Here is a 56,039-nt window from a genome sequence, read left to right on the forward strand (position 1 = left end):
GCGGTGCCGCTCACCGTGCGCTGGCATGGCGGTACCACGGTGGACGTGACCCTGGGCAACGACAACAGCCTCTGTCTCTATGTCTGCGGTTCCTTCGAGCCCAACGAGTTCGCCTTCGTGGACCGCATGCTGAAGCCGGGGATGGTTTTCATCGATGTGGGCGCCAATGACGGCTACTACACGCTCTTCGCCGCTCGCCGGGTCGGCCCGGCCGGCAGGGTGATCGCCGTCGAACCGAGTTCGCGCGAACGCGCCCATCTCCAGCGAAACCTTGGTCGCAACGGCCTCGAGAACGTTCAGGTGGTTGCTGCGGCGCTGGGCGCCCAGGCCGGCTTCGTCGACCTGCATCTCGCCCATGGCGTGCACGCTGGCCACAACACGCTGGGTGATTTCGCGCATGACGACGTGGTGCGCGCGAGTTCGGAGCGCGTCCCGCTCGAGACGCTCGACGCGGTGGTCGCCAAGCACGGACTGTCCCGCGTCGACATGGTCAAGATCGATGTCGAGGGCGGCGAGGCCGGTGTCGTGGCCGGCGCGCGGCACGTGCTGACGGCGGCGCGGCCGGTGCTTCTGATGGAGCTTAACGAACGGGCGTTGCATGCGCAGGGCCAGAGTGCGGACTCTCTGCTGGGCCTGCTTAGGAACGAACTGGACTATCAGATCCTCTCCTTCTGCCCGGATGGCGGCTGGCCCGAACGCGCCGTCGAGGGCGCACCGTTGTCGCCGAATGTCGTGGCGGTGCCGAACGAACGTGCCGACGACCTGCTCAAGCGGTAGGACTCACCGCTGGCCGCGGACCGGGGGCCGTGCCTGATGCTTCGCGATGTCCGATCTGCGGCGACGCTGATGGAAGGGTGGACGCGCGAGCAGGCGCTGCCCCTGTGGGCGACGTCAGGATTCGACGCCGCGACCGGACGGTTCGAGGAAGGCCTGACATTCCAAGGGCGGCCACGCCCCGAAGTCCCGATCAGGCTGCTGGTTCAAGCCCGGCAGATCTTCGTCTATGCGCTTGCCGAACGTCGGCAATGGACTGCGGGGCCGAGCGCTCTCGTCGAGCGCGCCTTCGCGTCGATGAGGCGGGACTATTACCGCCGCGATGGCCGCGACGGCTGGATTTTCTCGATCGCGCGTGATGGCGCCGTCGCCGACCCCACACGCGACCTCTACGCCCATGCTTTCGTGCTTCTGGCGGTAGCTGCCTACGTTCAGGCCACCGGGAAACAGGCAGAGCTGGGGCTTGCGCGCGAAACGCTGGCTTTTCTCGAGCGTGAAATGGCGGCGCCGCTGGGCGGCGGTTATGTCGAAGCCCTGCCGCTCCGTCACGGCCCCCGCCGGCAGAACCCTCATATGCACCTGTTCGAGGCGCTGCTCGCCCTGTGGGAGTGCTCGCGGGACCGCCTCTTTCTCGAGCGAGTCGGAACCCTGTTCGAACTCTTCGTCTCGAAGTTCTTCCAGGCCGGGGAGGGCGTGCTTCTCGAATATTTCGATGAAGCGCTGAGGCCGGCCGACGACGCTGGTGCGATTGTCGAGCCCGGACATCACTTCGAGTGGTGCTGGCTGCTCCGTCGCTATCAAAGGGAGACGGGCGACCATCGGGTCGAGGCGATCGTCGACAGCTTGTACGAACATGCAAGTCGAAGCGGCTTCGATGCGGAGGGGCTGATCGTCGACGAACTCCACCCCGACGGCACGATTGCGAAAGCCTCCCGCCGATTGTGGCCGATGACCGAGGCGATCAAATCCAATCTGGCCGAAGCGCTGCGTGGGCGGACGGGATCCGCAGAGAGGGCCGCTGCGCTGACTGCAGCTCTGCACCGTCGCTTCCTGGGCCCCGCACCCCGAGGCGGATGGATCGACCGCCTTGGCGAGGATGGATCCCGACTTGTCGAGTTCATGCCCGCGACCAGTCTCTATCACCTGGCCGGCGCGGTCGACGACCTTTCAGGATTCACGGCCGACGTTCACCGCTGAGGGGACAACTACCGTCCCTGGTCGCGTTCCGAAATGATCGGAGTCTGGACCGGCCACCAGATGTTCAATGCCGGGTCGTTCCAGATGAGCGTGAACTGGCCCGAACGATCGTAGTCCGTGGTCTGCTTGTAGTGGAAGATCGCCTGCTCGCTCATGACGACATGGCCATTGCCGAACTTCGGCGGCACAAGCACCTGCAGCCGGTTGCTCTCCGAAAGGGTGAATGACGTCCACTTCCGGTATTGCGAGGACTGGGGATCGTTGTTGATCACGACCATGTAGAAGCTCCCCTGGAGGCAGGAGATGAGCTTCCACGTCTTGTCGTCGCCATGGATGCCGCGCAGTACATGCCGGCGCGACACGGAGATGTCGTCCTGGATGAAGTGCTGGTCGATCCCGGCCTCGTGGTAGAGGCGCTCGTTGTAGGTCTCGACATAGTGGCCGCGAAAATCCTCGAAGATCGTCGGGGGCTTGATCAGCCGGACGGAATCGAGGGGCGTCGGAATGGTCTCCATGGGAATTCCCGTCGTTATCAGGGTTGTGGCAGCGTCTCGAGCTGGCGGTAGACGATCGTCGATCCGGTAAAGTCGATCCCGGCCGGGACGTGAAGAAGATGCGAGAGCGCCGCGCGAACCTCGGGTTGCTTCTCGGGCGGTACGATGAAGGCCATGAAGCCTGCACCGCCGGCGCCGAGCAGCTTGCCACCGAGCGCGCCGGCGGAGAGGGCGGCCGAGTAGACTTCATCGATGCTGGTCGTCGTGACGCCGTCCGACAGTTGGCGCTTGAGTTGCCAGGCTTCGTTCAGGAGCTTTCCGAAGGACTCCATGTCTCCCGTTCGCAGCTGCTTCGCAGCCGGAGCCACCATGTCGTGCATGCGCCGCAGGTGGTTGCTCTTGGCACTGAAATTCGAGACCAGGAGCTTCGCGATCGTCGAAGAAAGCCTGGTCGTACCTGTATAGAAAAGCAGCAGCCAGTCCTCGAGCTTCCGCTGGTTCTGGCCCGACAGGTCCAGCGGCACGACATCGATCGCGCCGTCGGTTCCGAACCGGATCACGTTCAGGCCGCCATAGGCGCTGGCGACCTGGTCCTGGCATCCCACCGTTTCCTGGAGAATGTCGCGTTCCAGGTGGATCGCCGCGTTGGCGAGGTCGCGCTTGTTGATCGCCTCACCGCGCATGGCGTGGAGAACATTGATCAGTCCCACCGAAAAGGCGGAGCTCGAGCCGATGCCCGAGCGGGCCGGAAGGTCTCCTTGGTGATGGATCTCGACGCCCCGATCGTTATCGAACTCCATGAACTCCAGTCCCGCCCTGACCGCCGGATGGAGGATCTCGGAAATCGAGTTGACGGTCTCTATATGGGACCAGACCACCCTGTGACGCGTCGCGAAGAAGGGAGGCAGATGTCGCCCGACGATGTAGCAGTACCTGTTGATGGCCATCGACAGCACGCTACCGCCATGCTCTCGATACCATTCGGGATAGTCCGTTCCGCCGCCGAAGAACGACACGCGGTAGGGCGTTCTCGACATTGCCATCGACATGTTGTCGCTTGCCGCAGGGCGCTTCATTATTGGATGCTCTGTTCGTTTCTTCTGGCTATCGCGTCAGGAAGCGGTTGCCCTCGACGGCGACGCGCTGCCGCCAGTAATCGAGAAGATCGCGCATGGTCTGCTCGAAGGGGATTTCGGGCCGCCATCCTGTGTGCTGCTCGAACTTCGAGGTGTCCGGGACCTGGAGATCGGCATCGATGGGGCGGAGCCGGTCGGGATCGACCTCCACCTTGATCTCAGCACGCTTCGGCGACAGCGCGATGAGATGCTCGAGGATGTTGCCGATGGTGCAGGAATGGGTGCCACCGATATTGTAGTAGGCGCCTGCGACCGGATCCTTCGTCACGAGAAGATAGTAGGCGCGCACGGCGTCGCGCACGTCGGCCACGGTGCGCAGCGATTCCAGGTTGCCGACCTTGACCACCGGCGGAACCAGGCCGTGCTCGATCATCGCGATCTGCTTGGCGAAGGTCGACTCGGCGAACACGTCGCCGCGGCGAGGGCCGGTATGGGTGAACATGCGCGTGGTCATGACCTTCATGCCGTAGGCCTCGGCATAGAAGCGCCCGACGAGATCTGTTCCGACTTTGGAGATGGCGTAGGGCGAGGCGGGGTGGAAGCTGCATTCCTCGGCGATCGGCAGTTTTTCCTTCGGCACCCGGCCGAAGACCTCGGAGGAGGCGCAGACATGGATGACGGCATCCGGCGCGGTCGTGCGCAGGGCGTCCAGAACCCTCACCGTCCCGAGGATGTTGGTGTCCATGGTATCGAGGGGGGAATCGAAGCTGGTGCGGGGAAAGCTCTGGGCGGCCAAGTGGAACACATAGTCCGGCTTGGCCGATTCGACGGCGCGCTGGATGGACAGTGTGTCACGCAGGTCGCCGTAGACGAGGCGTGCCCGGGACCCCGAATTGATCGGCCCGACGATGGCGCTGAGATTGTCGAGGGGGCTGCGCCAGCGCAGAAGCCCGATGATGTCCCAGTCGGTGTGCTTCAGGATGTATTCGGCGAGGTGAGAGCCGACCATTCCCGTGATGCCCGTGATCAGGGCGCGCTTGGCCGACATCTTTAAGTGCCTTTCGCTTGGCTTTTGATCTGTCCGGCCGCCCAGGCGCTCCGGTCGGGGCCTCAATAGCCCGTCTCGCCCGTGAATGCGACCCCGTGATTGGCCCGCCCCGTGGCAGCGGGCCGGGGCCCGTTCGGGCTGGCTAGACCGGTTCCCAGGCGACCACCGAGAAGCATTCGTGGAAGCGGCTGCCGAATTTCAGCCGCTGTACCTTCAGGAACCGGATCGATCCCGCCTGCTCGAGGGAGCGGAGATGAGGCAGGAGACCGGTCAGGTATTTGCGCTGCTGGTGGTACCGGATGGCCAGGGCGTCGTGCGGCAGCGCGGGATCGTAGAGCTCCAGCATGGGCTCCACATGGACCACCCTTTTCGGACGCTTCTCCAGAATGAAATCCAGGAAGGGAGCGAACCTGTCGCCCACCTGCTCGAGGGCGCACATGGTGAGAACGCTGCTGTTCGGGGCAAACTCGAAGGCGCTGTCGGGAGCGAAGAAATCGAACCGTTCTCCGGTGATCTTCATGCCGTGATGCTCGCCGAGCAGGTTCGCGAGCGTAACCGCGGCGGGTGCCCAGTCGAGGGCGGTGATGGCGGCCCGGGGATAGAGCTTCGCATAGGCTGCAACGTTGAAGGCGCTGCCGCTGCCGAACTCGTAGAGATGCGACGTATCGGCGAGATAGGTCCGGAACAGCCAGTCCCGGAAGATCTCGAGGAAGGCCAGCTCGAAGCGCTCGGTCACGCCTTCGATGTAGGCACCCTGCCAGCGCAGAAGCACTGTACCGCCGACGAACCGTGGATTGAGCGCTTCGAGCGCGTGGCCCGAGCTGATGAAGTCGTCCAGATGATCCTGCCAGGCATCGCGCCAGATCGAGGCGCGATGCTCGCCGACGACCGTGAAGCCGCGATCGATGTCCTCGGCCACCTTCGCACGGGCAGCCGCTTGCGCGGCCTCGTCGAGACCCGTGTAGAGCAGGGGAGTCTTCTCCAGCAGCGCCTTGGTGCGCTCGTCCAGGCTTCCCGCCGGGAGGCCACACGCAATTTCGAACTCTCTTTGTCCCAGGCGCTTATGCGGCGACATTCCCATTCTTCCTGTCAACTCGTCCGTTCGGGGGCGTTCCTTAGCACGTCCGGCGCTCCGGTCGACCGAACTGTGCGACAATCTGCCGACCGGCGGTTACGGTCGGCGCGGCGTGCAGTGAGGAAGGACCGAGGGAAGATGACGATCGCAGTGGCGGGTGCAACGGGGCTGATCGGACGGCATGTCGTCGAAGCGCTCGCCGGTCGGGCGGGAGAGCCCGTGGTCGCGACCTACAGGTCGCGCGCGCCCTTTTCCGCCGAGGGCGTCCGGTGGATCCAGTGCGATTTCACGGACAGGGGCCAGGCCTCCCGTGCTTTCACCGGTTGCGACACCGTCATTCTCTGCGCAGGTCGAGTATCCACCAGCGCCGTGTTGCGGAACGAGCCGGTGGAGTCGGTGCTCGACAACCTGCGCATCGTCACGAACGCCATGGAAGCCGCCGCCCGGGGCGACACGAGGCACGTCGTCCTGGTGAGTTCGTGCACCGGCTATCCGCCCTCCCTGGAATTGCTGGAGGAGGAGCAATATGAGACCGGCAATCCACCCGGACACTGGTTCGGGGTGGGATGGATGCACCGCAATCTGGAAAAGCAGCTCGAATGGTACGTTCGGACGCTGGGATGGCTCGACTCCGCCGTCGCCCTGAGACCGACCCTCGTCTACGGGCCGCATGACGACTTCGATCCGCAAACCGGGCATTTCCTGCCCTCGCTCGTGCGGCGCGTCGTTGAACGCGCCCGGCCGATCCGGCTGGCCGGCGACGGCGCCCAGACGCGAAACCTGATCCATGCCCGCGACCTGGCCAGTGCCGTCACGGCGGTCCTCCAGCCCGGTAAAAAGGGGTTCCGGGCCTTCAACGTGGCGACACCGGACGAGGTGTCCGTCCTGTCGATCCTGCAGGCGCTGCTCGATGCCGACGGGTTCGACGATGCCGCGGTCGAACTCGAGGGCCAGAATCTGGGCCCGACGATGCTGCGCGTATCGGGGCGCCGCTTCATGGACGCCACGGGCTGGCGGCCGGCAACGTCGGTTCAGGACGGCCTGACCGAGCTGCTCGCCTGGTATCGGGCCAACCGGCATGTTGAATAGTTGCAGGCGTCTCGCTAGGAGAGGCGGCAGGGACGGCCGGACGGGCCGACTTTCAGGTTTGGGGAATGTAGTTTGATGGACAGCGACGAGCGCTATCGCCGACTCTTCCGGACAGCGCTGACGATCCGGCTGGTCGAAGAGCGCATCATCGAGCTCTACCCTTCGGACAGGATCCAAAGCCCGGTCCATCTGTCGATCGGCCAGGAAGCCGTCGCGGTCGGGGTCTGCGATGCCTTGAACCCGGACGATCTCGTCTTCGCGACGTACCGTTCGCACGGCTTTTACATCGCCAAGGGCGGCGCGCTCGACAAGATGTTCGCCGAACTCTACGGCCGCGTCGGCGGTGTCTCCAAGGGCAAGGCCGGCTCGATGCACCTTTCGGCCCCGGAAGTCGGGCTGATGGGCTCGTCCGCGGTGGTTGCCAGTTCCATTCCCCATGCCGTCGGTGCCGCGCTCTCGTTCAAGCGACGGGGCAGTTCCCGTGTTGCGGTGGCGGTGTTCGGCGACGGTGCGACCGAAGAGGGCGTCTATCACGAGAGCCTGAACTTCGCGGCGCTCATGAAGGTGCCGGTGCTCTTCCTCTGCGAGGATAACGGGCTCGCCGTGCACAGTTTCAAGAATGCCCGGCAATCCTACAATCTGCTTGAACACGCCGCGACCTTCGGCATCGAATCGCGGCGCGTGGACGAGGGCTGGGACATGCTGGCGATCCGGCAGGCCACGCTGGACGCGCTGTCCGTCGTCCGGGCCGGCCGGCCCTTCGTGCTCGAGATCGCGACCGGACGCTACAAGGAGCATGTCGGCGTCGGCGACGATTTCCATTTCGGTTACCGCAGCGCCGTCGACATCGATGCCTGGAAGGCGCGAGATCCGCTGCTGATCGACGAGAAACTCGTCGCAGAACTCAAGCCGGAGATCGATCGGGAGATCGCGGCCGCCGCCGAGTTCGCCGAGAACAGCCCCTTCCCGGGGCGAGACGAATTGCTGACCGACATCATCTAGACAGGGCTTGAAGCATGAACGTCTCTACGAAAGAGCGTCCGTCGACACAGACGCGCGTCCTGTCCTATGCCGGTGCCCTGCTGGAGACCATGGATGCGGCGCTGGCCGACCATCCGAACACCTTCATCATGGGCCAGGGCGTCGACGACTTTAAGGGCATCTTCGGCTCGACAACCGGCCTCGCGCAGAAGTACGGCGCCGACCGCGTGTTCGACGTGCCGCTGATGGAAGAAGGCATGACGGGCGTGGCGATCGGTGCCGCGCTGGTCGGCGACTATCCGATCACAACTCATATCCGCGCCGACTTCTCGTTCCTGGCGATGAACCAGATCGTCAATCTGGCCTCCAAGTATAGCTACATGTTCGGCGGCATCATGTCGTGCCCGATGCTGATCCGCCTGGTCGTCGGCCGCAGCTGGGGGCAGGGCGCACAGCATTCGCAGAGCCCGCAGGCGACCTTCGCCCACTATCCCGGCCTGACGGTCGTGATGCCGTCGACCAGCCAGGCGATCCTGGACATGTACCCGCAGATCATCGCCCGTCATCCCGGTCCGGTGGTCAGCATCGAGCACCGGCTGCTCTACAATCTCGAATTCTCGGTTTCAGCCGAGACTCCGTCGAAGCCGATCCCGCTCACCAGTTATGTCGCCCGAGAAGGGCGCGACGTGACTGTTGTGGCGACGTCGGTGATGGTGCTCGAGGCGTTGCGTGCGGCACAATACGCAGCCGAGAAGGCGGGCATCGAGGTCGAAGTCATCGATCTCAATTCCATCAGCCACCCGGACTGGGAGCTCGTAATCGGCAGCATCCGCAAGACGGGCAGGCTGGTCATTGCCGACACGTCCTGGCTTGAATACGGCGTGGCGGGAGAGGTTTGCCGCCAGGTCATGATGCGCGACCCCTCGATGCTGCGGCAGGCGCCGGCGATGCTCGGCATGGCCGCCGCGCCCTGTCCGACGGCGAAGAGCCTCGAAGACATCTATTACCCCAGCCAGCACGAGACCGTCGAAGCGATCCTGACCCAGGTGCGCGGCAGCGGCCACGGCATCGATTTGCCGGTCGAGCGATCGATGACCGAAGGCTACAAGCGCTTCAGGGGACCGTTCTAACGATGCGCGGGGCTGGCCGGGTCGTTCCGGTACCAGGCCAGCGTTCGCTTCAGGCCCTCAGCCAGGGATAGCTTCGCCTCGAATCCCAGCAAGGAGCGCGCGAGACCATCGTCCATCAGCCGCACCGGAACCGTACTGGGTTTCGACGCGTCGAACGTCACCTGGGCGTCGGAGAAGCCGTCGACGTCCAGCAGCGTTTCGAGGACCTCGCGGACGGCATAGCCCCGGCCGGCGCAGATGTTGACCGCGAGGAAGGGCAGGTCCGTCGAGGCAGCGGCCAGCGTGCCCTCCACAAAGTCGTCGACGTAGATCAGGTCGCGGATGTCGTCGCCCGTGCCCCAAACCTGGAGCGGAGACTGCCGCTCGGCGACCCGCCGCACGAGCGCCGCCGTGAAGTGGCTTACGGCGAAGTCGAACTTGTCGTAGGGGCCGTAGACGTTTGAGGGGCGGATGACCACGGTGGGCATCGGCTTCGCGATCTTCTCGGCATAGGTCCGGCAGAGGATTTCGGCGTAGCGCTTCATCCAGCCCGCCGGGAAATAGACTTCCTCCGGATCTCCGTTGAACATCTCCGCCTCGGTGACTGGCCGGGGGCCGGTGCCCGGATAGGCCGCGCCGCTGGAGACGAAGCAGACCTTCTTCACCTGTGCCTGGTAGGCGGCCTCGAGAATGAGGGTGTTGATCAGGACGTTCGGCGTCACGTGGACGAGAGGGGTGGTCCGGATGACACCCGCGCCGGAGGTCTGCGCCGAGCAGATGAAGACGATGTCCATGCCCTCGACGACCCGGGCGCAATCCTCGGGGCGCCGCAGGTCTGCCTGCAAGACTTCGGCGTCCGGAAATGCGACCTGCAGGGGCTTCTGGTGGGCCGTGAGGCGCAGTTTGGCGCCGAGGGTGGCCAGTTTCCGCGCGAGATTGGTTCCCAGGAAGCCCGCCCCGCCGGTGATCAGAACCTTTTTGCCTGCAAACTGCATCTCGCCCCCGGTACGCCCAAAAATCCCTGCTGGACCATGGGATTATGCCAGTCAATCCTATTGCAATGCGAAGTGGGCCGCTCTACCTCTCAGGGCGACTTCCACCGACATATCATCCACTCACCTTGGCTGGATTCCGCCAAGGGACCGAGGACAACGGGGCGCAGCGAATGTCGACGCCACACGCCGAAGAAGCCACTGTGCAAGCGACGCCGCCGACGAAGCCGTTGGTCGTTGGGCTCGTCCAGATCAACAATTCCTTCTCCGGCCAGAATTATCTGCCCTATTCGGTCGCCTTGCTGCAGACCTATGTGAAGAAGTTCGCAGCCCGGCCCGAGCTCTACCGGTTTCTGCCGTCGCTCTACAAGCGCGTGCGCATTGCCGATGCGGTGGAGGCCCTGAAGGACGCCGATATCGTCGGCTTCAGCACGTATGTCTGGAATGGCCGGATCTCGCTCGAGATTGCCCGTCGCCTGAAGGCTTTGAAGCCCGGCATCGTCATCATCTTCGGCGGGCCGCACGTGCCCGATCAGCCTGAAGCCTTCATGCGGGCCAATCGCCAGATCGACCTCGCGGTCCATAACGAGGGCGAGCGGACCTTCCTGAAGCTGCTGGAAACGTTCCACGATCGCTCGACATGGGAGACCATTGCGGGCGTCAGCATGGTGAAGGCCGACGGCAGCTTCGTTCGCACCAAAAATCTAGACCGCGTTCGCGATCTCGACGAAATTCCGTCGCCGTTCCTCGAAGGCGCCTTTGACGAAATCATGGCGGAGAACCAGACGGAAAGCTGGATTGGTCTCTGGGAAACCAACCGGGGCTGTCCCTTCCGGTGCACGTTCTGCGACTGGGGCTCGGCCACGGCCGGCAAGGTCACCAAGTTCGGCGAGGAGCGGCTCTATCGCGAGGTCGATTGGTTCGCGGACAAGAAGATCGAGTACATCTTCTGCTGCGACGCCAACTTCGGCATCCAGAAGCGTGACGTCGACATCGCCAACTACGTCGCCGACGTGAAGCAGACGACCGGGTATCCGGTGGCCTTGTCCGTGCAGAACACCAAGAACGCGACGGAACGTGCCTACGAAACGCAGAAGATTCTCTCCGATGCCGGCCTGAACAAGGGCGTGGCCCTGTCGATGCAGAGCGTCGACATGCCGACCCTCGAGGCGATCAAGCGCGACAACATTTCGCTCGGCACCTACATGGAGCTGCAACGCCGCTTCACGCGCGACAAGGTCGAAACCTACTCTGACCTGATCCTCGGCCTGCCCGGCGAGACCTACGAGTCCTTCGTGCGCGGCGTCGACCTGCTGATGGAGAACGGCCAGCACAACCGCATCCAGTTCAACAACCTGTCGATCCTGCCCAACGCCGAGATGGGCGATCCCGCCTATCAGGCGAAGTACGGCATGGTCACCGTTGAATCGAAGATCATCAACATCCACGGCGAGCGCATCGAGCTCGACGACGATGTGCCGGAAGTCCAGGACCTGGTCATCGCCACCGCGGCGACGCCGCTCGACGACTGGCGCCGCACGCGCATCTTCTGCTGGATGACGGCGCTGCTCCACTTCGACAAGCTGTTCCAGATCCCGCTCATCCTGGCGCACGGCATCTCCGGCATTTCCTATCGCGACATGATCGAGGCCTTCATGGCGGCCGACGCGAAGCGGTTCCCGACCATCGCGCAGATCAACGCCTTCTTCGAGAGCGAGGCCCGGTCCATCCAGCAGGGCGGATCCGAGTACGTGTTCTCCAAGGAATATCTCAACATCTTCTGGCCGGCCGACGAGTACATTTTCGTCAAGCTCACGGCCGAGGGAAGGTTCGACGCCTTCTACAAGGAGGCCGGCGAACTCCTGTCGGAGACCGTGCGCGCGCGCAGCGACGGTCTTCCGATCGAGATCGTCGAAGAGGCGGTCAGGCTGAACCACGCGCTGGTGCATCAGCCCTTCGCCCGGGGCGATGTAAAGGTGAAGCTCAGCTACGACCTGCTGGACTATTGGAATAAAGTCCGCGGCGGTGAGCCCGCGCTGCTGCGCAAGGTCCCGATCGTGGTCGAAGTGGACCGCACCAGCCGGCCTTACGACGACTTCCAGAAATGGTGCCGCGAGATCGTCTGGTGGGGCAACAAGAAGGGGGCGTATCTCTACTCGCCTCGCGCCGTCGAGATCACGCCCGAGTTGGCCGGACACTACTGAGCCTGCGGCCCGGCGATGAAGTATCGTAAGCTGGGCGTGACCGGCATTCTGGTCTCCGAGGTCGGATTCGGCGCTTGGGGGATCGGCGGAAGAACGACCGGCGCCACATCCTACGGCGATACCGATGACGCCCAATCCCTGAAGGCGCTTCACCGGGCGCTGGACCTCGGCATTACCTTCTTCGACACCTCCAGCGCTTACGGTTCGGGGCATAGCGAAGTCCTGATCGGAAGGGCGGTGGCCGGTACGCGCCACAAGGCCGTGATCGCCACCAAGGCCGGCTACGACGATTGGACGAAGCCGCCGGATTTCTCGGCGACCGCCATCAGGCGTTCGACGGAGGCCAGCCTGAAGCGGCTCGGGACGGACTATCTGGACGTCCTGCAACTCCACAATCCGCCCTCGGAGGTCCTGGCCGCCGGAGAGACGACCGAGATGCTCGCGTCATTGCTGGCCGAGGGCAAAATCCGGTCCTGGGGCGTTTCTGCAAAGAATCCCGCCGGTGCGGTCGAAGCGTTGCGCGTCGCGGGTGCGCCGATCGTTCAGGCCAACTTCAACATGATGGACGTCCGCGTCGTAACCGAGGGGCTGCTCGACGAGGTCGCCCGCCGGGGCGCGGCGTTTATCGCCCGGACGCCTCTTTGTTTCGGCTTCCTCACGGGAACGATCGACCGAAGCACCATCTTCGCAGAGGGCGACCACCGGGCGGCTTGGTCGCGCGCCCAGCTCGACAACTGGATTGACGGAGCGCGCGATCTGATCTCCGCAGCCTCGGCGATGCCGGGCCGGGAGGCTGTGCTGAGTGCGCTGCGCTTCTGTCTTTCGTTCGATGCCGTTTCGAGCGTCATCCCCGGTGTGCTGCACCCGGCTGAGGCCGAGACGAATGCCCAGGCGAGCGAGCAGGGGGCTTTGCCGGCCGAGGTCGTCGAAAGGGTCCTGGCGATCAACGCGACGCGGGATTTCTTCGTCTCGCCGGTACGCGCGTCCTGATGAAGTCGAGCAGGTTGCCGCCGGGAAACTGGTGACCGGCGATGCCGGCAGCCGCCGCCGCCTGCATGTCGATGTCGCGGTCGCCGATCATGAAGGATTCGTCCATGTCGACGGGCCACTCGTCCCTGACCTTGAGGATCATCCCGGGACCGGGCTTGCGCAGGTTTGAACTCCGCCGATAGCGTTCGACGGCGCCTTCGGGATGATAGGGGCAGTACTCGAAGCGATCCACGTGCGCGCCGCCGCTCTGTAGTTCGCGCTGCATCCAGGCATGAAGCGAGTTTACCTCGCCTTCGCCATAGTGGCCGTGGGCGACGCCGGCCTGGTTGGTGATGACGAACACGTAGTAGCCGGCATCGTTCAGCCAGCGGATGGCGTCCCTTGCGCCGTCTATCCAGCGGATCTGGTCCGGCCGGTGAACGTAGTTGTCGTCGTGATTGATCACGCCGTCGCGGTCGAGGAAGGCCGCCGGCCGGCGGACGAACGCCGGCATGGCTTCCTGTCCGCGCGCGAAGTCTTCCGGGATGCCGATATCGATGAAGGTGCCCTCGGTTGCGAATCCAAGCAGGGCGCCTTCCGAAGCGAGCGGGGGAAGAATGTCGTTTTCGAGCGAGCAAGGAACGCTCCGGATCCTGTCGAGGACCCGACGCCGGACCAGATAGATGCCGGCGTTGATGGGCAGATCGCTTTCCCCCTTGGGCAGGAAGCGCGTTATCCGGTCGTCCTCGGTTTCCACGCGTCCGTACCGTCCGCCCCGGACGCCGCGCGCGAGCGCGAGTTGCAGGGTCCAGTCGTCCCGGTCGAGCGCGGGCACCAGCGACAGCCAGTTGAAGCCGAAGAAGGAATCGCCGTTGAAGAGGAAGAAGACGGGATCGAGGGCTTCCGCGGCATTGACCAGAGCGCCGGCCGTGCCGGCCGGTGCTGCTTCGACGATCACCTCGATCGACAGGCCGCCGACGACCTTGCCGTCATAGTTGCGGACGACTTCGCCGGCATTGTGTCCGGCCAGCAGCAGCAGCCGCTCGAGCCCGAAGCGATTGGCCTCGCCGATCAGGTAGTCGAGGAACGGCCGTCCGCCGACTTCGAGAAGGGGTTTGGGCGTGCTTTCCGTGAGCGAGCCGAGGCGCGTCCCTCTGCCACCCACCAGGCAGACGGCCTGCCGCACGGTCATGGTGTGTCCCAGGCGGCGCGCAGCACGGTTCGTTCGGACAAGGCTTCCCGCGCCAGCCCCCAGTCGGCATCGTTCGTCTCGAAGGATGTGTCGTTCCTCGCATATCGGGCGGCCTTGGCCACGAAGTTGCGCTCGATCGAGGGGGCGAGGATTTCCTCCAGGCCGCGGACCCGCCGGCGGGGATAGTCGAGCCAGACCCGGAGCGCCATGGCGAGCTCGCGCCGATGCCGCGCGACCAGATAGTGGTCGAGCCGAAGCTGCCAGTCCTTCCAGACGGTCGCCGTGCGCTGTGCGTGTGTGTTTCCGTGGATGACCTTGTAGATGCACTCGTCCTGCCAGTGGATCTCGGACGCTCCCTGCGCTGCTGCGGCATGGAGCGCGATCGAGTCCGAATCCAGGCAGAGCACGCTCGGATCCTTCTGGTACGCGCGGATATCGTGCCATCTCTGGGTCGACATGAGGATGAAGTCGCCGCAGGCATTGGTGTGCAGGTCCCGCATCTTCCAGTCGATGCTATGCGTCAGGCGGTCGTTCCTGTGGACGGTGCTGCGCGCGAGCGCGGCCAGGAGCTGGTCGTCCGGAAGGTCGAGCCAGCTCTCGTCCTCCATGCGCGCGTCCAGCCGGTCGCACCGATAGACGCAGCCATCGTCCAGAGTGAGCTGGCCGAGCCGTGCGACGAGCTGCTCCGAATAGAACGTGTCCAGCGCCTTGGGCGTAACGAACTTTCCCCTGGCTCGCCTGATGCCGACGTTCGCGGCGTTGTTCACATGCATCCCGCGCGTCCGCCACCCTTGCAGGCCTTCGTGATGCTGAGGGGGAACGACGATGAAACGAACCGTCACATTCCCTGTGGGACCCAGCGAGCCCATTTCCTCTGCGAGAAGAGGCCGGTCGGGCGGAGGATTCCACTCGACGACGATCAACTCGGAGGGAACCTTGTGTTTGTCCAGCTGGCGGACGAGGACTCCAAGGGCGTGTTCCAGCCGCTTTTCGTAGTTCGGCGTGTAGCCGTCGTTTCGTGCCCAGCCGACAATGCTGAGATAGGGCTGAACTACCATTCAATGACACCTGCTCGAGCCGAATCCGCATCGCCCGAGGCGCAAGGGATCAAATTCTGGTTTTGCGAGTCGGTCGCACCCGCGCACAATTGTGCCGAGCGTGGCTCCCACTGACGGTTTATTTCCCGGTAGGAGGAGCCAGCGACGTGTGCTGCAAAGGCCGTACTCATCTGTTGGTTTGTTATCGATGCGGTAGGATTCCGTCAAATTCCCGCAGGTTGGTGCCGAATGGCGCACCGTGGGGCGGGGTGCCTTGACGCGCCGCCGACGCTAAGTTAGCGGACAGGATTGCAGCGGATTGCAGGCAATCGGAGCTATCTGACACTTCTGCGAGTTGCCCCGGCTTGGGGTGGCTCCAGGCCGTTTCAGCGGTATCTGGCCCCCTTACCGTGCAGGAGCAATTGAGTGAGTAATTCAGGGATGTTGTTGCGGCTGTCGGGAAGCCTGCGGGGGACATTGGGCGCCAGGCGACGCCAGCCGGCGGACGAGTGGACTCCCGGTCAGAACGGAAGCGAAGCGGAGCACCTGTTTCTGCGCGCCATGGCACTGTATCGCATGGGCGATGGGCGGGCCGCCATCAATCTGCTCCGACAGGCGACGGCGATCGCACCGTCCTTTGCGGATGCGATCGAGGCCGAAGGCGAAGTCCTGGACATGAGCGGCGATACGGCTGCGGCGCTGGCCAGGTACGAGGAAGCGCGCAGGCTGAGGCAGAAGGGGCGCCCCGGGGCCCCCGACCGGCATTTCGTGCTGCGCCAGATCGGGTCCCATACTTCGGAAATCGTCGCCTACACGAGAGTCCTCAAGTCCCTCAAGAAATTTGCCCTGCCCAATCTGGCGAGGGGCAATGCCTATCTTGCCGATCGGCAGCCTGAACTGGCACTGGCCGATTATGAACGCACGCTGAAGCTTCATCCCGGCTCTCTGGACGCCTTGGCTCTGAAGGCGGAGGCGCTGTCCGCCCTCGGTAAGTATGCAGCGGCCATCGAAGATCTCGACAAGGTCATCGCGGCGAACCCCAAGTCACCCGACGCCCTGAATGCGCGAGGCATCGCGCATATGGCCCTCGGGCATGTCGATCAGGCCAACACCGATTGGCGACGGCAGCTCGAGTTGCTCGACGGTCGCCCGGCGGCGAGCGCTTATGTCGCCCTGCGTCTTGCGGACTATGAGGTCGCGCTGCCGCACCTCGAGACGATGGTGAGGAACGACAAGCGCGATTCGTATTGGGCCTTTTACCTGCGCACCGCCCAAATCCGACTTGGGCGGGCTCCGACCACCACGCAAGCAGCCATCGGAGATGAATGGGTCACCTCGCTACTGGCCCTGCAGGCCGGATCACTCTCCAAGGAAGAGGTGATCGTCCGTGCCGACTCTGCCGGCCGGCGAGCCGAGGCGCTGTTTCAACTCGGAGTGATGGCCCACGCCGGCGATCGTTCTGCCGCGCGCGCTTATTGGCAGGAGGTCGTGGACCTCGGCCAGGCAGCGCTCGTCGAACATGCGGCTGCCCGAAACGAATTGGCGCGTTCTCCTTCCTGAGTGATCGACCCTCACGCGAGGTACCATGTTTTCCGTCATCCTGTACGGCCGCAACGACACCCACGGCTACAATCTCCACAAGCGAGCGGCCATCAGCTTCAACGCGATCGCCGAAGTGATGTCGGACCCGGACGACGAGATTCTCTTCGTCGACTACAACACGCCGGACGATCATCCGACGTTTCCGGAGGCGATCCACGACACGCTGACCGAGAAGGCCAAGAAGGTCTTGCGGGTGTTGAGGATCCGTCCCGAACAGCATGCGCATCTCAAATCCAAGACCCATCTCGTGGCGCTGGAGGCCCAGTCGCGCAACGTCGCCTTGCGCCGCTCGAATCCAAGGAACCGCTGGGTCCTCTACACGAACACCGACATGCTGCTCGTGCCGCGAACCGAGGGGGAATCGCTCAGCGACATCCTGGGTTCAGTCCCGGACGGCTTCTACCAGATCCCGCGCTTCGAGTTGCCGGAGATGCTGTGGGAGGCCGCATTCGACCGCCGGGATCCCGCGGGCAATCTCGCCAAGCTGCGCGACTGGTCTGTGCGCTATCACCTGAACCAGGTCGTCCACAATTTCATGCCCATGAAGTACGACGCCCTGGGTGATTTCCAGGCCGCCCTGCGCGAGGACATGTTCGCCATCCATGGTTTCGACGAATCGATGCTGCTGGGCTGGCATTGCGACTCGAACCTGGCCGCGCGTCTCGCCCTCTATCGCGGGCGGGTCGACACCCTGATCGACAAGCTGTTCGGCTACCACTGCGACCATACCCGTGTCGCCGCCGCGAACAACAAGGGCCGCCAGACCCGGATGAACAATCAGGACGACTACATCTGGAACGTGGCGACGCCGTACGTGCCGGCGCAGGCGGACAATTGGGGATGGCCGGACGTCGAGATCGAGGAAATCAAGCTGGATCGCGACACTTCCTACGAGCGCTTCACGGCGGGTCTCGACGCGGCCCTGAAGCCGGCCACGGCACCCTATACGGCGACGAGCCTCGAATGGCATCTCTACGACGACCTGACCTACGATCTCGATCATACGCTGCCCTTCGTCACCGATCAGATGTTGACCTATCCGCGCTCGACGGCGGTCATGGTCGTGGCAGCGCGCCGGCCCTTCGTCGACCGGTTCGTGACCGCTTGGAAGGCGATGGGCTTTACCGGACCGGTACTGGTACCGAACGAGTGCGAAGGCCTCCCGACGGATCTGCCGGGGCAGGTGAGTGGCTCCTTCGAGGAATTGTTGCCGAAGGCGGAGATGTTCATCTTCGAGTTCGGCCTGGCAACACAGCATGCCGACGAGCCCATACGCACGGGGCGCGTGGCCGGGCCGCTCGATAGCAAGCGGCTCAAGGCGGTTGCGAAGTTGTTCAGGCAGGCCGCCGCGACGGAGGCGGAAACCCGGCCCCCGGGCCGGCGGACTCCGCGGCGCTTCGTGGGCGTGAACGTCATCTACAACAAGTTCTGGCCGCTGTTCACCGACTACGTCGGTGCCAACATCAACCCGTTCTGCAGCCAGGTGCTCGCCGGACTGCCGCGCGTCGATCCGAGCCTTCGCGGCAAGGTGCTGCGGTTCCGCGGGCGTCGCGCGATCTAGGCGTCCCGCGAGGACGCATGAAAAAGCCCGCTTGAAGCGGGCTTTTTCTTTGCGGGCGAAACCGACCCTAGCGTCCAGCTCCCAGATAGAGCAGGTCAGCGACTTCCTCGAACTGGTCGGCGGGCAGGGTCCGCCACAGGTCCAGAACGGTCAGGCGCTGGCCGTCGCGCTTGCACCAGGCCGGCGCAATCTCCTTGTACTGCGGCCAGCCGGTCGCGACGATCAGCAGGTCGCACTCGCGCACCGCGCCCTCGATCGAGGAGGCGCCGACCACCTTGTCGCCCAGGACGGCCAGTGCCGCATCCTGGGCCAGCGGATCGTGCACGGTGACGACATAGCCCGCATCGGCGAGCTTGGCGGCGAGCTTCACGCTGTGGCTCTCTTCCACCACCGGGGTGTGCGGCTTGTAGGAGAGGCCGAGGATGGCGATGCGCGTGCCCGCCTTGGCGAACTTCGAGACGAGGGCGGAAAGACGCTCGACCTGGAAGTTGTTGATGCGGTCGGTCGCCTCGGCCACATCGGCGCGCGCGCCGATCTTGCGGGCGAAAGCGGCGAAGGCCACGTTGTCGCGCGGGAAGCAGGGGCCGCCATAGCCCATCGCGCCCTTGAGGTACTTCGCGCCGATGCGGGTGTCAGCGCCCAGCGCCTTGGTCACCGCGTCGACGTCGGCGCCCGGAATGCGGTCGCAGATGTCGGCCAGCATGTTGGCGTAGGAGATCTTGGTGGTGACGTAGGTGTTCACCGAGATCTTGGTGAGCTCGGCGTTCACGAAGTTCATGCGCTGCACCGGCGGCTTCTTCTCGCACATCTGCAGGTAGATGGTCTGCAGCATGTCGCCGGCCTTGCTGTCGCTCTCGCCGATCAGAATCGAGTCGGGGAAGAGCATGTCGCGCACGACGCTGCCCAGCGCGATGAATTCCGGATTGTAGCAAAGGCCGAGGTCGGGACCGACCTTACGGCCGGAGGCGGCCTCGAGCGCATCCTTGATCTCGGTGCCGGTCGTGCCGGGCATCACCGTGCTGGTGATGACGACCATGTGATAGCCCGTCTTGTTCTTCAGGGCCTTGCCGAGCGTCTCCATGGCCTGGAGCACGAAACGGTTGGAAAAGAAGCCGGTGCTGTCCGACGGGGTCGGGACGATCACGAAGCTGGCGTCGCTCTTCTGGATCGCCTCGTTGGCGTCCATGGTCGCCGAGAGGCGATCCGTGTTGGCAGCGATCAACTCGTTGAGCTGCGGCTCGACGATCGGCATCTTGCCGGCGTTCATCGCGTCCACGAGCGTCTTGTTCACATCCAGGCCGATGACGGTGAAGCCGCGGCTGGCGAGGACGGCGGCCAGAGGGGCGCCGAGCTTGCCGAGACCGACGACCGAGACGCGAGGCAGAGTTGCTGTGGTCATTTCCATGTCCGTTTTGAGGGCCGGTACTGATACTGGCGCTGGCGTCCCGATGCCACCCCGATTTTGCAGGGGCGCGGCGGACAAACACAGCTTGCGCGGTCCCGTCGCAGGGGCGAAATATCGGGTAGAATCAGGCGCCAGGCGCAGGGGATGTGGATGAAAGTGGAGTTTTTGGCCTTTCCGAAGGCCTTTTCCGGCAATGTTGCGGTTCTCGTCGGGGCCGGAAAGCAGCTCCTCGCGACGGCCGAATCCGTCGACAAGGCCGCAGACGGGGCCGTCGCGCGCGCTCTGGAGGCGGGGCGCTTCACCGGCGCCAAGGGCCAGACCCAGACCTTGCTCGGCCAATCAGGTGATATTGCACGCCTTCTGTTACTTGGAATCGGCAAGGGCGAGGAACTGGATGCGCGGGCGGCCGAGGAGCTGGGCGGCGTTGTCGCAGCCGAGGCCAATGCCGCGGGCCATACCGCCGTTACCGTGGTGATCGACCCGGTCAAGGGCAGCCGCCTGTCGCCGGCCGAGATCGCCGCCCATATCGCCCTGGGCGTCCGGCTGCGCAGCTACCGTTTCGACAAGTACAAGACCAAGGACAAGCCGGAGCAGAAGCTGTCGCTGCAGCGGCTCACCGTCGTCCTGGCCACGCCCGCCGATGCGCGCAAGGCCTACGGCCCGCTCGAGCCGGTGGTGGATGCGGTGTTCCTGACCCGCGATCTGGTGAGCGAGCCGCCGAATGTTCTCTATCCGGTGGAATTCGCCCGCCGCGCCAAGGAGCTCACCAAGCTCGGCGTGAAGGTCGAGATCCTGGGCGAGGCCCAGATGAAGAAGCTCGGCATGGAGACCCTGCTGGCCGTCGGGCAGGGCAGTGGGCGCGACTCGCAGCTCCTCGTCATGACATGGATGAACGGCCCGAAGGGGCAGGCGCCCGTCGCCCTGATCGGCAAGGGCGTGTGCTTCGATACCGGCGGCATCTCGCTGAAGCCGGCCGCCGGCATGGAAGACATGAAGTGGGACATGGGCGGTGCCGGCGCCGTCACGGGGGCCATGAGGCTGATCGCCGGCCGCAAGGCCAAGGCGAACGTCGTGGCAGTGTGCGCGCTCGTCGAGAACATGCCGGACGGCAATGCCCAGCGTCCGGGTGACGTCGTGAAGTCGATGTCGGGACAGACGGTCGAGGTCATCAACACCGACGCCGAAGGCCGCCTGATCCTGTGCGATGCCATGTGGTACGCGCAGGAGAAGTTCAAGCCGCAGGCGATGGTCGAGCTTTCGACCCTCACGGGCGCCATCATCGTGGCCCTCGGCCATGAGCGGGCGGGCCTGTTCTGCAACGACACCGAGCTATCCAACCGCCTGCGCGCGGCCGGTTCGGGGATCGGCGAGAAGCTGTGGCGCATGCCGCTCGGGCCGAAGTACGACAAGCTGATCGATTCCGAGATCGCCGACATGAAGAACGTGGGCAGCGGGCGCGATGGCGGCTCGATCACGGCAGCGCAGTTCCTGCAGCGTTTCGTGCAGGAAGGCGTGGCCTGGGCCCATATCGACATCGCAGGCGTGGCCTGGTCCGGTAAGGGCGACACCACCACGCCCAAGGGGGCGACCGCCTTCGGCGTGCGCCTGCTCGACCGGCTGATCGCCGAGAACTACGAGCGCTGACCCAGCCGATGGCGACCGAGGTCAATTTCTACCATCTGACCCGATCGTCGCTGGAAGACACGCTGCCACGCCTGCTGACCAAGACATTGCAGGCGGGGGAGCGGGCGGTGGTGCTGCTCGGGTCGCCGGAGCGGGTGGATGCGTTGAACACCCATCTCTGGGTCTACGATCCCGACGGCTTCCTGCCGCACGGCGCGGCCCGCGACGGTGAGGCCGACCGGCAACCGGTCTGGCTGACGCATCTCGACGAAAATCCGAACGGCGCGAATTTTCTGTTCGTCGCCGACCGGGCGAAATCGGAGAAGGTCGGGGACTATAAGCGCTGCTTCGAACTGTTCGACGGGCGCGACGAGACAGCCGTCGACGACGCGCGCGAGCGCTGGAAGGCCTACAAGACCGCGGGGCACGCGGTGGCCTATTGGCAGCAGACCGAGACCGGCGGCTGGGAGAAGAAGGCTTGAGCTAACGCCTGTCGCGGGGCCTCAGATAGGCCTGCCAGGCCGCGGCCAGGCGTTCGCGCAACGGGATCGGACCTTCGGGGCGGTAGAAGTCCGGCGGATCGGATTCGAAGCGAGCCATGTAGCTGCGATAGTCGAGCGGTCGGGCGCGATCACGCTGGGCCTGGGCGGCGAGCAGATCGAGGCCACGATCGACATTGATGACCGGCTTCAGCCTGTCGCGACAGCCGAGCAGGAGTTCGGCGGCGGCATCGGGCACGTCCCAGGCCGACAGGATCGCGGCCAGCTTGGCCACTTTCTCGGCGCTGAGGCCCGCAAGCTTGGCCGGACCGTTCTGGCCAGGCAGATCGAGGGCGTAGTAGGCCTCGCCCTGGAAGGGGCGACCGGAATGGGTCTCGGCCGGCGTCGGCCAGATGTAGCGGGCAGGGAGTGCGCGCGAGGAATAATTGCGGACGTCGAGCCGGAAGAGATCGAATCCGTGACGGCGCATGAAGCGGTCGGTGTTGTGGAACGCATGCTCGTCGGCGGCGCCATCGCCCACGAAGTTCACTTCCATCTGGACGGCCAGCAGGTTCGCCGGCAGCCGTCCTTCGAAGCTCTGCAGGATTTGCCAGTCGATGCCGTCGGTATCGATCTTCATGTAGTCGAGATCGGTCCAGCCTCGCGCCGCCAGAAGGTCGGGCACGACCACCGGCTTCGCCGGATCGGCCAGTCCGGTTAGTTCCCAGGCATTGTGCCGGAGCTGCTCCTCGGTGGAGGCCGTTCGCAGCTTGGCGTCGCGGATTTCGCGGGTGCGCATGAAGCTCATGCGATCGCGCATCTTCATGATCAGCGGTGCGGCCGGCCCGGCCGACAGGTCGATCGGCCTGTCCGCGCTCGGGCTCACGAAAGCCGCCACGTAGGAGACGTCGGGGTTCTTCTCCTCTGCGGCGAGACGCTGGCATTCGCCGGCGCTGGCGTCGATTCCCAGCGCCTTCAGCCTGTCGCCGAAGGCGCGCCATTTCGGATCGAGGCCGCCGGAACAACCGATGTCCAGCAGCGCGAACCGTTCCGCCTTCAGCCCCTGGGCGACGAACGCCGTGAACGACATCGCGACGGCCGACCTCAGACCGTGGCGACCGGGGTCGCGGGCGAGCCGACGGCGCCCGGCAGGCGGAGCGGCGGCGCCGTCAGCAGGAAGCGCGAGCGCTGCCTCTCGCGCAGCCACAGCGCCAGGTCCTTCAGCCACCAGATCTCGCCGAGATTGAGTCCCAGCTTGAACAGGCAGTGATTGTGGAGCGGCAGCGACGGATGGTCGGCATCGTCGGGACCGGGTTTGGCCGGCACGGCCTCGACGCCGTAATTGTCGGCGATCAGTGCCGAGATCTGGCTGTCGGTGATCCACTGCAGCAGGCGCTTGTCGCGACCGTCGAGCACGCAGCACATCGCATGCGCGCGCGCCGGGTCGACGTTCTTGTTCATCTTCATGATCTCGTCGGTGAAGCCTGTGTACAGAAGCAGCATGTCGCCGGGTTCGACCACGACCTTGTCGGCGTCGAGCACGCGCTTGAAGTCGTCGTAGCTCACATACTTGTGGTCGCGGCCGTAATGCTTCTCGAGATCGACCAGGACCGCACGGCCCTGAATTGCCTTGGCCGCCATGTTCTCGACGCCGAGCTTGTGGGCGTAGGAGAGGTGGCCGCACCCGTCGCGTCCGGCGTCCGGCTGCGGGCCGACCACGTCGGAGCCGGCCTTGAAGCCGTTGTAGTAGAGCGGCTCGGGCACGCCGTCGCCGTCGGCATCGAACATGCCGCCGACATGGGCCAGCGTGTCCCACTGCGTCGAGTACTGCAGCGTCAGGATCACTCGATCGTCGCTGGCCACGTCCATGAACAGCGGGTTGATGCTGTTGGTCAGGAAGTTGAAGCGCCAGCCGTTCTCGTCGCCGGTAGGCGAGAGCACCGGGGGCAGGCGGCGCGGGTTCAACACATTGCCGCCCGGGAAGTCGAGCGGGAGGCTCAGGCAGAACGATATTCCTTCCTTCACCTCGGCAATGCCTTCGATCACCTTCTTCGGCGTGATCAGGTTGAGGCGGCCGAGCTGATCGTCGTCGCCCCAGTCGCCCCAGGTCGATCCTTCAGGGCGATGTTTCCAGCGCTTCATGATGCGTTTCTCCCTCTTGCCGGCGGGGACACTACAAGGGCCGCCGGAGCGCGTCATCACATGCGCATGGCTCCCCCGCGCAATTCCGGAAACGTTCGCCATGCGGATCGCTTATGATGATCAGGACGAGGTTTGCATGTCCGCTGTCACCACAACGCCGCTTCAGCATGATTTCAGGGTGATCAGCCTGATCGGCGTCGCCCACGGGGTGAGCCACTACTACCAGCTCGCCTTCGCGACCATGCTCCTGATCGTCCGGCAGGAAGCCGGGCTGAGCTACGCCGATGTCGGCCTGCTGGCCGGCATTTTCTATGGCGTCTCCGGGATCGCGCAGACGGCGGCAGGCTTCGCGGTGGACCGCTTCGGCGCCCGCCCCATCCTTGCCGGCGGCCTGTTCGTCGTCGGCCTCGGTCTCGCCTGCATCTCGGTCGCGCATTCCTTCCTGGGGTTCGCCTGCATCGCGGTCATTGCCGGGCTGGGCAATTCGGTCTTCCATCCCGCTGACTTCGCGCTGCTGAATTCTTCGGTGAACGCGCATCGCCTCGGCCGTGCCTTCAGCATCCACGGGCTCGGCGGATCGCTGGGCTGGGCGGCCGCACCGGTGATGTACTTCCTCGACAGCATGTTCGGCTGGGTGGGGGCGGCGCTGATCGGCGCCTTGCCCGGCATCGTGCTGTCGGGGCTGGTGCTCGTCCATCGCGAGCAGCTGGTCGATCACAGGGTCAAGGTGCGTGCGGCCGCGGCGCAGGCCGGCGGCCGGCCGGGGCTGGCGCTGTTCCTGCAGCCGGCGCTGCTGCTCTGCCTCGCATACTTTGCGCTGATTGCTGCCAACACGGTGGGCATCCAGCAGTTCGCCGTACCTGCCTGGAGCGGCATGTTCGGCGTCACCGAGAACTATGCCGCGTTCTGCCTGATCGTTTTCATCGGCGGTTCGGCGGCGGGCATCCTGGTCGGCGGCTATTTCGCCGACCGCGTCCGCCGGCACGACCTCGTCGCAGCATTCGGTCTGCTCACCGCCGCCGCCCTCACGGTGCCGATCGCGACACAGACCGTGTCGCCGACGCTGCTGCCGGTGCTGCTGGCGCTGGCGGGCGCCGCCGGCGGCATCACCAATCCGTCACGCGACATGATCGTGCGCGGCGCGACACCTCCCGGGGCGTCGGGCAAGGTCTTCGGCTTCGTCTATTCGGGGCTCGACATCGGCTCGTTCGTGGCGCCGCCGCTTTACGGCCTGCTGATGAACATCGGCAGGCCGGCCGTAATCTTCTGGATCGCCGTCGGGCTCTACACGTTCAATGCCGGCATGGTGATGCTGATCCGCAACAGCAGCACGCGCCGGCCTGTCTATCCGGCGGCCGCCGACTAAAGGTCAGGCGGCGGCTTCCAGGGCTTCCTGGGCGGACAGCCAGCGCTTTTCGGCGTTTCCGACCTCACGCTCAAGACGGGCCTTTTCCTTCTGCAGGTCGGTCACGACGCTGCCAGGGCCGGCATAGATCGCCGGATCGGCGAGCTTGGCCAGGACACCGTCCAACTGTTCCGTGAGACGCGCCAGCATCTTCTCGGCGCTGTCGACGGCCTTCTTGAGCGGCGCCTTGTTGCTGCGATTGTCCGCGGCTGCCTTGCGCTGGTCCTTCTTGCTGCCGGCATCGGCCGGCTTCTCGGCCTTCGGCGGGCGTGCGCCGCGCTCCTTCAGGAGCTTGGCCTGGTACTCGTCGATGTCGCCATCGAAGGCCTTCACCGTTCCGCCCTGGACCACCCACAGCGCGTCCGCAACCATCTTCACCAGATGCGTGTCGTGGCTCACCAGCACGACCGCGCCCTCGAAGTCGTTGATGGCGTCGACCAGCGAGGCGCGCGCGTCCATGTCGAGATGGTTGGTCGGCTCGTCGAGCAGCAAGATGTGCGGCGCGGTGCGCGTGGCGAGCGCCAGCAGCAGGCGGGTCTTCTCGCCCCCCGACATGACGCCGACCTTGAGGTTGGCGCGGTCGCGCGAGAAGCCGAAGCGGCCGAGCTGGGCGCGCACCTTGGCCTCGCCGGCGCCGGGCCCGAGCGCACGGGCCATGTGGTCGAACGGTGTCGCCTCGAAGTCGAGACCTTCCTCCTGGTCCTGCGAGAAGTAGCCGACCCGGAGCTTCGGCGTCTTCTTCAGCTGGCCTTCGCGTGGCTCGAGCCGCTGTGAGAGCAGGCGGATGAAGGTCGACTTGCCGTTGCCGTTCTGGCCGAGCAGCGCGATGCGGTCTTCCATATCGATGCGCAGGTCGAGGTTGCGCAGCACCAGCGGCCCGTCGGGATAGCCGACGGACACGTCGTCGAGCGTCTCGATCGGCGAGGCCAGAATCTCGGGCGAGGGGAAGTTGAACGAGATGCGCTCGTCGATCGGCACCGAGGCGACGGGCCCGAGCTTCTCGATCATCTTCATGCGCGACTGGGCCTGGCGCGCCTTGCTGGCCTTGGCCTTGAAGCGGTCGACGAAGGCCTGCATGTGCTTGCGCTGCGCGGCGACCTTGGCCTGTTGCGCGGCATCGTTGGCAAGGCGCTCGGCGCGCGTGCGCTCGAAGAAGTCGTAGTTGCCGGTGTAGGCGACGAGCTTCTGCTGGTCGATGTGCACGATGTGATCGCACACGTCGTTCAGCAGGTCGCGGTCGTGGCTCACCATCAGGACGGTGTTGCGGAAGCGCTTCAGATACTCGGTGAGCCAGATCATCGCCTCGACGTCGAGGTGGTTCGACGGCTCGTCGAGGATGAGGAGGTCCGGGCTGCTGAACAAAGTTCCGGCCAGGGCCACGCGCATGCGCCAGCCGCCGGAGAACTCGCCGCAGGGGCGGGACTGTTTCTCGTTGTCGAAGCCGAGGCCGTTGAGGATCGAGGCCGCGCGGGAAGGTGCAGCGGCCGCGCCGATTTCCTCGAGCCGGGCGTGGATCTCGGCCAGGCGCACGCCATCCTGGCAGGTCGCATCCTCGGCCAGCAGCGCGCTGCGCTCCACGTCGGCCGCGAGCACGGCGTCCAGCACCTTGATGTCGCCGCCGGGCGGGTCCTGCGGGACTGAACCGACGCGGGTGCGGCCCATCAGGTTGATCTCGCCGCTGTCGGCCTCGATCTGGCGCTGGATGAGGCGCAGCAGCGTCGACTTTCCGGCGCCGTTGCGGCCGACCAGGCCGACCTTCCAGCCGTCGGAGAAGGCCGCGGAGGCGCGGTCGAACAGTACCCGCTCGCCGTGGCGGAAGGAGATATCACTGATGTGGAGCATGGGCGGCGCCGTTTACCATGCGCTTTGGCCGCAAACCAAGCTCATTGGGCACGCTTGCCCGGTCCCAACCCCGCGTCTATAAGGCGCGCCCAAGCATTGAAATCACTGCCTCCAAGAGGGAATTCATGGCCGTCGAACGTACTTTCTCGATTCTCAAGCCGGACGCCACTCGCCGGAACCTCACCGGCAAGATCAACGCCCGCTTCGAGGAGAAGGGCCTGCGCATCGTCGCCCAGAAGCGCATCCAGATGAGCCGCCAGCAGGCCGAGCAGTTCTACGGCGTCCACAAGGCCCGCCCGTTCTTCGGCGAACTCTGCACGTTCATGACCTCCGGCCCGGTCGTGGTGCAGGTCCTCGAAGGCGAGAACGCCGTCGCGAAGAACCGCGAGATCATGGGCGCCACCAACCCGGCCAACGCCGATGCTGGCACGATCCGCAAGGACTTCGCCGAGTCGATCGAAGCCAACTCTGTGCACGGCTCGGACTCGCTCGAGAACGCGGCCATCGAGATCGCCTACTTCTTCGCGGGTTCCGAGATCGTCGGCTGACGCGGCACGCGCCACCGAAACAAAAAAAGCGGCCCGAAGGGGCCGCTTTTCTTTTGGGGTGCTTGCTCCAGACGTCAGTCCAGGATGGCAAAGCCGATCAGGAGAGCGATCGAACCGCCGATGCCCAGCACGAGGCCGAGCAGCGGCAGGTGCGCGATCAGGCCGAGGGCCATGGACACCAGAAGAACGATGATCCAGAGGAGCGTGAACGTCACCAGCTTGCTGAACGACGCGTAGGTCGCCGCGTGAGCCGGAAAGTCATCCTTTGCTTCAGCCATATCTCATCCCCGCTTGAAATCGTTGGCGATCTTATATCGGACTAGGTTTCTCGGGAAAAGAGGAGCGTGGCGTCGCAGGCCACGCCTGCAACGGTGATCCTGTCGCCGTCGATCGCGATCCGGCCCTCGCCGAACCAGCGCACCACCAGCGGATAGAGGCGATGTTCCTGGCGCAGGATGCGCGCCGAGAGCGTCTCCTCGGTGTCGCCCGCCAGCACCGGCACCGCCGCCTGCGCGATGATCGGCCCCGAATCGAGATCCGGCGTCACCAGATGGGCGGTGCAGCCGCTCACGCGGACGCCGGCCTCCAGCGCCTGGCGCTGCACATGAAGGCCCTTGAAGGCCGGCAAAAGGGACGGGTGGATGTTGATCAGCCGGTCTGCCCAGCGGGCGGGAAACCACGGGCTGAAAATGCGCATGAAACCGGCCAGCACGACCAGTTCGACCCCATGGCGCTCCAGGGTTGCCGAGACGGCGCGGTCGAAGGTCTCGCGGTCGGGATGGTCGCGGTGGGAGACCGCGGCGGTCGGGATGCCGGCTGCGGCGGCGATCGCTAAGCCCGGCGCCGCTTCCCTGTTGCTCACGACGCAGCAGATCTCTGCGGGATAGTCGGCGGCCTTCGCGGCGTCGATCAGTGCCGCCAGGTTACTGCCGCGGCCGGAGATGAGAACTCCGACCCTCAGCTTCGCCATAGGCTCTCGGCATGGTCGACGACGCAGTCGGCCTCGTCGGTCGGCGCCTTCTCGATCACGCCGATCTCGCTCACCGTCTCGCCGGTCTCGGTCAGCGCATGGGCGACGCGAGCGGCATCGTCCTTCGCCACGACCACGATCATGCCCAGGCCGCAGTTGAAGGTGCGCAGCATGTCGTCGGTCGGCACCTGGCCAACCTCGCGCAGCCACTGGAAGACGCGCGGCGGCGTCCACTGGCGGGCGTCGAGGCGGGCACGCGTCCCGTCCGGCAGGCAGCGCGGGACGTTGCCGGGCAGGCCGCCGCCGGTGATGTGGGCGAGCCCCTTGATGGCGCCCGTGGCCCGGATCACCTGCAGGAGCTGCTTCACATAGATGCGCGTCGGCTCGAGCAGGGCCTCGCCCAGCGTCGCTTCGGCGAAGGGCGCGCGGTCGCTGTATTTGAGGCCGCTGCGCTCGACGATACGGCGCACCAGCGAATAGCCGTTGGAGTGCGGGCCGCTCGACGCGAGGCCGAGGACGACGTCGCCGGGGGCGATATCGGTGCGGGGCAGCAGGGCGTTTCGCTCGGCCGCGCCAACGGTGAAGCCCGCGAGATCGTAGTCGCCGTCGGCATACATGCCAGGCATCTCCGCGGTCTCGCCACCCACGAGGGCGCAGCCGGCACGGCGGCAGCCTTCGGCGATGCCGGCGACGAGGCGGCGTCCGACATCGACGTCGAGTCGGCCGCTGGCATAGTAGTCGAGGAAGAACAGCGGCTCGGCGCCCTGCACCACGATGTCGTTGACGCACATCGCCACGAGGTCGATGCCGACCGTGTCGGGGACCGCCGCTTCGATGGCGACCTTGAGCTTGGTGCCGACGCCGTCGGTGCCGGACACCAGGATCGGATCGGTGAACCCGGCGGCCTTGAGGTCGAACAGGCCGCCGAAGCCGCCCAATCCGCCCATCACGCCGGGACGGTTGGTGCTCTTCGCCAACGGCTTGATGTGCTCGACGAGGTTGTCGCCCGCGTCGATGTCGACGCCGGCGTCCTTGTAGGTGAGGGGGGGCCGATTGTGGCCGGGGGCGTCAGGCTTCAAGCCGGGCTCATTCATGCTAATACGGTGCGCGAACATAGCCAAAAACCGGACCCCCGCAATGCCGATAGGCCGCGTCTTTTCCACGATAGCTGCCGTGCTCCTGGCGGTCCTCGCCGCAAATGTCGTCCTGGCGCAGTCTCCCGGGGGTACCGGGTATGACGTGACGGGGGTCGACGTCGACGTGAGCGGGGCGGATGCCGTGCAGGCAAGGGCACAGGGAATCCGCGAGGCGCGGCGCAAGGCGTTCGGCCTTCTCGTGAACCGGCTGGTGCCCGCGGAAGATCGTGCACGGTTGCCGCAGATCGACGATGCCCAGCTCGAGAACATGGTGCGCGGCATCGAATTCGTCCGTGAGCGTCCGGCGCCCGGCCGCTACAGCGCCACCTTGAACGTGGTCTTCGTGCCCGATGCCGTGAAATCGTACCTGAGTGGGGCGGGCGCAAAGATTGTCGAGACCGTGTCGCGGCCGGCGCTGGTGATCCCGCTGTGGAAGGGTCCCGCCGGGTTGGAGTCGCTCAACGACCGCAACGCCTGGCGCGAGGCCTGGCAGCAGCTCGACACGGCCGGCAGCGCAGTCCCGGTCACCCTGCTGCGCGGTGACCCGACCGACCAGGGCGTGCTCTCGGCCGAGCAGGCCTATGTCGGCGACGTGTCCGCGCTGGCCCGACTGAACGAGCGCTATCGGGCGCCCACGATCATCGTGGCCACCGTCGAGGGCGACAAGGCCAGCGGCGGGCTCACGGTGCGCGGCATGCGCTACGACACCCAGACGGGTGCCCGCAGCGAGATTCCGCCCATGCCGGTCGCCAGCGCGGCCGACCTGCCGGCGGCGGTGAAGGCAATCCATGCCAAGGCCGACCAGGACTGGCGCAGCATCGGCACGGTGCGGCGCGATTCGCAGGATTCCCTGGATGTCGTCGTTCCGATCCGCGCGCTCGGCGACTGGGTGCAGGTGAGGCAACGGCTCGGGGCGATCCCGGCCGTGAAATCCATGACGGTGAAGTCGCTCGAGTCGGACCGTGCAGAACTGAGACTCGAGTTTTTCGGCTCGCCAGAAGAGTTGCAGCGCACGCTTTCCCAAGCGGGCCTGAGCCTCTCCCTGGAGGCGGGGCAGTGGCAGTTGCAAGCGCGTTAGACGCGCATCAGGGAGTCTGACGGATGGGGCAAACCCTCACGACGGGGCGCTGGATCTTCTGGGTCGGGGCAGCCGCGATCTTCCTGGTGCTCCTGTGGCTGCTCAGCGACATCCTGCTGCCGTTCGTCGTCGGCATGGTCGTGGCCTACTTCCTCGACCCGGTGGTGGTGCGACTGCAGCGCGCCGGCTTGTCGCGGGCGATGGCCACCACGGTCGTGACGATCGTGGCCGTGCTGGTGGGCGTGGGCGTGGTGATGGCGATCCTGCCGCCGCTGTTCGGGCAGATCCAGTCGCTGATCACCAGCGCGCCCGAATACATCGTGAAGGCGCTTGGCCGCATCCAGCCGCTGCTCGAACCGCTGCGTATCAGGCTCGGCCTCGAGCCGCTCAGCCTGCACGACCTGCAGTCCGAGGCGACGCAGTGGGCGGGGAAGGGGCTGGCCGTCGCGGGAGGGGTCGCAGGCGCGCTCGCCAAGCGCGGCGTGGCGGTCATCAACCTGCTCGGCCTGCTCTTCATCACGCCCGTGGTCACGTTCTACATGCTGCGGGACTGGGAGAAGCTGTTGGCGGCAATCGACGGCGCCCTTCCGCTCGAGCACGCCGACACGATCCGAAAGCTTACCGCCGAATCCAATGCCGCCATCGCCGGTTTCGTGCGGGGCCAGGCCCTGGTCTGCCTGGCCCTGGGGACGTTCTACGGCATCGGCCTCACGCTGGTGGGACTGCAGTTCGGCCTCGTCATCGGGCTCATCGCCGGTGCCATTTCCTTCGTGCCCTTCGTCGGCACGTTCGTGGGCGGGGTGATGGCGCTCGGCATGGCGCTGGCGCAGTTCCCGCCGGACTGGATCGGTGTCGTCAAGGTCGGTGCGGTGTTCGTGGTCGGCCAGATGCTGGAGGGCAATTTCCTTTCGCCCAAGCTGGTCGGCGATCGCGTCGGGCTGCATCCGGTCTGGATCATGTTCGCGCTGTTGGCCGGCGGCTCGCTGTTCGGCTTCACCGGGGTGCTGATCGCCGTTCCGGTTGCGGCGATCCTCGGCGTGGTCGCGCGCCACTTCATCGCCCGCTATCGCGAGAGTGAACTCTATCGCGGCAGCGCGCCCAGTTGAGCCGGCCCATGGCAAACCAGCTCACCCTGGACCTGGCCCTGCCACCGCCGACCTACGCCCGGGAAGATTTCGTCGTGGCCGATGGAAACCGCGAGGCGCTGGCGTGGATCGACCGCTGGCCGGACTGGCCGGCACCGGCCTTGTCGCTGAGCGGCCCGACCGGCTGCGGCAAGACCCATCTTGGGCGCATCTGGGCGGCTCGCAGCGGTGCGACCGTGATGGCCGGCCGCGATCTGGAGGGCAAGAGCGTCGCCGATCTCACGGATCTCGCGGCGGCCTCGCCCGCAATCCTGATCGAGGCGGCGGAGCAGGCGCCAGAGCGTGGTCTGTTCCACCTGTACAATCTCGTGCGCGAGCGCGGCGGCCACATGCTGCTGCTCTCCGGTGAACCGCCCGCCCGCTGGTCGATCGCGTTGCCCGACCTCGCCTCGCGGCTGCGTGCCGCACCGGCCGTGGCGGTCGCGCCGCCGGATGACGAGCTGCTGGGATCGATCATCCTGAAGCAATTGGCGGACAGGCAATTGCACGCGGGCGCGGGCGTCGTGCAGTATCTCGTCTCGCACATGGAGCGATCGGCCGATGCGGCACGGCGTGTCGTGGCCGGGCTCGATCGGCGAGCCTTGATAGAGCGGCGCGAAATAGATCGCCGCCTGGCGATGGACGTGCTGGCGGATCTCGCCGGCGCTTCGTGAGAAGGAAGAAGCCATGAAGACGATCCTCGCGGTTTGCGCGCTCAGCCTTCTGGCCTCGGTGGCATCGGCGCAGCAGGGGACGGTAATGGGAACCTGGCTCTCGGAGTCGGGCGTTGCCCAGATCAAGATCGGCCCCTGCCCGGATGCCGCGGCGGGACCCCTCTGCGGCTTCGTCGTGAACCTGATCGATCCGAGGGGCCCGGATGGAGCTGCCGTCGCTCCCGATGCCGCCACCGACTATCGCAACGAGAACCCGGCACTGCGCACCCGCAAGGTGATCGGCATGCCGCTGATCTGGGGATTCAAGAAGGCCGCCGAACCCAACACCTACGAGGACGGCAAGGTCTACAACGGCGAGGACGGCAAGACCTACAGCGCCAACATCAGCCTCCAACCGGACGGCAGGCTGCGCCTGCGCGGTTTCGTCGGGACGCCGATGTTCGGCAAGACACAGTTCTGGACACGTGTGAACTAGAGAGGAAACGCAAATGGACATGGGCATCAAGGGCCGCAAGGCCATCGTCTGCGCGGCGAGCAAGGGATTGGGCAAGGGCTGCGCGATGGCGCTGGCGGGCGAGGGCGTCGATCTGGTGATCAACGCGCGCACCAAGTCGGAGCTCGACGCGACGGCGGAAGAGATCAGGACGAAGTACGGCGTGAACGTCACGGCGGTCGCCGTCGACGTCACGACCGAGGAGGGCCGCAAGCAGGTCCTGGCGGCCTGTCCCGAACCCGACATCATCGTAAACAATGCCGGCGGCCCGCCGCCGGGCAACTTCCGGGACTGGAACCGTGAGGACTGGATCAAGGCGCTCGACGCCAACATGCTGACGCCCATCGAGTTCATCAAGGCGAGCGTCGACGGCATGATGAAGCGCGGCTTCGGGCGCATCGTGAACATCACCTCGAGCTCGGTGAAGGCGCCGATCGACATTCTGGGCCTCAGCAACGGCGCGCGGTCGGGCCTCACGGGCTTCGTGGCCGGCGTCGCGCGCACGACGATCCGTCACGGCGTGACGATCAACGGCCTGCTGCCGGGACCCTTCGACACCGACCGTCTGCGCGACACGACCAAGGCGCGTGCGGCAAAGGCGGGGCGCAGCTTCGAGGAAGAGTACGCGGCCGGCGCCAAGGCGCATCCCGCCGGCCGCTTCGGCACGGCCGAGGAGTTCGGCATGATGTGCGCGTTCCTGTGCAGCGTTCACGCGGGCTACATGACCGGCCAGAACATCCTGATGGATGGCGGCCAGTATCCCGGTACCTACTGACGGGTCAGCGCGGGTCGAGATCGCGCGGCCGGACGAAGGCCAGAAGCTCGCAGGTTCCCGGAGCCAGGGCGCTCCAGGGGCCTTGCGGAAGAGTGAGCAGGGCGAGCGTGCCCGTGGGATATTTGTCCTGCAGGCGTTGCAGTGCCTCCGGCGGGCCCAGTCCCGCCAGAGCGACCGCGAGTTCGCCGATACCTTCGTTGTGACCGATCAGCATGACGGTCTCGACGTCGTCCGAGAGGGCCTGCAGGCGCTCCAGGAGTTCGCTCTCGGAGGCGAGGTAGAGCTGCTTCTCGAGCGAGATCGGCGGCGTGGGACTGCCGAGGCTCTTCACGAGCGGCGCCAGCGTCTGGCGCGTCCGGGCTGCCGTGGAACACAGGATCAGCCCGGGGCGCGGCGCCTTGGCGGCGATGTGGTCGGCCATCGATTGGGCCGCGCGCTCGCCGCGATCGTTGAGGGGCCGATCGTGATCGCTCTGCTGCGGCGTGTTCCAGGCGGATTTTGCGTGGCGCAGGAGGAGAATGTTCTTCACGCCCGTCATTCCAATAAATCCAACAGGAACAATGGTTTAGTTAAATGCCATGACAGGGTCATGTGGAGACGCTACCGTTCCTGTGCATAATTTCAGGGAGAGTGCCCCCGCAGGGGTCCACATGGACGCGCTCAACTCCGCCGATCCGGCTTCGCTCGAAATACCACCCGATAGCCCCCGACGCTTCATCAATCGTGAACTGTCGTGGCTGGCTTTCAACACCCGCGTGCTGGAGGAGGCGACCAACACGCGCCATCCGCTGCTGGAACGGGTGCGCTTCCTGTCGATCTCGGCGGCGAACCTCGACGAGTTCTACATGGTCCGGGTCGCGGGTCTGGTCGACATGCTGCAGACACGGTCGACGATGCTGAGCGATGATGGCATGACGCCGGCGGAACAACTCGTGGCGATCCGCGAACGCGCCTCGGCCCTGATGGCCCATCAACAGGATGTCTGGGCGTCGCTGCAGGACGATCTGCGCGAAGCGGGTATCGCCGTGCTGGACGCGGGTGAACTCACGGAGGCGGAGCGGAGCTGGCTCGATACCTATTTCATCGACCAGGTCTTCCCGATCCTCACGCCGCTGGCGATCGACCCGGCGCATCCGTTTCCCTTCATTCCCAATGGCGGCTTCTCGGCCATTCTTAAGCTGCAGCGGCGTGACGATCGCCGTCCGCTGATGGCCTTGCTGCCGTTGCCGCCGCAGGTCGACCGCTTCGTGCGCCTGCCGGGCCCGGAGATCCGCTTCCTGCCGCTCGAGGATCTGATCGACATCTACCTGCCGCGCCTGTTCCCCGGTTACGAAGTGATCGAACGGGCCTTCTTCCGTGTGATCCGCGACAGCGACGTCGAGATCAACGAGGAGGCCGAGGACCTCGTCCTGCTCTACGAGAGCGCGCTGAAGCGCCGCCGCCGGGGCGACCTGATCTCCATCTCGGTCAACAGTGCCATGCCCGCCGAGCTGCGCGACTTCCTGTTCGACCAGCTCGAGATTCCAGAGCAGACCCAGACCGTCCATGTCTTCCACCTCGACCGCATGCTGAACATCGGCGACGTGAAGGCGGTGATCATCGACGACCGGGCCGACCTCAAGTTCGCGCCCTACAATGCGCGCTTTCCCGAGCGCATCCGCGATTTCGGCGGTGACTGCTTTGCCGCGATCCGTGCCAAGGACATCGTCGTCCACCATCCCTACGAAAGTTTCGACGTCGTGGTGCAGTTCCTGCGCCAGGCGGCGCGCGATCCCGCGGTCGTGGCGATTAAGCAGACGCTCTACCGAACGAGCGCCGATTCGCCGATCGTCAAGGAACTGATCGCAGCGGCCGAGGCGGGCAAGACGGTTTCGGCGCTGGTCGAGCTCAAGGCGCGCTTCGACGAGGAGGCCAACATCCGCTGGGCGCGCGATCTCGAGCGCGCGGGTGTGCAGGTGGTCTATGGCTTCATCGACCTCAAGACGCACGCCAAGGTGTCGATGGTGGTCCGTCGCGAGGCGCAGTCGATCCGCACCTATGTGCATTTCGGCACGGGCAACTATCACCCGATCACCGCGCGCATCTACACCGACCTGTCGTTCTTCACCTGCGATCCCGCGATGTGCCGCGACGCGGCGCGCCTGTTCAACTACATGACCGGCTACGCACGGCCCGAGCAGATGGAGAAGATCGCGTTTGCGCCGGTGACGTTGCGGCCGACCCTCTACAGCCTCATCGACGCCGAGATCGCCAACGCCAAGGCGGGCAAACCGGCAGCGATCTGGGCCAAGCTCAACTCGCTGGTCGATGGTGCGTTGATCGATCGCCTCTACGCGGCATCGAACGCCGGTGTGCAGATCGATCTGGTCGTGCGCGGCATCTGCTGCCTCAGGCCCGGCGTTCAGGGGCTCAGCGAGCATATCCGCGTCAAGAGCATGGTCGGGCGTTTCCTGGAGCATGCGCGCATCATCTGCTTCGGCAACGGCCGGTCGTTGCCGTCGATGGATGCCAAGGTCTTCCTGTCCTCCGCCGACTGGATGCCGCGCAACCTCGACCGTCGCGTCGAACTGCTGTGCCCGGTCGAGAACCAGACCGTGCGTGAACAGGTCCTCGACCAGATCATGGTGGCCAACCTGAAGGACGACGGCCAGAGCTGGCTGATGTCACAGGACGGTAACTATCACCGCCCGCAGACCGGCAAGGAACCCTTCATCGCGCATCACTACTTCATGACGAATCCATCGCTCTCCGGGCGCGGGAGCGCGCTGAAGCTGAGCGGTGCGGTGCCGCGACTGGTGCTGAGCTCCTGAACGGGCCAGCGGCGTCGGGTCGCGCCCATGGCGGCGCTGTAATCCGTCCCGGTTTCGGCTAGAGGGAGCGCGCATGGACGGCCATCCGACCACGGGCGCCACCGCCTCGCGCGACTCTCTCCACAAGGGTCGCGTTGGCATCATCGACGTCGGCTCGAATTCGATCCGACTCGTCGTCTACGAGCGCGCGAGCCGTGCGCCGTTGCCGGTCTTCAACGAGAAGGTGCTGTGCGGTCTGGCGCGTGGCCTCGACGCCACCGGGCGCCTCAATCCCGAAGGCGTCGAGATGGCGCTGGCCAACATCGACCGCTTTGCGACGCTGGCGCACAACATGAAGGTCACGTCGCTGGACTTGCTTGCCACCGCCGCCGTGCGCGACGCGGCTGATGGCGCCGATTTCATGCGGGAGCTGGCGAGTCGTCCGGGCATCGTCGCTCATACGGTGAGCGGCCAGGACGAGGCGCGCTACTCGGGCTACGGCGTGATGTGCGGCATGCCCGGTGCCGAGGGCGTCATGGGCGATCTGGGGGGCGGCAGTCTCGAACTGGCGTCGCTCTCCCAGGGGCGTCTCGGCTCTTCGACCACACTGCCAGTGGGACCTCTGCGCCTCATGTCCTCGGGCAAGGGCGACCCCCGCAAGGCCATCGTCGATGCGATCGAGGGCGTGCGCTGGCTGCGCGAGGAGCCGGGCAAGACCTTCTATGCGGTCGGCGGGGCATGGCGCGCTTTTGCCCGTCTGCACATGGAGCAGGCGGGCTACCCGCTGCACATCATCCATCAGTACGAAATCCCGGCCGACGAGGCGCGGGCGGTGGCCCGGCTGATCGCCGTGCAAAGTCCCAAGTCGCTGGAAAAGATGCCCGGCGTCTCGCGTCGCCGGGTCGACACGCTGCCGCTCGCCTGCCTGGCGCTCGACAGGTTGCTGGCGGTTCTGAAACCGAAAACCGTCGTCTTCTCGGCCTTTGGCCTGCGCGAGGGTTTCTATTATTCGCGGCTGAGCGAGCAGGAGCGGGCCCGTCATCCGCTGATTGCCTTCGCCGAGGAGCAGGGCGAGAGCTGGCACCGCTTCGATCTCTCGCCGCAAGAAATCTTCGACTGGCTGTCGCCGGCTTTTGCCGGCGAGAGCGAGAGCGAACGGATCCTGCGCACGGCCGCCTGCCACCTCAGCGACATCTCGTGGGACGACCATCCCGACTATCGCGCCGACCAGGCCTATTTCCGCGTACTGCACCTGCCGGCGCCGGGGATGAGCCACCGCGAGCGCGCCGTCCTCGCGATGACGCTCACCTATCGCTACAAGAGCGACCCCAAGGCGGCGATGATCGACACGGCGTTGCGCCTGACCGACAGCAAGGGCCGCAGCTTCGCCCGGCGTCTCGGCGCCTGCCTGCGGCTGGCCTACAATCTGAGCGGCGGCGCTCCCGGCCTGCTGCCACAGCTGCAGCTTCGCCGGACGGAGCGGGAGCTGCGGCTGCTGGTGCCGACCGCCCTCAAGAGGAGCCTGGGAGACGTCACAGCGCGGCGGCTCGAGACCGCCGCCCAGGCCTTCGAACTCAAGCCGATGATCGTGACCGCCTAGGGGTCAGGACGACGGCGTCAGCTGGACGAGTTTCGGCTGGTCGCCGTTCAGCGCCAGCGCCAGCCGGCCCTCGATCAAGTCTACAGCGTCCGACCCGAACACTTCCTGCCGCCAGCCCTTGAGCGCCGCGATGTCGCGTTGGCCGGCGGCCAGACGGTCCAGCTCGTCGGCACTGGCCACCAGGCGACCCGCCACGCCGGCCTGTTCCGCCTTCAGCCGCAGCAGCGTGCGCAGGAGGTCGACGATGGCTCCGGGCGCCCGGATCTGTTCGGGTGCCTTGTCGCGGACCGGCAGTTCCGACTCGGGCAGCGCCCGGGCGCGTTCGATGGCTTCCATCAGTTCCCGGCCCTGCCAGCCTTCTGCGAAGCCCCGGCCGAGGCCGCGCGTCGCCGCGAGTTCCTCAATCGACTTCGGCGCATGGGCCGCGATCTCCAGCAACTGCTCGTCTCGTACGAGGCGCTGGCGGGGAATGTCGATGCGCTGCGCCGTCCGCTCGCGCCACGCCGCGACCTCCTTCAATATCGCCATGACACGCGGGGAGGCCCCACGGGGCTTCAGCCGGCGCCAGGCCTGCTCGGGATCGGCTCGATAGATGGCGGGATCGTTCAGGATCGCCATCTCCTCGGAGATCCAGGACAGTCGGCCGGTCTTGTCGAGCTGCTTCTTCAGCTTCTCGTAGACGACCCGCAGATGGGTGACGTCCGAGAGCGCGTAGGTGATCTGGCGCTCGCTGAGCGGCCGGCGGCTCCAGTCGGTGAACCGGCTCGACTTGTCGATCTTGGCCTTGGCAAGACGCGTCGCAAGCGATTCGTAGGAGGCGGCTTCGCCGTGGCCGCAGACCATGGCGGCGACCTGGGTGTCGAACAGCGGTCCCGGCACCTTCTGGAGGCGCAAATAGAAGATTTCCAAGTCCTGGCGGGCCGCATGGAAGACCTTTAGGACCTTGGGGTTGAGCATCAGCTCGTCCAGCGGGGCGAGATCGATGCCCTCGGCCAGCGTGTCGATCGCGGCCGCGTCGTCGGGGCCGGCGACCTGGGCCAGGCAGAGCTTGGGCCAATAGGTCCGCTCACGCATGAACTCGGTGTCGACGGCGACAAACTCGGTATCGGCGAGGGGCTTGCAGAATGCCGCCAACTCGTCAGTCGTGGTGATGAGCTTCATTAGGGACGATCTATAGACCCCGCGGCGCCTCCGGCAAAGTTGTCGTGAGCGGGAACCGGCCATTCCCTTGACTTGCCTCGGCTTTCGGTGCCTTTTGCCGGGCCTCCAAACCCGGAAAAACGTAATGTCTTCAGTCTACCGAACCCATACGTGCGGCCAGCTGCGGCCCGAGCATGTCGGCCAGCAGGCCCGTCTGTCAGGCTGGGTGCAGCGCAAGCGCGACCATGGCAACCTGCTGTTCATCGACCTGCGCGACCACTATGGCGTGACCCAGGTGGTGGTGGACGTGTCGAGCCCGGTCTTCAAGGCCGCCGAGGCCGTTCGCACCGAAAGCGTGATCACGGTGTCGGGCAAGGTGGTGGCCCGCGAGGCCTCGACCGTGAACGCCAGGCTGGCGACCGGCGCCGTCGAACTCGATGCCGCCGACCTGATCGTGCAGTCCATGGCCGATCCGCTGCCGATCCCGGTCTACCAGGAAAACGACACCACGCCGGAGGAGCTGCGGCTCAAGTACCGCTTCCTCGACCTGCGCAAGGAAAAGCTGCACAAGAACATCATTCTGCGCAGCCAGGTGATCGCGAGCCTGCGCCGGCGGATGATCGACCAGGGCTTCACGGAGTTCCAGACGCCGATCCTGACAGCCGACAGCCCCGAGGGCGCGCGCTCCTACCTGGTGCCGAGCCGGCTCCATCCCGGGAAGTTCTACGCGCTGCCGCAGGCGCCGCAGATGTTCAAGCAGCTCCTGATGGTGTCGGGCTTCGACCGCTACTTCCAGATCGCTCCCTGTTTTCGCGACGAGGATGCCCGCGCCGACCGCTCGCCGGGCGAGTTCTACCAGCTCGATTTCGAGATGAGCTTCGTCACCCAGGACGACGTGTTCGAGGCGATCGAGCCTGTGCTGGGCGGCGTCTTCCAGGAGTTCGCGTCGTTCAACCGCGAGACGCCGCGCAAGGTTTCGGCCTTCCCGTTCCCGCGCATTCCCTTCGCCGAGGCACTTCTGAGCTTCGGAACGGACAAGCCCGACCTGCGCAACCCGCTGCGCATCTTCGAGGTGGGCGAGGTCTTCGCCGGCTCCGACTTCAAGGTGTTTGCCGGTATCGTCGCCAAGGGCGGCGTGGTCCGTGCGATCCGGGCGCCCAAGGCCGCCAGCCAGCCGCGCAGCTTCTTCGACAAGCTGAACAGCTGGGCGCAAGGCGAGGGTAAGCCCGGCCTCGGCTACATCACGCTGGAAAACGGCGCGGGGAAGGGGCCGATCGCCAAGTTCGTCGCCGACGAGCGGTTGGCGAAACTGAAGGAACTGACGGGCGCCGAGGACGGCGATTCGCTGTTCTTCGTGGCGGACCAGGCCGACACCGCGTGGAAGTTCGCCGGCCAGGCGCGGACCAAGATCGGGCAGGAACTGGGCGTGATCGCCGAGGACGAGTTCGCGCTCTGCTGGGTCGTCGATTTCCCGATGTTCGAGTACGACGACAAGCTGAAGAAGATCGACTTCAGCCATAACCCGTTCTCGATGCCGCAGGGCGGTCTTGAGGCACTGGAGACGCAGGACCCGCTCACCATCAAGGCCTGGCAGTACGACATCGTCTGCAACGGCATCGAACTGTGCTCGGGCGCGATCCGGAACCACAAGCCGGACATCATGTACAAGGCGTTCGGCATTGCGGGCTACAGCAACGAAGAGGTCGAGGCGCGCTTCGGCGGCATGCTGAACGCATTCAAGTTCGGCGCCCCGCCGCACGGCGGCGCGGCTCCGGGCGTCGACCGCATCGTCATGCTGCTGGCCGACGAGCCGAACATCCGCGAGATCATCACCTTCCCGATGAATCAGTCGGCCGTCGACCTGATGATGGATGCCCCGGCCGAGGTGCCGTCCGAGAAGCTGCGCGAGCTGCATATCGGGCTGCGCCTCCCGCCGCCCAAAAAGGACTAGCTCAGGCAGGAAGAGTGCAAATTGACTGAACGGGCAAGGTTCAGTACGATCAATGAGTTAAAGTCTTTTTATAAAGAAGATTATGAGCTCATTTCAGCTCTCCTGGTTCCTGCTGCCGATGGTGGTGGGAATGGCTCTTCTGACAAGTGCCTGTGGTGTGCCCGTCGCCGTTTCGGCGGCGAGCTACGCGGCCGATGGAGGCATGCTTGCAGCCTCGGACAAGACGTCGACCGACCACGTCTACTCGGTCGTGACCAAGCAGGATTGCGCGATGTGGCGCATCTTCAGGGGCCGGCAGATCTGCACGGCCCGCGTCGACGGCAAGGACCCCTATAACACCGACTATACCCAGCCCCAGCGCTCGGTCTCGGAGAGCGGCGTCGAATATTCCGCGCCGCTCCGCCCGGCACCAGACGCGCCGGCCGTGAGCTGGGATGCTGCGGCCTACAAGACCACACCGCCCCCGCCAACGCCGCCCGCAGCGGAAGGGCCTATGACGGCGACCGTCGAACCGGCCGCGCCGGCGACGGCCGCACCGGCAGTCACGCCCAAATCCAAGAAGGCCAGGACGGTTCAGCGCTCGGCTAAGAAGCCTTTACGAGGTCCGGCGGCATCTGCCCCCTGAGCAGGAAGGCCTCGAGATTGTCGAGCGCCTTGAAGCCCATCGCATTGCGGGTCTCGACCGTGGCCGAACCCATGTGCGGCAGCAGGAACGCGTTCTCGAGCCCGTAGTAGCCCTGATTTATCCGCGGCTCACCGTCGAACACATCGAGGCCGGCCGAGGCGAGGTGACCGCTCTTCAGGGCGGCGATCAGGGCCTCATCGTCCACGACGCCGCCGCGTGCCGTGTTCACCACGATCGCGCCCTTGGGAAGCTTGGCGATACGTTCGGCATTCACCCATTTGGCCGTCGCAGGCGTCATCGGGGCGTTGATCGACAGGAAGTCGCAATAGGGCAGCATGTCGTCGGGATTGGCGTGGAACACCGCGCCCTTCTCGAGGTCGGGCGCCAGCCGGCTGCGGTTGGAATAGTGGATCTGCATCCGGAAGGCGCGGGCGCGATCGGCCGTCGCCTGTCCAATGCGCCCCATGCCGAGGATACCCAGTCTCTTGCCCGTAACGTGGGTGCCCATGAGCTGCGTCGGCGTCCAGCCAACCCAGTTGTGGGTCCGCAGCATGGCTGCGCCTTCGTGCGCCCGGCGGGCTGCCCCCAGCAGACAGAGCATCGTGATGTCCGCGGTTGCGTCGGTGAGCACGTCGGGCGTGTTGCTGACCACGATGTTGCGCTTGGCTGCGGCTGCCACGTCGACATGCTCGTACCCGACCGAGAAGGTGGCGATCATGCGCACCGAGGCGGGCAGGGCGGCGATTGTTGCGGCATTCAGCGCGTCGCCGGCGGCGCACATGATGCCGTCGAAGCCTGCCGAAGCTTGGGCGAGCGCCGGGCCGTCATAGAGCCGGTCCTCCGGGTTGAGCTGCGCGTCAAAATTTGCCGCAAGACGGGCTTCGACCTCAGGCGGGAAGTGCCGGGTGGCGATAACCCGGGGCTTGGCTTTGCTCATTGACGATATCCTCCCTGTGCAGCCCTGACGCAGGCGATCATTCTGGTATTCCGCGCGCATGGATATTACGCTTGTCCGTCCGGCTACAAGGCCTAGCCTCTCAAGCCATCGTCAGTTGACCACGTATAGTATTCGCCGTCCTCGCGTCCAAACAGCGGTCGTCCTCGCTGCCGTCGCCGTTCTGCTGCTGCTGGGCCTGTGGATAAGCGGCGCCCGGGCGCAACAGGCGGAGCAGCCGCTCGTGCCGCATCGTGCGACGTACGACATGAAATTGTCGGTGGCACGCCCCAACAGCGGGATCGTGGAGGTGAACGGGCGCATGGTGCTGGAGACCGTCGAGGCCTGCGAAGGCTGGGAGGTCAAGCAGCGCATCAAGCTGACGTTCCTGCGCAACGATGGGGACGAGTTCACGACCGATTCGAGCTTCACGAGCTACGAGACCAAGGACGGCCTCTCGTTGCGGTTCAGCGTCCGCAATATCCAGGACAACGAAGTCGAGGAGGAGTTGCGAGGCAATGCCGATCTCGATGCACCGGGGGCCAAGGGGCGGGCGAGTTTCACGCTTCCGGAGGCGCGGAGCTTCGAGCTTCCCGCCGGAACCCTGTTCCCGACGACGCATCTCGCACTGATCCTTCGCCACGCCCGCGACGGCGACAAGTCGGCGTCCTATCTGGTGTTCGACGGAGCGCGTCTCGACGGGGCCTTCCAGGTGAATGCGGTGATCGGCAGACCGCCGCGGCAGACCGGCGCGCCGGTGGTGCGCGGGGACGTGGCGCTGCTTCGCAACCAACCCGCATGGAGCGTGCGGTTCGCCTTCTTCGCCACCGGTGACCAGGGTGCCCATCCGGAGTACGAATTGGCCCTCGACTTGCTGGGGAACGGCATCGCCCGCTCGATGCTGTTGGACTACGGTGACTTCGCCGTGGATTCCCGTCTCGTTCAACTTCAAGCCCTGCCGAGGCCACGATGCTGATCCGTCCCCTGCTTGTGCCTGTTGCCGGTCTTCTCCTCTTCGCGGCTCCGGCGACGGCGCAGGAGATGGTTCCTCATCGGGCCGTTTACGATGTCACCGCGATCGAGAACGGCAAGCCGACCGGCAACACGCCCGGCACCTACGCCTACGAACTGAAGCTCACGTGTGACGGCTACGTGATTTACCAGCGTCTTCGCCTGGAGACCGCCGGCCAGCGCTCCGCGGTGGTGAGCGAGCAGCAGACGCAAATGACCGAGAGCAAGGATGGAAGGAAGCTGACCTTCGAGCATCGCTCCGTCACGGGCGGCAAGCAGACCAGTCTGCTGAAGGGTGAGGCGACCATGTCTGACGATGGCACGGGAGAGGCGCGTTTCAGCGATCCTCCGAACCAGACGGTTGCCCTGCCTGCCGGAACGCTGTTCCCGGTGGCGATCGCGCGCGCAACCATTCGCGCCGCCAAGGCCGGCGAGAACGGCATCGATGCGCCGTTCTTCTTCGGCGACAAGGTGAAGCCGCCGCAGCAGGTCAATGCCGTCATCGGCAAGGTGCCGCGGCGGCTGGCCGACGTGAAGATCCCGGAGGGGGCCGAGGAGCTGGTCGACGGCCGCACCCGCATCTACTACCGCGCCGGGTTCTTCGACACCGACGCCAAGGGCCAGGGCGAACCGGCCTTCGAGATGAGCAGCGTCACACTCGACAACGGCATCGAACTCTACGGCACCCACGAGCAGGGCGAGGGCGGCATCGAGTATCGAATTACGCGGCTCGAAGCGCTCCCCAAGCCCGAGTGCAAGTAGCCCCGGAACCCTAGAAGCGGACGCTGAAGCCGATGAGCGGACCGTGCAGGATCAGGTCGACGCCTTGGGTATCGAGGCCCGAGCCGGTCGTATAGCTCGTCGAGAGGGCGCGATAGCCCAGGGTGGCGCCCAGGGCGTAGCCCTGACGCTGCCAGGAGTAGGTGTAGGCCGCGATGGCCTGCCAGGCGAAGACGCTGCCCAAGCCGAACCCGCCGACATCGCCACGAATGAAGGCGTTCTGACCCGGTGCAAACTGGTGACGCAGGCGCAGGCCCACGACCGGATCGACCCAGTCGAGAGTGCCGGAGCGGGCGGTCGCCAGCCCGAACGATCGCTCGAAGCCCATGTTGTAGAGATCGGCAGTGATCGTCGCGCCGAGGTTGGCGGTGATGGAATTGTTCCAGTATCGGAAGCCGAGTAGCCCATCCAACGCCGTGAAGGAGCCCTCGCTGGAAGCCCAGCGCTTGAGTTCATAGAGCCCGCCCACCTCGACGATGGTCATCGTATAGCTGGCCTGGGCGTTGGCGACGCCGGAGACGGTGAGCTGCGGCAGCGGATTGCGGTAGCGTGCCGCGGACTTGGAGAAACCGAGGCTCGACCAGACGAGATCGCCATAGACGCTGACCGGTCCCTTGCCGGCTTCCAGGTAGCCGTTGAAGGCTGCCACCGAACTGCTGTTGTTGATGATGTCGAAGAAGCCGGCGTTGATGTCGAGGGTCTGGCCTTTGGCCGTCACGTTTCCGCTTACGCTCGTCAGCCAGCCATAGGCGGTGGCGTTGAAGCGCCACCCGTCGGCTTCTGCTTCTTCGGCCTGCGCCCCGCCTGAAGGCAGCAGTCCGAAGAGCGCGCCGGCCAGCGCCATGGCGGCGGGCCACCGGCGGCGTACCGGAACCGGGCGGTTCTCTGTTTCAGTGTTCATGCGAGCCACTTTCTCTGAAAGGGGCCAACCGACTGGGGCCGGCCTCTCTGCCTCGGTGCTTTTCCGGCGTGGATACCGCCCCTGCGATCACCTCAGCTTGCGGCAGCCTTCGGCATGTCCGCGGCCATTGTGTCGACGGGCGTGTCGGACGCCGACGGGGTGACCTGGCCCGGGTTGACGCTGGCGGTCGTCGTGTGGAGCACCACCGCAGCGCCTTCCTTGGCGAACTCGATCCCGAGGGTCGGCAGGGTATTGAACATGCGCTTGATGGCTTCGCGCTGGATTGCCGCCGGATTGCCCGGCTTGGCGGTGAACTTGAAGCGGACCAGCAGGGCGTTGTCGGTGATGTCGGCCACGCCCTGCATCTTGAAGGGCGCCAGAATATCGGACTTGATGGCCGGTATCTCCATCATGTCGGCTCCGATCTTCTTCGCCGCCTTCCGCAGCTTCTCGATGTCCGTGTCGCGGGCAAAGCGCAGGTTGAACTTCGTGGTGATCCAGTCGCGGCTGAAGTTGGTGATCTGGCCGAGCTGGCCGAACGGGATCGTATGCACCTGTCCGTTCTGGTGGCGCAGCTTGATCGAGCGCAAGGTGAAGCCCTCGACCGTACCCTTGGCTTTGCCGCAGTCGATGTACTCGCCGACGCGGAAAGCATCATCGGTCAGGTAGAAGATGCCCGACACGATATCCTTCACCAAAGTCTGGCTGCCGAACGAGATGGCGATTCCGAACACCGACGCGCCGGCGATCAGCGGCGTGATGTTCACGCCGAAATCGTCCAGCGCGATCATGACCGCCACCAGGGCGATCAGGACCGCCGCGCTCCTGCGCAGCAGCGGCATCATGGTGCTGATGCGCGAGGCGGGTGAGGCCGCCGCGTCTCCGTCGGCGATGGCCTGGGCCGCGCTCTTGTTCTTCTGACCCATGTAGGGGTCGGTCACGAACTTGAGCAGTTCCCACAGCACGAAGGCGAAGAACAGGGTGAAGCCCGCGGTGCGCGAGGAGGTCGTTAGTTGGGCCCATTCGTCTTCGCTCGCGAGGGCGAACACTTCGACGACCCAGCCTTGGGCGATCGCCACCGCGGCGGCGATGATGACGGCAACCCGGACGCAGCGCGCCACGATGTCGGGCAGGGTGGTCGTCGTTCTGCCCGCCTTGTGACTCGCGATCAGCGAGTCGAGCCGGCGCACGACGGCCTGCATGAGGGTCTCGAAGATCAGGATGCCGACCACGATGGTGAGCGTCAGCAGCATGGCGCTGGCGACGTGCGCCCGTTCCGCGATGGCCCCATAGATCTGCGTGGCGCCGAGCGCCAGAAAGAAGGCCGTGGCAAGGGGCACCCACTTGCGCCCGATGGCGCCGATCACCGGCGCGAGCGTGCCGAGGCCGACGAACCATTGACGCGCGGCCTCGCGGGATCGCAGGACCAGCCAGAGGAAGGCACAGACATAAGCCACGGCACCGACGACCTGATAGGCAATCATTGCTTCGTGGGGGGTGCCGATTGCTATCAGGACCTGGCCGAGGATGCGGCCGAGGATGATCACGAGCATGACAGCCGCGATTCGGAGGTACATCCCGCGGGCGTCCTGGTCGAGGACGTCGCAGAGACGCGCTGCCTTCAGGTTCGGCTGCAGGATGATGCGAAACACCAGCATGTAGAGACGCCAGGAGAAGATCCCCGTCAGCACCGCCGCTGCTAGTTTGTCCTGTCCGGTCGAACCGGTGAACCAGGCACCGACGGCGCCATGGCAGATGACCCAGACGGCAAGGACGCCGAGTCCGTCGAAAAGGGCCAGGGCTGAGACATGCGCCAGCGAACGAAGTCCGAATTCAGGGCCGGCATCGCTCGACAGCCGGGTCCGAAGGCTGTGCGTCAGAAGTCGCAGGACGGCCTCCGCGGCGAGCGCGGCGACTGCGACGGCTCCGAGCAGGAGCAGGAAGGTCGATGCTCCGCGGCCGCCGAGGGCGCTGCGGTCGAGCAGGCTGGGAATACTCGCGATCTTAGCCCCGAGCACGGGCAGGGCGGCCGGCAGGTGGCTGGCCATTTCAAGGAAGATGCCGAACTCGTCTGGTCGATCCTTGATCGAAGTCACGACTACCTTGGGACCGGGAGGCGGGCCCTTGCTCGACTTGGACTTGCTGGCAGCGGGCGCCGGCGCCGCAGCAGGCGCTGCCGCCGGAGTGGTCGTTACACCTTCGGCCTTTAGCTTCTCCGTCACCGAATCGCTGATCGCATCTACGAGGCTGTTGAACTGCTCCTGCGTCATTCCCGGCGGAGGCGAGGCGGGCGTTTGGGCACTTGCAAAAGTGCAACAGCCGATCAGAGCGGCCAAGGCTATTCCACCAGAACGCAACAGGAACATGCAAGTCTCACGCGGCAAAGGAAATCAATTACAATTTAGGTTAGCTACATAACATTAGGGTTGCATTATTGCAGTAAAATTTCCTTTTGGATGAAGCTAACAAGAGGCGCGTCGCGACGCGTCTCCCGGCATCCAAGAGGAAGCTAGAGCGGCCAGAGCCAAGCGGCGCCGCGCACGCCGCTCGAATCACCGTGCCGGGGCGGCATAAGTCTCGTGGCAATACTGTCGCGCTCGGAGAAGACGTAGTCTTTCCAAAGTTCGGGCACACGCCCGTAGAGCTGCGCGATCTTGGAAAGTCCGCCGCCGAGGACGATGACGTCCGGGTCGAGCAGATTGATGACGCTGGCGAGCGCCCTTGCCAGACGATCACAGTAGTTTTCGAGGCAGTCCGACGCGACGGCATCGCCAGACGCGGCGGCCTCGGCGATGGCGGTGGCACGCAGATCGCGGCTGGACGCCTGTGTGAACTGCTTCTGGAAGGCGGGGCCGCTCAGCCAGGATTCGATGCAGCCCCGTCTGCCGCAGTAGCAGGCAGGGCCGGGCCGCTCGTCGTCGCGCGGCAGGGGCAGGGCGTTATGGCCCCATTCGCCGGCAATGGCATGGGCACCGATGAGCGGCTTTCCATCTATGACGATACCGCCACCGACTCCCGTCCCCAGGATGACGCCGAAAACAACTGCACTACCGGCACCGGCACCGTCTGCGGCTTCGGAAACGGCAAAGCAGTTCGCGTCGTTCGAAAGCCGCACATCCTCGCGATCGAGGGCCTTTTTCAGGTCGATGTCGAGAGGGTGGCCGTTGAGCCGGGTCGAATTGGCATTCTTCACGAGACCCGTGGCGGGCGAGATGGCGCCGGGATGCCCGATGCCGATCCGGCAGCGGGCGCCCACCTCACGCTCGAGGTCACGCACCACGGAAACGACGGCTGCAACCGTCGCCTCGTAGCTTTCACGGGGCGTCGGTGCGCGCAGGCGTGCGCGCTCCGAGCCATCATCGTCGAGGACGAGGCCTTCGATCTTCGTTCCGCCGAGATCAATGCCTATCCGCATCGCGTCAGGGCGTTGCCGGTAGGAACTTGAAGGGCTCGGCCGCCTTGAACGCGGCGGCCGTCTCGCCGGAGAAAACTTCGCCATCCTGGATGGTGAGTTTCTTCACCGGAGCACCCGGCTTGAGATCGAGCTTGGAGAAGGAGACCCAGAAAGTGTTCGGACGCGTAGCCGAATCGAAGAAATAAACCAGATTCTTCTGATCGGACACGGTGCGCCAGATCGTCGACGAGATGTTGGGCTGGTCCGGAGTCGTGATGCCGAGAGGCACGCTGACCGAGCGCATCACGCCCATGACGCTTGCGACGGCCTGATTGGAGAACGACTGCTGGGGGACGCTCTTGATGTAGGACGGGTCAGCCTTCCGCGGGATCGCGTCAAGGAGGAACGACGCCCGCGCGAAGCGGTCGGCGGCGCGATTGGTCCCCGGCAGGAAGACGAGACCACCGATGCTCTTCCAGTATTCATTCAGCGCGAGCTGCTGGTCGTAGATCGGCGAGTTGGTCATCACCGTGTATTGCTTGCCGTGATGGACCTGAAGCTTGCCGCCGACATATTCGAAGATCGCCGAATCGCCCGTGGCGTCGGAGATTGCGAGATGCAAAGTGGAAGCCTTGCCATTGGGCAGAGTGGGGGCAAGCAGATTAAACGGCGTCTTCTGTAGCGCCTCGACCGTCTCAGACACGGTGGCGTAATTATCCAGCACGTACTGAACCCACGCCGCAATCGAGAGATAGGGCTTGCCCGCCAGGGGCTTCGCATACTCCGACTCCGCCAGATAGAGCAGGTTCGCCACGAGGCCCTTTTCATTCATGCCGTCGGCGGTACCGACCTCATAGCTCGAGGTGATGACGCTGCCGTACTTGGAAGTCCAGGTGATGGATTGCGGCCCCGCCGCGCCGTCGCGTGCCATGCCGGCCGGGAAGGCCCAGAGGTTCGAGCCCATGTCCTCGGCCCAGTCCATGTTTCGGCCGGTCATGACGGTGTTGTCGGGAGCCACGTAAAGCGTGCGCGTGCAGGCCAGAGCCGTTCCCGCCGCAGCGACGAGACCCAAGGAGAGAGCGAAGGTCGAAATCCTGGACAGGCGCAACTTCATGGAATTCCTTTCGGGGCTGAGGTGTCCATATAATCGCATTGCCTGTTCACATAAAGCGCGCCCGTATGTCGATGCTGTTCTCGACGCCGATCTTATCGAACGTCGAGGCCAGCCATGCGGTTGCGGAGGCGCGGCCGGCCTTGAACAGATGGTCCAGGAATTCGGGCTCGATGTTGAACTTGCTGACGGCGCCGAGCGGCGCCAGCGTCGGCGGATCGCCGATCGAGTGGATGAGAAGCTTCTTCAGGCGTTCGCCGAATTCGCCGGTGAGGGCGCCGTTGTCGATGAGTTCCTGCACGAAGGCGATGGCGCGCATCTCCGCCATCAGCGCGCCGCCGAAGGTGATTTCGTTCAGGCGGTCGGCAATCTCGGCATTTGAACGGGGGACGCCTTCGCGGTGCGGCGGGTCGACCTCGACGATCACTACGTCGGCAGTGTCGCTGTTGTAGATGAACGGCCAGATCGGCGGGTTGCCGCGGAAGCCGCCGTCCCAGTAAGGCTCGCCGTCGATCACCACCGCTTCGTGGATGCTGGGCAGGCAGGCCGAGGCGAGAAGCGCATCGATCGACAGCTCCTCGCGCGTGAAGATGCGCACCTTGCCCGTCGCCACGTTGGTCGCGGCGATGAACGCCTTGATCTGGTGACAGGCGCGGACGGCCTCCTGGTCGAAGTGCCGGGTCAGCAGGTCGCGTAGCGGATCGAACTTGAGCGGATTGCGCTGCCAGGGTGTGAGCGTGCGCTGGATCAGGTCCGCCCACAGGGCGCCGGGCGAATCGTCGAGGTTCCAGTTGCCCTGCAGGCGGTCAAGCGGGGTGCGGCGGATCGGGCTCGCGATGGCCATCCGGCCGAGATCGCCCCAGAAGGCGGACAGCGCGGCGCGCGCGCCGGCCGCGCCGCCCTTGGCCCAACCCTGCAGGAGAATCGCCGCGTTCATCGCTCCAGCGCTCGTGCCGCTCACCGCTTCGATCTCGAGGCGACCATCCTCGATCAACGCATCGAGCACGCCCCAGGTGTAAGCGCCGTGGCTTCCGCCGCCTTGCAGAGCGAGGTTGATCCGCTTGGTGTCTGTCATCCGTCTATCCTCGCGGCTCCCGCAGCGTTAGGGTCATCGTTCTGTAAAGAAGCGGGCAGAGCTGGCGGCATTATGGCGAAGGACGGAACAGGGGGAGCGTGGCGAAAGCGCCCGTCGACGATCCTGTGGATGCTCTCGCTGGGCCAGCTCCTGACGTGGGGCATCGTTTACTACACCTTCCCGCTTTTCGTCGTGCCGATGACCGAGGAATTGGGCTGGTCGCGTAGCGCGATGTTCGGTGCTCTCTCGGCCGGGTTGCTCACGGCGGGTCTCTGCTCCATCGCCGTAGGCGCCTGGATCGATCGCGGGCACGGCCGCCTGCTGATGACCGGCGGCTCGTTGCTCGCTTCGTTGCTTCTTTTCCTGTGGTCGAGAGTCGAGTCTCTGCCGGCGTTCTACGCCTTGTGGATCGGACTCGGCGCCTGCCAGGCGGTGACGCTCTACGAACCCGCCTTCGCGGTGATCACCCGCGTCTATGGTCCGCGCTACAAGCAGGCCATACTGCTGATGACTTTCCTCGGCGGGCTGGCCAGCACCTTCGGCATTCCCTTCACGCAGTTTCTGGTCGAGCGCATCGGCTGGCGTCCTGCGCTCGACGTGCTGGCGGTGATCGTCCTCGGTGTTGCCCTCATGCACTGGCTTTTCGTGCCGGGTCCGAGCGTGGAGGCCGTGCCCATTGCCGCCGCAAAGCCGCCCTCCGACGGCATCGCAAAGAGGAGCCCGCTGGCCACGGCCATCCGCGTACCGGCCTTCTGGGGGCTCGTCGTCGCCTTCGCAGGCTACGGGCTCGCTTTCTCGGCGATGAGCTTCCATCTCATCCCGCTGCTCGACGATCGCGGCGTACCCACGGGAGTGGTGATGGCGATCATCGCCCTGATCGGCCCCATGCAGGTCGTAGGGCGCGTGCTGCTGATGGTCGGGCAGCGTCACATCACGACCATCCAGCTCGGAGCGCTGATCTACTTCGCCTTTCCCATTTCCATGGGCTTCCTCGCGACAGGTATCACCGATGTCTACCCGCTGATCCTGTTCGCGATCGTCTATGGTGTGGCCAACGGCCTCGTGACCATCCTGCGAGGCATGGCGGTGCCGGAATTCATCGGCCCCGAAGGCTACGGCGTCGTCTCCGGGGCGCTCACCATGCCGACCAACGTCATGCGCGCCGCCGGGCCGGTTCTGGCCTCGCTCGCCTGGGGCGCATTCGGTGGCTACACGCCCGTCCTGTGGGGGCTGGCCGGCATCATGCTGGTCGCCGCCCTTGGCTTTGCGGCCGCGGCGTTTCTCTCGAAAAGAGCCTGACTCTCCCGGTTTTGCCACAATTGCACATCATCTGAGCCCGCAAGCTAACCAATAAGGCGAGGCGTCATGTTCGATGCGAAGCGTTTGCTGGAACAGTTCATGGGTGGTCAGGCGGGCGGCCAGGGCGTCGGCCCAACCGGCAGCCAGGGCGGCGGTGGTGGCTTCCTGAGCGGGGCCGGCGGCGGTGCACTGGCTGGAGGCCTGGCGGCTCTGCTGCTCGGCAGCAAGGCCGGCCGCGAGATCGGGGGTGAGGCGCTGAAGCTCGGTGGCATGGCTGCGGTCGGTGCGCTGGCCTACAAGGCCTACAATGACTGGCAGAGCGGCAAAGCCGCGGCGCCGGCGACCCAGGCGCCGCAGGCACCGGTACTCATGTTGCCGGCGCCCAGCGGCACCCCGTTCAATCCCTCGACCGAATCTGGCCAGCAGACGCTGGCGCGCCATCTGTTGCGCGCCATGATCGCCGCTGCCAAGGCCGACGGCCATGTCGACGCGCAGGAGCAGGCGCGCATCTTCGCCGAGATGGACAAGCTTCCCTTGGGCGCCGACGACAAGGCGTTCGTGATGGACGAGCTTCGCGCCAAGCTCGATGTCGATGCCGTCGCGGGCGCGGCGGCGACACCGGAGGAGGCGGCCGAGATCTACACGGCCTCGCTGCTGGCGATCGACGTCGACAATGCCGCCGAGCGCGGCTACCTCGCGATGCTGGCCGCCCGCCTCAGGCTCAACGACGCCCTGGTCGCACATCTCCACAGCAGCGTCGCCTCGGCGACCGGCAAGAGCGTGCCGGTCGCGGCGTAACAGGATCGGCTGGCGGCGGCGTTACTCCGCCGCCAGTCTCGCCATCCCGGGCTTGAGGTGCTGCACCTTGGGCATGACTTCCTTCGAGAGCAGTTCGAGGGACCGGCGCCAGGCCTGCGGGTTCTCGACATAGTCGAAGCCGAAGACGAGGAGCTGGCCGAAGCCGCCGACCTCGTCATAGATTTTCTCGATCTTCTCGACGACCGTCTTCGGCGAGCCGATGATCCAGTTGTGCTGGGCGCAGTATTCCGGCGTCACGTCGGAGTCCGCCGCGCCGGCGTCGTGCTTCAGGTATTCGAAGAAGCCGAACTGGGAGAGCAGGGGCAGGAAGTATTCCCGCATCATGCGGCCCATGTGCGAACCGACCGACAGGCGCATCGCCTCTTCGTCGGTGTCCGCCACGAAGACCTCGCGCACCAGGCGCCACTGGTTGCGGTCGGGGGTACGGCCCGACTTGGCGGCGCCGATCTCCACCGACTCCCAGTGGCTCTTCACGTAGGCGGGGTTGAGATTGAGGCTCATCGGAATGTAGCCCTTCTCTCCCGCGAGCTTCAGCGTGTCGGAGCCCTTGGAGAGGCCGGCGACGCCGATTGGAGGGTGCGGCGCCTGCAGCGGCTTGATGTGCGGCTTCAGGAAGCCGAACATCGTGTCGGGCTTGGTGACGTGCCAGTACTTGCCCTTGTAGTCGAACGGTTCGGCCGAGGACCAGAGCTTGAGGATGATGTCGAGCGCCTCGCGCGTCATCTCGCGGTTTGTGCCCGACATGCCATCGACGTTGAACATCGCCCAGTCGCTGGGCAGGCCTGACGCCGCAATGCCGAAATTCAACCGTCCGCCGGAGATGTGGTCGAGCATCGCTACCCTGTTCGCAAGCTCGGCCGGGTGATGGTACGGCAGCAGGAAGCCGCCGGGCCCGAGGCGGATGTTCTTGGTCTGCATGAGCGCCTGCGCCACCAGCAGATCGGGCGAGGGATGGGGTTCCCAAGGCGCGGTGTGATGCTCGCCTATCCAGGCCTCGGTGAAGCCGAGTTCGTCGAGCCAGCGGATAACCTGCAGATCCCATTCGTGCCCGTCCTTCAGGGAACGCTCAGGCGGATGGGAGGGCATGGTGAAATAACCGAACTGCATCGTTTCCTCCTGTTTTTGTTGCCTGCAACTCCACTACCATTGCGCGCGAGGCGCAAGAGGGCAGGGATGCATGGCTGACGACGTTTTGATTGTGATCGACCAGCAGAAGGCGATGGATCATCCCAAGTGGGGACCCCGCAACAATCCCGGCGCAGAGGCCAATATCGCCCGGCTGCTGGCCGACTGGCGCCGCCGCGGGGCGCCGATCGTGCACGTGAAGCACGATGGCACCAAGCCGGAGTCACCGTTCCGGCCGGGCCAGGAAGGCAACGACTTCCTGCCCCTGACGGCTCCACTGGACGGCGAACTGGTTGTGACCAAGAAGGTCCACAGCGCCTTCATCGGCACCGACCTCGCCGCCGGGCTTCAGGCGATGGCGCGAGGCGGCGGAGCGAAACCTCCGCTCGTGATCTGTGGCGTTCTGCTCGCCAACTCGGTCGAGGCCACCGTACGGGTGGCCGCCAATCTCGGTTTCGAAGTTCGCCTGCCGGGGGACGCCTGCTGGTCATGCGACAAGCGCGACCTCACAGGACGGTTGTGGCCGGCCGACGACGTGCATCAACTCACGTTGGCGCTTCTCGAAGGCGAATATGCCAATGTCACGACCGTCGACGAAATCCTCGCCGGCGTGCGCTGATTGCGGTCAGACGATCTCGTCAGTGACGACCTTGAAGCTCACCAGGGTGTTGGGACCGAACGTGTGGGTGATCGGGACATCGGCGGCGTCACGGCCGCGCCCGATCAAGATGCGGCCGATGCGCGGCGTGTTGTTGCGCGCATCGAACACGTGCCACTGGCCACCGAGATAGGCTTCGAAGAAGCCGGCAAAATCCATCGGGGCGTCGACCGGCGGTACGCCGATGTCTCCCAGATAGCCCGTGCAGTATCGCGCGGGGATGTTCATGCACCTGCAGAAGGCGATGGCCAGATGAGCGTAGTCGCGGCACACGCCATTGCCTTCGTTGAAGGCCTCCCACGCCGTCTTGGTCGGGCGGGCATACTCGTAACCGAAGGTGATGTGATGGTGCACGTAATCGCAGATCGCCTGGACCCGGGCCCAGCCCGGCGGCCCGTTGCTGAACAGGCTCCACGCTATTTCGGACAGGCGATCGGTGTCGCAATAGCGGCTGCCGAGAAGATAGACCAGGGTATCGGAGGGCAGATCCTCGACCGCATGCTGCGGCGCCGACGGGAAGATCTTTTCCTGTATGCCTGAGTCTCGAACGACGCCGTTGCCGAAGAGCCGCACGCGGCCAGCCGGCGCGACCAGGCGGCTGCACATATTGCCGAACCCGTCGCGATAGCGGGTGATCGGGACGGCCGGATCGGCTTTCAGCGTGTCGGGCTCGATCAGGTCGCCGGACCGTGTCGGGTGGGCGCCCAGTATCATGATCATCGGCGTAGGCTGC

The 56,039-nt window shown here is 65.4% G+C and carries 51 protein-coding genes (2 of these 51 only partly in view); 27 read left to right on the forward strand and 24 right to left on the reverse strand.

Annotated features, from left to right (window positions below; genetic code table 11):
• Positions 1–777, forward strand: partial view of an FkbM family methyltransferase gene (locus ACQY78_RS00745; protein WP_428681811.1) — the 3' portion only. It extends 267 nt beyond the left edge of the window; 777 of the gene's 1,044 nt are visible here — the last part of the coding sequence; the start codon falls outside the window, past its left edge; it ends in the stop codon at positions 775–777.
• Positions 778–813: 36 nt separating this feature from the next.
• Complete coding sequence (locus ACQY78_RS00750; protein ID WP_428681813.1) at positions 814–1,971, forward strand: AGE family epimerase/isomerase; 1,158 nt, start codon at positions 814–816, stop codon at positions 1,969–1,971.
• Between the two features lie 8 nt (positions 1,972–1,979).
• On the opposite strand, the gene rfbC is transcribed toward ACQY78_RS00750, so the two are convergent.
• The 4 genes from rfbC to ACQY78_RS00770 all read right to left on the reverse strand — a co-directional run bounded on the left by rfbC (position 1,980) and on the right by ACQY78_RS00770 (position 5,664).
• Positions 1,980–2,486, reverse strand: a complete 507-nt coding sequence (rfbC, locus tag ACQY78_RS00755; protein ID WP_428681815.1) for a dTDP-4-dehydrorhamnose 3,5-epimerase — start codon at positions 2,484–2,486, stop codon at positions 1,980–1,982.
• 17 nt (positions 2,487–2,503) lie between these two features.
• On the reverse strand, positions 2,504–3,508 hold the full coding sequence (locus tag ACQY78_RS00760) for a hypothetical protein (RefSeq protein ID WP_428681817.1): 1,005 nt from the start codon (positions 3,506–3,508) through the stop codon (positions 2,504–2,506).
• Positions 3,509–3,569: 61 nt separating this feature from the next.
• A complete protein-coding gene (locus ACQY78_RS00765; protein WP_428681818.1) occupies positions 3,570–4,589 on the reverse strand; it encodes a GDP-mannose 4,6-dehydratase in 1,020 nt (339 codons plus the stop codon).
• Between the two features lie 142 nt (positions 4,590–4,731).
• On the reverse strand, positions 4,732–5,664 hold the full coding sequence (locus ACQY78_RS00770) for a hypothetical protein (protein WP_428681820.1): 933 nt from the start codon (positions 5,662–5,664) through the stop codon (positions 4,732–4,734).
• Positions 5,665–5,802: 138 nt separating this feature from the next.
• On the opposite strand from ACQY78_RS00770, the gene ACQY78_RS00775 reads away from it, so the two are divergent.
• The 3 genes from ACQY78_RS00775 to ACQY78_RS00785 all read left to right on the forward strand — a co-directional run bounded on the left by ACQY78_RS00775 (position 5,803) and on the right by ACQY78_RS00785 (position 8,864).
• Complete coding sequence (locus ACQY78_RS00775) at positions 5,803–6,753, forward strand: NAD-dependent epimerase/dehydratase family protein (protein WP_428681822.1); 951 nt, start codon at positions 5,803–5,805, stop codon at positions 6,751–6,753.
• Positions 6,754–6,828: 75 nt separating this feature from the next.
• Positions 6,829–7,755: a thiamine pyrophosphate-dependent dehydrogenase E1 component subunit alpha gene (locus ACQY78_RS00780; RefSeq protein WP_428681824.1), complete on the forward strand. Its 927-nt coding sequence runs from the start codon at positions 6,829–6,831 to the stop codon at positions 7,753–7,755.
• Positions 7,756–7,769: 14 nt separating this feature from the next.
• Complete coding sequence (locus tag ACQY78_RS00785; RefSeq protein ID WP_428681826.1) at positions 7,770–8,864, forward strand: alpha-ketoacid dehydrogenase subunit beta; 1,095 nt, start codon at positions 7,770–7,772, stop codon at positions 8,862–8,864.
• On the opposite strand, the gene ACQY78_RS00790 is transcribed toward ACQY78_RS00785, so the two are convergent.
• Positions 8,861–9,838: an NAD-dependent epimerase/dehydratase family protein gene (locus tag ACQY78_RS00790; RefSeq protein WP_428681828.1), complete on the reverse strand. Its 978-nt coding sequence runs from the start codon at positions 9,836–9,838 to the stop codon at positions 8,861–8,863. The two genes, ACQY78_RS00785 and ACQY78_RS00790, sit on opposite strands and share 4 nt — an antisense overlap.
• 170 nt (positions 9,839–10,008) lie before the next feature.
• On the opposite strand from ACQY78_RS00790, the gene ACQY78_RS00795 reads away from it, so the two are divergent.
• Positions 10,009–12,039: a B12-binding domain-containing radical SAM protein gene (locus ACQY78_RS00795; protein ID WP_428681830.1), complete on the forward strand. Its 2,031-nt coding sequence runs from the start codon at positions 10,009–10,011 to the stop codon at positions 12,037–12,039.
• Positions 12,040–12,054: 15 nt separating this feature from the next.
• The gene (locus tag ACQY78_RS00800; protein WP_428681832.1) at positions 12,055–13,029 is read left to right on the forward strand and encodes an aldo/keto reductase; all 975 of its coding nucleotides are present in this window, start codon (positions 12,055–12,057) and stop codon (positions 13,027–13,029) included.
• On the opposite strand, the gene ACQY78_RS00805 is transcribed toward ACQY78_RS00800, so the two are convergent.
• Both ACQY78_RS00805 and ACQY78_RS00810 read right to left on the reverse strand, forming a co-directional pair.
• Positions 12,983–14,200, reverse strand: a complete 1,218-nt coding sequence (locus tag ACQY78_RS00805) for an HAD-IIIA family hydrolase (protein WP_428681834.1) — start codon at positions 14,198–14,200, stop codon at positions 12,983–12,985. The genes ACQY78_RS00800 and ACQY78_RS00805 overlap by 47 nt on opposite strands.
• Complete coding sequence (locus ACQY78_RS00810; RefSeq protein WP_428681836.1) at positions 14,197–15,258, reverse strand: hypothetical protein; 1,062 nt, start codon at positions 15,256–15,258, stop codon at positions 14,197–14,199. Before ACQY78_RS00810 ends, ACQY78_RS00805 begins: the two co-directional genes overlap by 4 nt.
• A gap of 420 nt (positions 15,259–15,678) precedes the next feature.
• Between ACQY78_RS00810 and ACQY78_RS00815 the strand changes: the two genes are divergently transcribed.
• Positions 15,679–16,797 carry a tetratricopeptide repeat protein gene (locus ACQY78_RS00815; RefSeq protein ID WP_428681838.1) on the forward strand — a complete coding sequence of 373 codons (1,119 nt, stop codon included), beginning with the start codon at positions 15,679–15,681 and terminating at the stop codon, positions 16,795–16,797.
• A 25-nt stretch (positions 16,798–16,822) separates the two neighbouring features.
• Positions 16,823–18,400, forward strand: coding sequence for a hypothetical protein (locus ACQY78_RS00820; protein ID WP_428681840.1), 1,578 nt, complete (start codon positions 16,823–16,825; stop codon positions 18,398–18,400).
• Positions 18,401–18,467: 67 nt separating this feature from the next.
• On the opposite strand, the gene ACQY78_RS00825 is transcribed toward ACQY78_RS00820, so the two are convergent.
• Positions 18,468–19,799, reverse strand: a complete 1,332-nt coding sequence (locus ACQY78_RS00825) for a UDP-glucose dehydrogenase family protein (protein ID WP_428681842.1) — start codon at positions 19,797–19,799, stop codon at positions 18,468–18,470.
• Positions 19,800–19,955: 156 nt separating this feature from the next.
• Between ACQY78_RS00825 and ACQY78_RS00830 the strand changes: the two genes are divergently transcribed.
• The gene (locus ACQY78_RS00830) at positions 19,956–21,449 is read left to right on the forward strand and encodes a leucyl aminopeptidase (RefSeq protein ID WP_428681844.1); all 1,494 of its coding nucleotides are present in this window, start codon (positions 19,956–19,958) and stop codon (positions 21,447–21,449) included.
• Between the two features lie 8 nt (positions 21,450–21,457).
• Positions 21,458–21,910 (forward strand): DNA polymerase III subunit chi, encoded by a 453-nt coding sequence (locus tag ACQY78_RS00835; protein WP_428681846.1) that lies wholly within the window; start codon positions 21,458–21,460, stop codon positions 21,908–21,910.
• A 1-nt stretch (position 21,911) separates the two neighbouring features.
• Here ACQY78_RS00835 and ACQY78_RS00840 read toward each other — a convergent pair whose 3' ends face one another.
• The gene (locus ACQY78_RS00840) at positions 21,912–22,997 is read right to left on the reverse strand and encodes a hypothetical protein (protein ID WP_428681848.1); all 1,086 of its coding nucleotides are present in this window, start codon (positions 22,995–22,997) and stop codon (positions 21,912–21,914) included.
• A 14-nt stretch (positions 22,998–23,011) separates the two neighbouring features.
• Positions 23,012–24,049, reverse strand: a complete 1,038-nt coding sequence (locus ACQY78_RS00845; protein ID WP_428681850.1) for a cyclase family protein — start codon at positions 24,047–24,049, stop codon at positions 23,012–23,014.
• 136 nt (positions 24,050–24,185) lie between these two features.
• Here ACQY78_RS00845 and ACQY78_RS00850 point away from each other — a divergent pair, with 136 nt between their 5' ends.
• Complete coding sequence (locus ACQY78_RS00850; RefSeq protein ID WP_428681852.1) at positions 24,186–25,415, forward strand: MFS transporter; 1,230 nt, start codon at positions 24,186–24,188, stop codon at positions 25,413–25,415.
• Positions 25,416–25,418: 3 nt separating this feature from the next.
• Here the strand turns inward: ACQY78_RS00850 and ACQY78_RS00855 are convergent, their stop codons facing one another.
• On the reverse strand, positions 25,419–27,296 hold the full coding sequence (locus ACQY78_RS00855) for an ABC-F family ATP-binding cassette domain-containing protein (RefSeq protein ID WP_428681854.1): 1,878 nt from the start codon (positions 27,294–27,296) through the stop codon (positions 25,419–25,421).
• 125 nt (positions 27,297–27,421) lie between these two features.
• On the opposite strand from ACQY78_RS00855, the gene ndk reads away from it, so the two are divergent.
• Complete coding sequence (ndk, locus tag ACQY78_RS00860) at positions 27,422–27,844, forward strand: nucleoside-diphosphate kinase (RefSeq protein WP_428681856.1); 423 nt, start codon at positions 27,422–27,424, stop codon at positions 27,842–27,844.
• Between the two features lie 74 nt (positions 27,845–27,918).
• Here the strand turns inward: ndk and ACQY78_RS00865 are convergent, their stop codons facing one another.
• The 3 genes from ACQY78_RS00865 to purM are packed head-to-tail and all read right to left on the reverse strand — an operon-like array spanning position 27,919 to position 29,893.
• Positions 27,919–28,122, reverse strand: a complete 204-nt coding sequence (locus tag ACQY78_RS00865; protein WP_298317426.1) for an aa3-type cytochrome c oxidase subunit IV — start codon at positions 28,120–28,122, stop codon at positions 27,919–27,921.
• A gap of 41 nt (positions 28,123–28,163) precedes the next feature.
• Positions 28,164–28,814: a phosphoribosylglycinamide formyltransferase gene (purN, locus tag ACQY78_RS00870; protein ID WP_428681858.1), complete on the reverse strand. Its 651-nt coding sequence runs from the start codon at positions 28,812–28,814 to the stop codon at positions 28,164–28,166.
• On the reverse strand, positions 28,802–29,893 hold the full coding sequence (gene purM, locus ACQY78_RS00875) for a phosphoribosylformylglycinamidine cyclo-ligase (protein ID WP_428681860.1): 1,092 nt from the start codon (positions 29,891–29,893) through the stop codon (positions 28,802–28,804). The genes purN and purM overlap by 13 nt, the downstream gene beginning before the upstream one ends.
• Positions 29,894–29,987: 94 nt before the next feature.
• On the opposite strand from purM, the gene ACQY78_RS00880 reads away from it, so the two are divergent.
• From ACQY78_RS00880 to ACQY78_RS00900, 5 genes are read left to right on the forward strand one after another with little or no spacing between them, the layout of a single operon-like run.
• A complete protein-coding gene (locus ACQY78_RS00880; RefSeq protein ID WP_428681862.1) occupies positions 29,988–31,028 on the forward strand; it encodes a DUF2066 domain-containing protein in 1,041 nt (346 codons plus the stop codon).
• Positions 31,029–31,051: 23 nt separating this feature from the next.
• Complete coding sequence (locus ACQY78_RS00885) at positions 31,052–32,134, forward strand: AI-2E family transporter (RefSeq protein ID WP_428681864.1); 1,083 nt, start codon at positions 31,052–31,054, stop codon at positions 32,132–32,134.
• Between the two features lie 8 nt (positions 32,135–32,142).
• Positions 32,143–32,826 (forward strand): hypothetical protein, encoded by a 684-nt coding sequence (locus ACQY78_RS00890; RefSeq protein WP_428681866.1) that lies wholly within the window; start codon positions 32,143–32,145, stop codon positions 32,824–32,826.
• 13 nt (positions 32,827–32,839) lie between these two features.
• Positions 32,840–33,301, forward strand: coding sequence for a DUF2147 domain-containing protein (locus ACQY78_RS00895; protein WP_428681868.1), 462 nt, complete (start codon positions 32,840–32,842; stop codon positions 33,299–33,301).
• 13 nt (positions 33,302–33,314) lie between these two features.
• Entirely contained in the window at positions 33,315–34,094 is a 780-nt protein-coding gene (locus ACQY78_RS00900) for an SDR family oxidoreductase (RefSeq protein WP_428681870.1), read from the forward strand.
• Between the two features lie 4 nt (positions 34,095–34,098).
• Here ACQY78_RS00900 and ACQY78_RS00905 read toward each other — a convergent pair whose 3' ends face one another.
• A complete protein-coding gene (locus ACQY78_RS00905) occupies positions 34,099–34,623 on the reverse strand; it encodes a SixA phosphatase family protein (RefSeq protein WP_428681872.1) in 525 nt (174 codons plus the stop codon).
• Between the two features lie 121 nt (positions 34,624–34,744).
• On the opposite strand from ACQY78_RS00905, the gene ACQY78_RS00910 reads away from it, so the two are divergent.
• Complete coding sequence (locus ACQY78_RS00910; RefSeq protein ID WP_428681874.1) at positions 34,745–36,904, forward strand: RNA degradosome polyphosphate kinase; 2,160 nt, start codon at positions 34,745–34,747, stop codon at positions 36,902–36,904.
• Between the two features lie 73 nt (positions 36,905–36,977).
• Positions 36,978–38,483: an exopolyphosphatase gene (locus ACQY78_RS00915; RefSeq protein WP_428681876.1), complete on the forward strand. Its 1,506-nt coding sequence runs from the start codon at positions 36,978–36,980 to the stop codon at positions 38,481–38,483.
• A gap of 3 nt (positions 38,484–38,486) precedes the next feature.
• Here ACQY78_RS00915 and rnd read toward each other — a convergent pair whose 3' ends face one another.
• Positions 38,487–39,644 carry a ribonuclease D gene (gene rnd / locus ACQY78_RS00920; protein ID WP_428681878.1) on the reverse strand — a complete coding sequence of 386 codons (1,158 nt, stop codon included), beginning with the start codon at positions 39,642–39,644 and terminating at the stop codon, positions 38,487–38,489.
• Positions 39,645–39,768: 124 nt separating this feature from the next.
• Between rnd and aspS the strand changes: the two genes are divergently transcribed.
• Both aspS and ACQY78_RS00930 read left to right on the forward strand, forming a co-directional pair.
• Positions 39,769–41,574 carry an aspartate--tRNA ligase gene (gene aspS / locus ACQY78_RS00925; protein ID WP_428681880.1) on the forward strand — a complete coding sequence of 602 codons (1,806 nt, stop codon included), beginning with the start codon at positions 39,769–39,771 and terminating at the stop codon, positions 41,572–41,574.
• An 82-nt stretch (positions 41,575–41,656) separates the two neighbouring features.
• Positions 41,657–42,199, forward strand: a complete 543-nt coding sequence (locus ACQY78_RS00930) for a hypothetical protein (protein ID WP_428681882.1) — start codon at positions 41,657–41,659, stop codon at positions 42,197–42,199.
• Here ACQY78_RS00930 and ACQY78_RS00935 read toward each other — a convergent pair.
• Positions 42,159–43,136 (reverse strand): 2-hydroxyacid dehydrogenase, encoded by a 978-nt coding sequence (locus ACQY78_RS00935; protein WP_428681884.1) that lies wholly within the window; start codon positions 43,134–43,136, stop codon positions 42,159–42,161. The two genes, ACQY78_RS00930 and ACQY78_RS00935, sit on opposite strands and share 41 nt — an antisense overlap.
• Before the next feature lie 58 nt (positions 43,137–43,194).
• Between ACQY78_RS00935 and ACQY78_RS00940 the strand changes: the two genes are divergently transcribed.
• Both ACQY78_RS00940 and ACQY78_RS00945 read left to right on the forward strand, forming a co-directional pair.
• The gene (locus ACQY78_RS00940) at positions 43,195–44,109 is read left to right on the forward strand and encodes an EipB family protein (RefSeq protein WP_428681886.1); all 915 of its coding nucleotides are present in this window, start codon (positions 43,195–43,197) and stop codon (positions 44,107–44,109) included.
• Positions 44,103–44,906, forward strand: a complete 804-nt coding sequence (locus ACQY78_RS00945; protein ID WP_428681888.1) for an EipB family protein — start codon at positions 44,103–44,105, stop codon at positions 44,904–44,906. Before ACQY78_RS00940 ends, ACQY78_RS00945 begins: the two co-directional genes overlap by 7 nt.
• A 10-nt stretch (positions 44,907–44,916) precedes the next feature.
• Here the strand turns inward: ACQY78_RS00945 and ACQY78_RS00950 are convergent, their stop codons facing one another.
• The 5 genes from ACQY78_RS00950 to ACQY78_RS00970 all read right to left on the reverse strand — a co-directional run bounded on the left by ACQY78_RS00950 (position 44,917) and on the right by ACQY78_RS00970 (position 51,405).
• Positions 44,917–45,825, reverse strand: a complete 909-nt coding sequence (locus tag ACQY78_RS00950) for a hypothetical protein (RefSeq protein WP_428681890.1) — start codon at positions 45,823–45,825, stop codon at positions 44,917–44,919.
• A gap of 92 nt (positions 45,826–45,917) precedes the next feature.
• Positions 45,918–48,095 (reverse strand): mechanosensitive ion channel family protein, encoded by a 2,178-nt coding sequence (locus ACQY78_RS00955; protein ID WP_428681892.1) that lies wholly within the window; start codon positions 48,093–48,095, stop codon positions 45,918–45,920.
• A 239-nt stretch (positions 48,096–48,334) separates the two neighbouring features.
• Positions 48,335–49,324, reverse strand: a complete 990-nt coding sequence (locus ACQY78_RS00960; protein WP_428681894.1) for an ROK family protein — start codon at positions 49,322–49,324, stop codon at positions 48,335–48,337.
• Positions 49,245–50,333: a linear amide C-N hydrolase gene (locus ACQY78_RS00965; RefSeq protein ID WP_428681896.1), complete on the reverse strand. Its 1,089-nt coding sequence runs from the start codon at positions 50,331–50,333 to the stop codon at positions 49,245–49,247. Before ACQY78_RS00965 ends, ACQY78_RS00960 begins: the two co-directional genes overlap by 80 nt.
• 46 nt (positions 50,334–50,379) lie before the next feature.
• Positions 50,380–51,405 (reverse strand): patatin-like phospholipase family protein, encoded by a 1,026-nt coding sequence (locus ACQY78_RS00970; protein ID WP_428681898.1) that lies wholly within the window; start codon positions 51,403–51,405, stop codon positions 50,380–50,382.
• A gap of 129 nt (positions 51,406–51,534) precedes the next feature.
• On the opposite strand from ACQY78_RS00970, the gene ACQY78_RS00975 reads away from it, so the two are divergent.
• Positions 51,535–52,704, forward strand: a complete 1,170-nt coding sequence (locus ACQY78_RS00975; RefSeq protein ID WP_428681900.1) for an MFS transporter — start codon at positions 51,535–51,537, stop codon at positions 52,702–52,704.
• Positions 52,705–52,770: 66 nt separating this feature from the next.
• Positions 52,771–53,502, forward strand: a complete 732-nt coding sequence (locus tag ACQY78_RS00980; protein WP_428681902.1) for a tellurite resistance TerB family protein — start codon at positions 52,771–52,773, stop codon at positions 53,500–53,502.
• A 21-nt stretch (positions 53,503–53,523) separates the two neighbouring features.
• Here ACQY78_RS00980 and ACQY78_RS00985 read toward each other — a convergent pair whose 3' ends face one another.
• Complete coding sequence (locus tag ACQY78_RS00985; RefSeq protein WP_428681904.1) at positions 53,524–54,630, reverse strand: LLM class flavin-dependent oxidoreductase; 1,107 nt, start codon at positions 54,628–54,630, stop codon at positions 53,524–53,526.
• A 70-nt stretch (positions 54,631–54,700) separates the two neighbouring features.
• Here ACQY78_RS00985 and ACQY78_RS00990 point away from each other — a divergent pair, with 70 nt between their 5' ends.
• Positions 54,701–55,267 (forward strand): cysteine hydrolase family protein, encoded by a 567-nt coding sequence (locus ACQY78_RS00990; protein WP_428681906.1) that lies wholly within the window; start codon positions 54,701–54,703, stop codon positions 55,265–55,267.
• Positions 55,268–55,273: 6 nt separating this feature from the next.
• On the opposite strand, the gene ACQY78_RS00995 is transcribed toward ACQY78_RS00990, so the two are convergent.
• Positions 55,274–56,039 carry the 3' portion of a transglutaminase-like domain-containing protein gene (locus ACQY78_RS00995; protein ID WP_428681908.1) on the reverse strand. Its footprint extends 41 nt past the window's final position, so 766 of the gene's 807 nt are visible here — the last part of the coding sequence; the start codon falls outside the window, past its right edge — the gene reads right to left on this strand; the stop codon is at positions 55,274–55,276.

This window comes from Reyranella sp., from assembly GCF_965279625.1.
In the GTDB taxonomy this organism is placed as follows: Bacteria; Pseudomonadota; Alphaproteobacteria; order Reyranellales; family Reyranellaceae; genus Reyranella.

Coding starts and splice junctions, on each gene's coding strand:
- ACQY78_RS00750 (WP_428681813.1), top strand. CDS start 814: ATGCTTCGCGATGTCCGATCTGCGGCGACGCTGATGGAAGGGTGGACG.
- rfbC (WP_428681815.1), bottom strand. CDS start 2,486: ATGGAGACCATTCCGACGCCCCTCGATTCCGTCCGGCTGATCAAGCCC.
- ACQY78_RS00760 (WP_428681817.1), bottom strand. CDS start 3,508: ATGGCAATGTCGAGAACGCCCTACCGCGTGTCGTTCTTCGGCGGCGGA.
- ACQY78_RS00765 (WP_428681818.1), bottom strand. CDS start 4,589: ATGTCGGCCAAGCGCGCCCTGATCACGGGCATCACGGGAATGGTCGGC.
- ACQY78_RS00770 (WP_428681820.1), bottom strand. CDS start 5,664: ATGTCGCCGCATAAGCGCCTGGGACAAAGAGAGTTCGAAATTGCGTGT.
- ACQY78_RS00775 (WP_428681822.1), top strand. CDS start 5,803: ATGACGATCGCAGTGGCGGGTGCAACGGGGCTGATCGGACGGCATGTC.
- ACQY78_RS00780 (WP_428681824.1), top strand. CDS start 6,829: ATGGACAGCGACGAGCGCTATCGCCGACTCTTCCGGACAGCGCTGACG.
- ACQY78_RS00785 (WP_428681826.1), top strand. CDS start 7,770: ATGAACGTCTCTACGAAAGAGCGTCCGTCGACACAGACGCGCGTCCTG.
- ACQY78_RS00790 (WP_428681828.1), bottom strand. CDS start 9,838: ATGCAGTTTGCAGGCAAAAAGGTTCTGATCACCGGCGGGGCGGGCTTC.
- ACQY78_RS00795 (WP_428681830.1), top strand. CDS start 10,009: ATGTCGACGCCACACGCCGAAGAAGCCACTGTGCAAGCGACGCCGCCG.
- ACQY78_RS00800 (WP_428681832.1), top strand. CDS start 12,055: ATGAAGTATCGTAAGCTGGGCGTGACCGGCATTCTGGTCTCCGAGGTC.
- ACQY78_RS00805 (WP_428681834.1), bottom strand. CDS start 14,200: ATGACCGTGCGGCAGGCCGTCTGCCTGGTGGGTGGCAGAGGGACGCGC.
- ACQY78_RS00810 (WP_428681836.1), bottom strand. CDS start 15,258: ATGGTAGTTCAGCCCTATCTCAGCATTGTCGGCTGGGCACGAAACGAC.
- ACQY78_RS00815 (WP_428681838.1), top strand. CDS start 15,679: ATGTTGTTGCGGCTGTCGGGAAGCCTGCGGGGGACATTGGGCGCCAGG.
- ACQY78_RS00820 (WP_428681840.1), top strand. CDS start 16,823: ATGTTTTCCGTCATCCTGTACGGCCGCAACGACACCCACGGCTACAAT.
- ACQY78_RS00825 (WP_428681842.1), bottom strand. CDS start 19,799: ATGACCACAGCAACTCTGCCTCGCGTCTCGGTCGTCGGTCTCGGCAAG.
- ACQY78_RS00830 (WP_428681844.1), top strand. CDS start 19,956: ATGAAAGTGGAGTTTTTGGCCTTTCCGAAGGCCTTTTCCGGCAATGTT.
- ACQY78_RS00835 (WP_428681846.1), top strand. CDS start 21,458: ATGGCGACCGAGGTCAATTTCTACCATCTGACCCGATCGTCGCTGGAA.
- ACQY78_RS00840 (WP_428681848.1), bottom strand. CDS start 22,997: ATGTCGTTCACGGCGTTCGTCGCCCAGGGGCTGAAGGCGGAACGGTTC.
- ACQY78_RS00845 (WP_428681850.1), bottom strand. CDS start 24,049: ATGAAGCGCTGGAAACATCGCCCTGAAGGATCGACCTGGGGCGACTGG.
- ACQY78_RS00850 (WP_428681852.1), top strand. CDS start 24,186: ATGTCCGCTGTCACCACAACGCCGCTTCAGCATGATTTCAGGGTGATC.
- ACQY78_RS00855 (WP_428681854.1), bottom strand. CDS start 27,296: ATGCTCCACATCAGTGATATCTCCTTCCGCCACGGCGAGCGGGTACTG.
- ndk (WP_428681856.1), top strand. CDS start 27,422: ATGGCCGTCGAACGTACTTTCTCGATTCTCAAGCCGGACGCCACTCGC.
- ACQY78_RS00865 (WP_298317426.1), bottom strand. CDS start 28,122: ATGGCTGAAGCAAAGGATGACTTTCCGGCTCACGCGGCGACCTACGCG.
- purN (WP_428681858.1), bottom strand. CDS start 28,814: ATGGCGAAGCTGAGGGTCGGAGTTCTCATCTCCGGCCGCGGCAGTAAC.
- ACQY78_RS00885 (WP_428681864.1), top strand. CDS start 31,052: ATGGGGCAAACCCTCACGACGGGGCGCTGGATCTTCTGGGTCGGGGCA.
- ACQY78_RS00890 (WP_428681866.1), top strand. CDS start 32,143: ATGGCAAACCAGCTCACCCTGGACCTGGCCCTGCCACCGCCGACCTAC.
- ACQY78_RS00895 (WP_428681868.1), top strand. CDS start 32,840: ATGAAGACGATCCTCGCGGTTTGCGCGCTCAGCCTTCTGGCCTCGGTG.
- ACQY78_RS00900 (WP_428681870.1), top strand. CDS start 33,315: ATGGACATGGGCATCAAGGGCCGCAAGGCCATCGTCTGCGCGGCGAGC.
- ACQY78_RS00910 (WP_428681874.1), top strand. CDS start 34,745: ATGGACGCGCTCAACTCCGCCGATCCGGCTTCGCTCGAAATACCACCC.
- ACQY78_RS00915 (WP_428681876.1), top strand. CDS start 36,978: ATGGACGGCCATCCGACCACGGGCGCCACCGCCTCGCGCGACTCTCTC.
- rnd (WP_428681878.1), bottom strand. CDS start 39,644: ATGAAGCTCATCACCACGACTGACGAGTTGGCGGCATTCTGCAAGCCC.
- aspS (WP_428681880.1), top strand. CDS start 39,769: ATGTCTTCAGTCTACCGAACCCATACGTGCGGCCAGCTGCGGCCCGAG.
- ACQY78_RS00930 (WP_428681882.1), top strand. CDS start 41,657: ATGAGCTCATTTCAGCTCTCCTGGTTCCTGCTGCCGATGGTGGTGGGA.
- ACQY78_RS00935 (WP_428681884.1), bottom strand. CDS start 43,136: ATGAGCAAAGCCAAGCCCCGGGTTATCGCCACCCGGCACTTCCCGCCT.
- ACQY78_RS00940 (WP_428681886.1), top strand. CDS start 43,195: ATGGATATTACGCTTGTCCGTCCGGCTACAAGGCCTAGCCTCTCAAGC.
- ACQY78_RS00945 (WP_428681888.1), top strand. CDS start 44,103: ATGCTGATCCGTCCCCTGCTTGTGCCTGTTGCCGGTCTTCTCCTCTTC.
- ACQY78_RS00950 (WP_428681890.1), bottom strand. CDS start 45,825: ATGAACACTGAAACAGAGAACCGCCCGGTTCCGGTACGCCGCCGGTGG.
- ACQY78_RS00955 (WP_428681892.1), bottom strand. CDS start 48,095: ATGACGCAGGAGCAGTTCAACAGCCTCGTAGATGCGATCAGCGATTCG.
- ACQY78_RS00960 (WP_428681894.1), bottom strand. CDS start 49,324: ATGGCGAAGTTTTCTCCGGCGAGACGGCCGCCGCGTTCAAGGCGGCCG.
- ACQY78_RS00965 (WP_428681896.1), bottom strand. CDS start 50,333: ATGAAGTTGCGCCTGTCCAGGATTTCGACCTTCGCTCTCTCCTTGGGT.
- ACQY78_RS00970 (WP_428681898.1), bottom strand. CDS start 51,405: ATGACAGACACCAAGCGGATCAACCTCGCTCTGCAAGGCGGCGGAAGC.
- ACQY78_RS00975 (WP_428681900.1), top strand. CDS start 51,535: ATGCTCTCGCTGGGCCAGCTCCTGACGTGGGGCATCGTTTACTACACC.
- ACQY78_RS00980 (WP_428681902.1), top strand. CDS start 52,771: ATGTTCGATGCGAAGCGTTTGCTGGAACAGTTCATGGGTGGTCAGGCG.
- ACQY78_RS00985 (WP_428681904.1), bottom strand. CDS start 54,630: ATGCAGTTCGGTTATTTCACCATGCCCTCCCATCCGCCTGAGCGTTCC.
- ACQY78_RS00990 (WP_428681906.1), top strand. CDS start 54,701: ATGGCTGACGACGTTTTGATTGTGATCGACCAGCAGAAGGCGATGGAT.